Origin of the sequence: Flavobacterium sp. SH_e (assembly GCF_025717045.1) — a bacterium.
In the GTDB taxonomy this organism is placed as follows: domain Bacteria; phylum Bacteroidota; class Bacteroidia; order Flavobacteriales; family Flavobacteriaceae; genus Flavobacterium.
This window is the reverse complement of the sequence record NZ_JAOVZN010000005.1, coordinates 576715-634385: the sequence shown is the minus strand read 5'-3', so window position 1 is coordinate 634385 and position 57671 is coordinate 576715. Positions and strand designations below refer to the sequence as shown.

Here is a 57671-nt window from a genome sequence, read left to right as displayed (position 1 = left end):
ATTCGGTTTAGGAAGTAATGATGCAGGAGGCTGTTTGGTTTCGTTATTAGCAACTTTTGTACATTTTTACGAAAATCAAAATCTTTCTCACAATATTGTAATTGTAGCTTCTGCTGAAGAAGAAAGTAGCGGAAAAAATGGATTAAACAGTGTTTTAAAAAGTTTACCAGAATTAGATTGCGCTATCGTTGGAGAACCAACTTTAATGCAATTGGCAGTTGCAGAAAAAGGACTTTTAGTTTTAGATGTAAAAGTAAAAGGAACTGCAAGCCACGCCGCACATCAAAACGATGATAACGCTTTATACAAATCAATTCCAGTAATGGAATGGTTTAAAAACTATAAATTCGATAAAATCTCAGACGTTTTAGGGCCAGTTAAAATGACCGTTACGCAGATCAATGCAGGAAAACAGCATAATGTAGTGCCATCAGAATGTGATTTAGTGGTTGACATTCGTGTAACAGATCGCTACACAAACGCTGAAATTTTGGAAGTAGTAAAAGCAAATGTAAATGCCGAAGTAACACCAAGATCAATGCACTTAAACGCTTCATCTATTCCAGTTGCGCACGGTTTGGTTCAGGCCGGAATTGCTTTAGGAAGAACAACTTATGGTTCGCCAACACTTTCAGATCAATCTGTTTTAAGTTGTCAGTCTTTGAAACTTGGGCCAGGAGAAACGTTACGTTCGCATTCAGCAGACGAATTTATTTTTATAAATGAAATTGAAGAAGGAGTCGATTTGTATATTAAAATACTAACTGATTTCTTTAAATTATAATATTTTTTAGGAGCTAATCCCGCTATCCGTTCCAATCTTTTGTGCCGAACCCCGGCACAAAAGGATTTCCACTACTATCGGGGCTAGGACACTAAGGAACTTAGAAACATTAAGTAAAAAGAAACTTTGTGAATCTCTGAGAACCTTTGAGTATCTCTGTGAAACAAAAAACATACATCTTATGAAACTTTGGGAAAAAGGAATACCAACAGATAAACAAATCGAGCAATTCACAGTAGGAAACGACCGCGAACTGGATTTGGTTTTAGCAAAATACGATGCTTTAGGTTCAATCGCTCATGCCAAAATGTTAGGACAGATTGGTTTATTAACTACTGAAGAAACAACTTCTTTGGTTGATGCATTAAACGAAATCATCGCAGATATCGTAGTTGGAAATTTCGAAATCGAAGACAGTTTCGAAGACGTACATTCTAAAATCGAATATCTTCTAACGGTAAAACTTGGTGATGCAGGAAAGAAAATCCATACCGCGCGTTCTCGTAATGATCAGGTTTTAGTAGATGTAAATTTATATCTTAAAGACGTTGTAAAAGAGTTAAAAGAACAAATAAAAACACTTTTTGACTTAATGATGGAATCTGCAGAAAAACACCAAAATGTTTTATTGCCAGGTTATACACATTTGCAAATCGCGATGCCGTCATCTTTCGGAATGTGGTTTTCCGCTTATGCAGAAACTTTGATTGACGACATTACTATGCTGAATGCAGCCTTGAAAATTATAGATCAAAATCCGTTAGGTTCTGCTGCGGGTTACGGAAGCTCTTTTCCAATCAACAGAACATTTACAACACAAGAGTTAGGTTTTGAAACTTTAAAATACAATTCGGTTGCAGCTCAAATGAGCCGTGGTAAATCAGAGAAAACAGTTGCTTTTGCAATGAGTAGTGTTGCAGCCACGTTAGCTAAATTTTCAATGGATGTGTGTTTGTATATGAGTCAGAATTTCGATTTTATTGGTCTTCCGGCGCATCTTACAACAGGTTCAAGCATTATGCCTCATAAAAAGAATCCAGACGTTTTCGAATTAATCAGAGGAAAATGTAATAAGATTCAAGCACTTCCTTACGAAATTACTTTGATTACAAACAATCTTCCAAGCGGTTATCATAGAGATTTACAGCTTTTGAAAGAAGGTTTGTTCCCTGCGATTCAAAACCTAAAAGCTTGTTTAGATATTGCAATATTTTCAATTAAAGATATTACAGTAAAAGATCATATTTTAGAAGATAAAAAATACGATTATTTGTTTACGGTAGATACTTTAAACGAAATGGTTGTTGCAGGAATGCCGTTTAGAGATGCCTACAAAGCTGTTGCAGAACAATTAGAAGCAGGGACGTACAAATCTCCAAAAGAAACAAAACATACGCACGAAGGAAGTATTAATAACTTATGCTTAGATGCGATTAAAGATAAAATGAAAGCGGCTTTTTAATATCTCGTTAGATGTAAAAAGTGAGCTGTAAAAAGTAAAAAGGTCATTGATTTATTTCAATGACCTTTTTTTATGGAGTAAATTTTAGTTTTTCACCAGTTTAAAAGTTTTGCTTCGGTTTTCGATTTGAACTTTGCAGATGTAAATTCCTTTAGAAAGATTTCCAACATTTAGTTCTAGTCTTTCATCTGGAGAAATATTTTTTGACTGAGAATATACTTTTGATCCATTTGACGCAAATAAATTAACTTCGGCCAAACCGGTGTCAGAACTTGAAAAATCAATGTTTAAAAGGCGATTGATTACTGAAGGATAATATTTTAAATCCAAGTTATTGACATTATCGTTTAATCCTAAATTGTTACAGCTTGTAGATATAGCGCCTTGATTGCTAACTTGTAGCGTTGCTCCAGCGCCACAAGTCGCATTCGAAATATATTCTGCAACATTTGAAGTTGATAAGACAGTATAATTATAAGAAGGCTTTGTTACAGTAGTTCCTGAATTTGCAGGTGTATTTAAACAATTGGTGAAACTAATCCCAATTGTACCGCCATCAGTACTTACATAACTTTTAAAAGCAGTTCCAATTTTAGCAAAATCAGTTCCTTCAACATAACAAGTTGTATTATTGTTTCCGCCTCCTAAACCAATAGCTAATGAGCTCGAAACAGAAGTGTTGTAGTAGCAGTTTAGAATATGAAGTTCTGCATTTCTAGCTCTTGGCATTCTTTCTCTACAGCCTTCTGCCCAATAGCAATTTTTAAAAGTAATGCTATAATGTCCGTCTGAAGGAGCATCCGTTTTAGAAGAACCTACCAAATTAGAAAAACGGTGATCATCAGCTCCGCCAGAACCTCCAGCTTTTGGAGCTTTCAAATAAGTGAATTTGCACCAAGAAATAGTTACGTTATCTGCAGTGCCTTTATTGTCAAAATTACCATCCATTCCGTCTTGAAATTCGCAATGGTCAACCCAAAGATTGGTAGCTTCAGAAGTCAGATTATCACGCCCGTCAACATCATACGCGCCAGGTCCTTCAAAAATTAAATTTCTGATAATAATATTGTTAGATCCTGGTTTTAAACTCAAAATTCCTGAACCTGCAGCAGTTTGATCCAAATTGACTAAGCGAGCGCCTGGAAGACCAATTATGGTTTTATCATTTACTTGTAGGCTTGTATAGGTACAATTTATAGTTCCTGAAACTAAAATGACTTGCGGAGTTGTTAATTTTAATTTAGCCATTAAATCGGTTAAAGTAGACACTGTCACAGGAGTAGCACTTCCGCCTCCAGTTGCAGAAGCTCCAAATCCCTCTGGAGTGCTCATATAATAGTTTTGAGCAAACAGAAAGGAGCAAGGCAGAAGCAATGCCAATAAAATAAGTTTTGTTTTCATTTTTTAAGTGTGGTTTTTTGTGGTTTTATGTTTGTTGTAATCGATTGCACAAATGTAAAAGAATAAAAATAATTTTGAATTAAATTGTCAAATATTTTATATTTTAAGATTTTGATTATAAAAGTAATAATACTTTGTGCTTCCAGATAATAAAAGGAATTTTGAGCCAAAAGAAGAAAATTCATGCTAATTATATATATATTTGATACATCAATTTAAATTGTACCAATGGAAAAATTTAAAGAAAAGTCAACTTTCGATCTTTTTGAGAAAGGATTAATCACAGAAAATCAGTTTGAAGAAATTAAAGCTTACCGAAATTTAAATATATTTTCGCTCAACGCAGAATTAAAGCTTTTTCTGTATTTATCAGTACTGCTATTTACTTCAGGAATAGGAATTTTGATTTATGAAAACATTGATTCAATAGGTCATATTGCAATTCTTGCGGTACTTTTAATTGTTATTGTAGTTTGTTTTTTCTACTGTTTCAAACATTCTAAAGGATTTCAGAAAGAAGAAACCACTTTTGAGCATCCCGTTTTAGAATATCTTGTTTTAGGTGGTAATATATTGACTTGTATTTTTATTGGATATCTTCAATTTCAATATAAACCTTTTGGAGAGCATTACGGATTGGCAACTTTAGTCCCAACAATAGTGAGTTTCTTCTGTGCTTATTATTTTGATAATAGAAGTGTCTTGACAATCGCCATTACTGGTTTGGCAGCTTATGTTGGTCTTTCGGTAACACCTCAGGATTTGTTAAGTAATAATGATTTTTATGCCAGTCAAAATTTGAGTTATTCAGCAGTTATGCTAGGTGTGTTGTTGATTTTATGGACAATTTACAGCCGTCGAATTTCTCTTAAAACACACTTTGGTTTGGTTTTTCTAACTTTTGCTTTGCACATTATCAGTATTGCTGCAATTGCAAACTTAACTAATTATGATACAATTACATGGTTGATATTTGCGCTTATTTTAGCTGGTTCAACTTATTATTTTTATAAAGCAAGTTATGACCATAAAGCAGTGTCTTTGTATGTATTTATGATTGTTTATGCCTATATCGGAGGAAACATATTTTTGTTTAGAATCTTTGAAGATGTTGATTTTTCTGATATATGGGAATTGTTTATTTTCCTGCTTCCAGCTTATTTTGTAGGCTCAATTATAATGTTTATTAAGCTAATTAAAAACTTCCATAAAGAAATAACAGAATGATAGTATACGATAAACAAGTATTGCAAAATGAAGCTTTAGTAGGTGAAACAGATACTTTATACAAAGGAGGTTTTATTAGTAAAGACCAAAAGAAGTTTATAGAAAAAGAATTGCCAGTTTTGAAGACTCAAAACAATATTTTAGTTAGAATTGGTTTCTTTTTATTGGGAAGCATGCTGTATGGTTCTATTTGCGGAATGGTTTCTTTGTTTGGTATAAATTCTGAGCATATTTATTTCCAAATTTGTTTTTACATTTTTGCTGCTATTGGTTTTTGCGGATCTGAATTATTAGGAAAACAGCATTTTCATGCACATGGTTTAGATGATGCATTTATATTAGGAACAATTTTAAATGTTGGCTGTGCTATCGGAATTACAACAGAAGGTTACGAATTAGTCATTGCTTTTTTTGTGGCCGTAATATCATTATTTATGTTTTTAAGGTATTTGCATGTATTGTCAATGTTGGTATTTTGTTTAGCTGTAACTGCTTTTTTGTTTTTTGGAATGTTTGAATTTGGCGATATTGGAAAAGCTATTTTACCGTTTACAGCAATGATTTTTGCAGGAGTTTTTTACTTTTTAACGAAAAAGCTAATTAATGATTTAAAAGAAAATTACTACTACAACGGACTTTTATTAGCAAATAGCTTTTGTTTGGTTTTGTTTTACCTTTCTTGTAATTACTTAGTTGTAAGAGAGCTTTCTGCGGAACTTTTAGGCGTCGAAGTTAAGCCAGGAACAGATATTCCGTTTGCTTTTTTCTTCTACGGATTTACTTTCATTGTTCCGATAGTTTATTTGGTTCAGGCATTAAAAACAAAAGATAGAATAATGCTTTGGATGAGCTTTTTAACTATTGCATTTTCAATTTATACCATTCGATTTTATCACTCTGTTTTGCCAATTGAAGTGGCATTAACTCTGGGCGGAGTAGTTTTATTTGCAATAGCTTATTTTTCAATTAAAAAATTAAAAGAAAAAGAGAGCGGATTAACGTTTAAACCAGACAGAATCAATCATTCGGATTCTCTTTTAAATGCAGAAGCTTTAGTAGTAGCTTCAACTTTCGGAATGAAACCTGAAGTAAAAACGGTTTCTCCAATGGAATTTGGAGATGGAGGTTTCAGCGGAGGCGGAGCGGGAGAAAGCTTTTGATTAATTGTAAATGGTTAATTATAAAAAGTAAAAGTGAGATGTAAATTTATTGATACATCTCACTTTTTACATTTTTACATATTACAGAAGACTATACTTTGCTTTTCAATGCTTCAGCATCAATATCGCTGTGAGAAACATTATAAACTGCTTTTCCGTTTTTAATTAAAATCAATTGTGGAGATTCGTGATAAACACCAAATCTGCTTGCAATTTCGTTTGAAATGTCTCTATTTGCAATCAAATCTAAAAAGTACGGATCAACTGTTTCTTCAAGATCAAATTCTCTTTCAAATTGTTTTAAAGCCATTCGGCTAATACTGCATCTTGTACTATGTTTAAAAATAACAACTGGCTTTTCTGCAGAAACGGCTTCGATTTCCTGTAGTTGAAGAATATCTGTCAATTCTGTCCAGTTTACTTTATTTTTTGAAGCTTCTGAGTTCTCTGAACTTCCGAAGATTGAATTAAAAAAACTCATATTTGGCTTGTTTTATGACTTTTTGACGTGTTAAAATCGATAAATGCTGATTTTTAACGTCATTTTGTCTGTTTTTTTACTATGGAATATAATTTGTCTATTGGATTACAAAGTTAAATTATTTTGAGTTAATAACGTGCCTCAATAAATCGTAACTTTAATCTTATAAATTTCAAACATTTAAAATCAATCAAATCGTAAAAATATGAATATAAATAAGTTTACTATTAAATCGCAGGAAGCCATTCAGTTGTCTCAACAATTAGCGCAACGAAATGGCCAGCAGCAAATTGAAAATGAACACATTTTCAAAGCTATTTTTGAAGTTGATGAAAACGTGGCGCCATTTATTTTGAAAAAACTAAATGTAAATGTGCCGTTGTTTTTACAAATTTTAGACAGTACAATTCAGAGTTTTCCAAAAGTTTCTGGAGGTGAAATTATGCTTTCAAGAGATGCTAATAAAGCTTTGAATGAAGCTGAAATCATTGCACAAAAAATGAACGACGAATACGTTTCGATCGAACATTTAATTTTAGCCATTTTTGACTCTAAAAGCAGAGTTTCTCAGATTTTAAAAGATCAAGGCGTTACGGGTAAAGGTCTGAAAGCAGCTATTGAAGAATTAAGAAAAGGCGAAAGAGTAACTTCGGCTTCGGCAGAAGAAACCTATAATTCGCTTAATAAATACGCTAAAAACTTAAACGAATTAGCAAGAACAGGAAAACTTGATCCAGTTATTGGGCGTGACGAAGAAATTCGACGTGTCTTGCAAATTTTGACTCGTAGAACTAAAAACAATCCAATGCTTATTGGTGAACCTGGAGTTGGTAAAACGGCGATTGCAGAAGGTTTAGCGCATAGAATTGTGGACGGTGACGTTCCAGAAAACTTAAAAGAAAAAATCGTTTTCTCACTAGATATGGGAGCTTTGATTGCTGGAGCGAAATATAAAGGAGAATTTGAAGAACGTTTAAAATCGGTTGTAAAAGAAGTTACAGCTGCAGAAGGTGATATCGTTTTGTTTATTGATGAGATTCATACGCTTGTAGGTGCAGGTGGAGGTGAAGGCGCAATGGACGCGGCGAACATCTTGAAACCTGCTTTGGCTCGTGGAGAATTGAGAGCTATTGGAGCAACGACTTTAGATGAATATCAAAAATATTTTGAGAAAGATAAAGCGCTTGAAAGACGTTTCCAAAAGGTATTAATTGACGAACCAGATACAGAAAGTGCAGTTTCAATTCTTCGTGGAATCAAAGAAAAATACGAAACGCACCATAAAGTTCAAATCAAAGACGAAGCAATTATTGCAGCTGTTGAACTTTCGCAAAGATATATTACGAATCGTTTTTTACCAGATAAAGCGATCGATTTAATGGACGAAGCAGCTTCTAAATTGCGTATGGAAATCAATTCAAAACCAGAAGAATTAGATGTTTTGGATCGTAAAATCATGCAATTAGAAATTGAGATTGAAGCCATTAAGCGTGAAAAAGAAGAAAGCAAGCTGAAGATTTTAGGTATGGAATTGGCCAACTTGAAAGAAGAACGAAACGAAATCTACGCAAAATGGAAACAGGAAAAAGATATCGTTGACGGAATTCAAGCTGTAAAACATGAAATCGAAGACTTTAAATATGAAGCTGAACGTGCAGAACGCGAAGGTGATTATGGAAAAGTAGCTGAAATTCGTTACGGAAAAATCAAAGAAGCTCAAGAACGTCAGGAATCTTTGCAAAAGCAATTGCAAGAGTTTCAATCTGGAAATTCTTTAATTAAAGAAGAAGTAACTAGAGAAGATATTGCAGAAGTTGTAGCAAAATGGACTGGAATTCCAGTTACAAAAATGCTTCAAACGGAAAGAGAAAAGCTATTGCATTTGGAAGATGAATTACACAAACGTGTAGTAGGTCAAGAAGAAGCGATAGAAGCGGTGAGTGATGCAGTTCGTAGAAGTCGCGCCGGTTTACAGGATATGAAGAAACCTGTTGGAACATTCCTATTCTTAGGAACAACAGGAGTGGGTAAAACCGAATTAGCAAAAGCTTTAGCAGAATATCTTTTTGATGACGAAAATGCGATGACGCGTATCGATATGAGTGAGTATCAAGAACGTCATAGTGTGAGCCGTTTGGTTGGTGCACCTCCAGGATATGTAGGTTATGATGAAGGCGGACAATTGACAGAAGCGGTTCGTAGAAAACCATATTCTGTGATTTTGTTAGATGAGATCGAAAAAGCGCATCCAGATACTTTCAATATTTTATTGCAAGTTCTAGATGAAGGTCGATTGACAGATAACAAAGGACGTTTGGCCGATTTCAAAAACACGATTATCATCATGACGTCTAATATGGGAAGCCAGATTATTCAGGAGAAATTCGAAAATCTAAAAGGCGGAGTAGAAGCGGCAACAGAAGCTGCGAAAAATGAAGTTTTAGGATTACTGAAACAAACTGTTCGTCCAGAGTTTATCAACCGTATTGACGAAATTGTAATGTTTACGCCACTTACGGTAGAAAATATTTCAAGAATTGTTAGCTTACAATTGAAAGGAGTTACAAAAATGCTGGCTCAGCAAGGTATTACAATGGATGCAACTCCAGAAGCTATCGCTTACTTGTCAGACAAAGGATATGATCCGCAATTTGGAGCGAGACCTGTTAAGCGTGTAGTTCAAAGAGAAGTTTTAAATCAATTGTCAAAAGAGATTTTGGCAGGAAATATAACGACAGACAGCATTATTTTATTAGATGCTTTCGATGGCAAATTGGTTTTTAGAAACCAGACAGCTAATTAATTTTTTTTTCATTTGGTTAATCTTAAAAGCATCAGTATCAAAGCTGGTGCTTTTTTTTTGCCGTGAATTCTGAAACTTTTTGGATAATTTTTATAACAATAAATTTTGAAGAAATATCCAATTTTAAGTTTGTAAAAATCAGCAAATTATTAATTTAAAAATGAAAGATTATGAACAATATATTTAGAGGATTATTAGCAGGATACGGTGCTAAAAAATTAGGAGGCGGATGTTTTGGAACCATCATAGTTTTTATCATTCTTTGGGTTCTTTTAGGTCAATGCAATTAAAAATCCTATACAGAAAAATACGAATAAAAAGATAAATTTTGATGTAATATTATTGGGCAGATTAAGTCAAAATGTCTAGATTCGCATCACTAAAAATAAATTTAAAAAATGGGTTCAGGTTTTTTCGCACTATTAGATGATATCGCAGCAATAATGGATGACGTTGCAGTAATGAGCAAAGTTGCAGCAAAAAAAACAGCCGGAATTCTTGGTGATGATTTAGCAGTAAATGCTGAAAAAGCTTCTGGATTTGCTTCATCAAGAGAACTTCCTGTTTTGTGGGCAATTAGTAAAGGTTCCTTATTAAATAAAATCATTATTCTTCCAATTGCATTTTTGTTAAGTGCATTTTTTCCAATTGCTATTATGGTAATTTTGGTATTGGGAGGATTGTTTTTAGCTTATGAAGGAGCTGAGAAAATCTACGAATTTATAGTTCCTCACGCACACGAAGAATCGGAAGGAATAACTGATGAAGTACTTACTGAAGAAGAAATTTTAGTAATTGAAAAAGACAAAGTTAAATCGGCAATTGTGACTGATTTTATTCTTTCTGTAGAAATTGTAATCATTGCTTTAGGAACAGTGATTGGGAAACCATTATTATCGCAAATCATTACTGTTTCTATTATTGCAGTTATTGCTACGGTTGGAGTTTACGGAATTGTAGCGCTTATTGTTCGTATGGATGAAGTTGGTTTTAAAATGATTCAGCATAGTAAAAAAGAAAAAAGTCTTTTAAAAAGTGTTGGTAATATATTAGTTCAAGCACTTCCAAAAGTAATTAAAGCATTAACCGTAATTGGAACAATTGCTTTAATTTTAGTGGCTGGAGGATTATTTGTTCATAATATTGAATTTTTTCACCACTTGCTGCCAAACTTCCCTTCAATCATAAAAGAGTTCGCAATCGGGCTGATAATTGGTTTTATTGTTTTAGGAATTGTGAATCTTTTCAAAAAAATATTCCAAAAGAAAACAGCATAATATAGCTGTAAGCATATATTTAAAAGAAACACCAGTCGAAAGATTGGTGTTTTTTTTTGATGTAGAAATAAAACATTTTTTGCTTCAAGTTCTATCGGGTCTAAGCGAGAATTTTTATTTTTTTATAAGAAAATGAGATAAAATCATTAATTTTTTTTGATAAATAAGTTTTTGATTTACAAATGATTAATTGTTTTCTGAAAAAAAATAACATTTCCTCAAAGCAACCTTTTCAATTTAGCCACATCTTCATAGTAATTAACAATTAATTATTATTTTATATGAAAAGTTTTAGATTAAAATCTGTTTTAGTAGTATTATTTTTATCAATTACATTTGTTTCATGCAGTAATGATGATGACAACGACAAAACACCAGTTCCAACTACAAAAGCTGCTTTAGTAACAGAAATCAAAGGACCAGCAACTGGAAAAGTAAATGACGAATTAAGTTATGAAGTAACTTATGTAGTAGATAATTCTTGCGCAGAATTCGATAAAATCTCTGAAGTTACAATCGGATCAGTAAAAGGATTACAAGTAATTGCTAAATATCCAGCAGAAGTTTGTACACAACAAGTTCCAGAACCAAAGAAAACAGTTTACAAAATTAAACCAACTGCAAAAGGAACTGTAGAGATCAAATTCAAAAAATCAGAAACTGAATTCCTTACTCAAAAAGTTGTGATTGAATAACAACTAGTTTAGTTGATATTTTTTTAGGTTGAAAGCCATTTTAGAGAAGTTTATTTTTAAGCTGATGTAAAATGGTTTTTTTATTTATTAAATATTTAAAATCTATAAATTTTAAAGTCTACCTTAAAATCTTATCTTTGAATTATAAAAATAATATGATTATGGGAGCTTTGGAATTGAGAGATAGTATTTTAGAATATATAAATACAGCAGATGAACGTCTTTTAAAGGTTGTGAAAGCGGTAATTGAAAGTTACCAAGAAGATGAAATAGTTGCTTTTTCAGTTGATGGAAAACCTATTACTAGATCTGAGTATAAATCTGAGTTGGCAAATGCCGAAAACGAAATTAGAACCGGAAACGTAATTTCGCAAGAAGATTTAGAAAAAGAATCTGAAAATTGGTAAATGGGCAGAGTAAAAGTTATTTGGGCAAATTCTGCCAAAGAACAATTAAAAGCGATTTATACATTTTATAAACAGAAATCACCTCAAGGAGCTTTAAATGTAAAAGCTGATATTCTAGAAGCAGTTAAAAAGCTTAGTTTTTGCAGAACAGTATCAGAAAGATGAAATTGAACCAGAATATAGAAAGATTATTGTTAGAGATTATAAGATGCTTTATAAAGAAATAGATGGTACGGTTTTCATTGTGAAAATATTTTCAATGAAACGTTTTCCGAATAGTCAGATGGAGTAGAGCTTTTTTAGAGCTCTTTTTTTTATGTGTTTGAGATAAAACCTAACTTTGCCATTCCTCTAAAATTTACTATTTTTGCACTCTAAATTTTATGTCATGCCGAAAAGAAAATATAAAATATCAGTTATTCAGTTAAATCTGAATGATGTTGCCGAAAATAATCTTAAAAAATGTATCAGCTGGGTAAGAGATGCTGCAAGTCAAGGAGCAGAAGTTATCTTACTTCCTGAATTATATAGCAGTCATTATTTCTGCCAAAGCGAAGATGTTGATAATTTTGCATTAGCGGAGCCATTATACAGTACTTCATTTATTGCTTTTAGCGAATTGGCTAAAGAATTAGGAGTAGTTATTATTGTTCCTTTCTTCGAAAAAAGAATGGCTGGAATTTACCATAACAGTGCTTACATCATCGATACAGATGGGACAGAAGCTGGTTTATACCGCAAAATGCATATTCCAGACGATCCTCATTTCTATGAAAAATTCTATTTTACGCCTGGGGATTTAGGTTTCCAAGCTATTGAAACTAAAAAAGGAACTGTTGGAACTTTGATCTGCTGGGATCAATGGTACCCAGAAGCTGCTCGTATTACAGCACTTAAAGGTGCTGAGGTTTTATTTTATCCAACAGCTATTGGATGGCATCCTAAAGAAAAAGAACAATATGGAGAAAACCAATATGGAGCTTGGATGAACGTAATGAAAGGTCACGCCGTTGCAAACGGTGTTTTCGTTGCAGCAGCAAACAGAATTGGTTTAGAAAAATATATCGACGGAACGGAAGGAATTCAGTTCTGGGGAGCTTCTTTCATTGCAGGACCACAAGGTGAAATTTTAGCGCAAGCGTCTCACGATAAAGAAGAAATCTTAATTGCTGAGGTTGATTTAGATTTACAAGAAAACGTTCGTCAAAACTGGCCATTCTTTAGAGATAGAAGAATTGATGCTTTTGGAGATATTGTAAAAAGAGCAATCGATAAATAATTAGATTTATCTCAAATATAATAAAAGGACAAAGTGTATATTTTGTCCTTTTTTGCTTTGAGTCAAATAAAGAAGGCAGTTTCAATATTTTGAAACCGCCTTTTTAAATATATATTAGAATAAGATTATTTTACTTGGAAAGTAACTCTTCTCACGATCTGACGTGCCTCTTTAGAATTTTTGTTAACAGAAGTATCTTCTCCATTAGCAATTACATTCAATCTTGATGCATCAATTCCTGCATTTATAGCTACTTTTTTCACAGCTTCAGCTCTTTTTCTAGACAATTCTGTGTTATAGTTAGTGTTTCCAATTTCGTCAGCATATCCAATAATATCAGCTGATTTCCCTGGATTGTTTTTTAAGTATTTCACTAAGAAATCAACACCAGATAAAGAAGCGTTTGTAGGTTTTGACGAATTGAAATCGAAATATACATTTACATAACCTCCATTGATTAATTCTTCAACAGTATTGTTTGTTGCTGTTCCAGAACCTTTCTTTTCATAAGTTTTGTCTAAATAGCTTTCTAACTCATCAGGAACACCATTTTGATTGTTGTCTATAGATTGTCCTTTTGTGTTAACGGCAACTCCAGCAATACTATTTGGTTCTAAATCGTATAAATCAGCAACTCCATCTTTGTCTGTATCCAAAAGACCAGTTTCGATCAAGTCAACTCTTTTTTCCAATTCACCAATTCGATCTTCTTCGCCAACCCAGTCAGCGTGTCTTTCGTTTTTACCTAAGTAAAAAGTTAAACCAACAGAAGCGTTTAATAGAATTCCATCAAAAGAACCTGTAGTGGTGTTACCCATTCCGTCAAAGTTCCAGTTTTGTCTTCCATTAATAATTCCCGTAAGATCTCCAGTAAGTGCAACTCTATTGCTCAATTTGATTTGGCCAGTTAAACCAGCAATTCCATGAGCCATATAATCTTGGCCTCCAAAACCAGTTTCAGTACTAATTTGCGAAACTCCAAAACCACCATGCGCCAAAATACCAATTGTATTAGTCCAAGTTTCAAAATTTAAAGCGCGTCCTACGTTTATAACTCCTTGCAAACTTGCTCTAACATATCGGCTTTCAAAATCGGGTGTGTCTTTTTTCTCTTTAAATTGGTCGTAACCAACATCTAATTTTACACCAAACTTTGGATTAAACATATATCTTACACCTAGATCTCCGTGAAAAAAGTTTAAAGATTCTGTCGTGTAACCTGGAGTCATTGCTCTAGTTGGTTTGTTAACCCCGCCATTAAGTTCTATCGACCATTTGTTGTATTCTTGATCTACAATAGGTTTTGTAGAAGTGGTAGCCATATTTTGTGCGCCTGCGGCGAATGATAGTAATAATAGAGAGGCTGATACTAATTTCTTTTTCATGATATCAAAAATTAAATTGTTTTTATTATTAAACTCATGAACAAAATTAGAGGTCGAATTCTAGAATGTGTTGTATATACACTTACATAATTTCCATATTTTGGCTTTTAATTATGTAAATCCGTTAATATTAGTCTAATAGAAGGTATAAAAAAAGGGCAAAATTCACATTTTGCCCTTTTGCTATCCTGGAAATATATTTATTATTTCAAATCTGGTTGGTAAATTTTAACAGATCCATCTCCTTCACTGCTTACTACTAATAAGCTTCTTTTAGTAGGGCTTTTTGAAGCTGGAATAAACAAAATTCCTTCTGGAGCGTCACCAGTTTTCACTGTTTGTAAATATTGTGGCGAAGTTGGGTTTGTAGTATCATAAACCATAAAAGCATCAGATCTTTCTAAACCAACGAATAAAATATTTTGAGTTCCCATTTTAGCTGCTACTACAGCTTCTGGCTCAGAACCTTTATCATCACTTCTTTTATCGTCATAAGTTCCTAATTCATTAGTTTTTTTGTCAACATCATTTTTACTGTCAAAAACTATTTTTCCAGTATTTCCGTTCCAGATTGAAAATGATCTTCCTCCAAAACTTACCATTTGGTCTAAATCTCCGTCACCGTCAGTATCTCCCATGTCAGTAATTAGATTAAGCCTTCCTAAGTTTGTTTCTAATTTTAAAGTCGCTGCATCAGGAAAAGCAGTTGCGTCCAATGTCATGTCTTTCATACGCTTAACATCAGAATAAGCATCATATTCTCTAGCATCTCCTTCATTTGCAGTAACAAAATAAGGAGTATTATTTACTGTAAAATGACTAATTGCATCTGGCATATAAAGTCCTTTTACTTTCCAAGGATTAAAAGCTACTTTATCGTCTTTATCGCTTACATCAATAGCATTTTCTGCTGTATTGTAGTCTTTTAAGCCTAAAGGATAAATTGCAGTGATTGTTTTAGAAGTTAAATCAACTTTTGCAACACCATTATTTTCTTGTAAAGTAACCCAAGCTGTTTTTGAATCATCTGAAATTGTAATGTATTCTGGTTCAATGTCCTGAGCGAAACTCTTAGCGAATTTTGAAACTCTGAATCCGTCTTTTGCCAAAGCAGTAGCTTGGCTACTGAACGAACTGAAATCTAAAGTAGTAACCGAATAAGTGCTAGTTTCAATAATAGAAACCGTTCCGTTTGGATCTTGTGAATAATCTGTATTTGGTTCCCCTTCGTTAGCCGACATAATGAATTTTCCGTCAGGAGAAAAAGTAATCATATCTGGTAAAGCACCAACCGTAACTTGTTTGATTAAACTATAATCTGAAGTGTTGAAAACAATTACTTTTCCATTTCCTTGCTTGTTTACAGTAGATTCTAAAGCAACAGCCAATTTTCCGTCAAAAACAGAAACACTGTTTGCGGCACCTTCATAAGCTACTAAATCAATTTTTCCGATTTTTGTTGGCTTTGTAGGATCTGTGATATCAATAACATCAATTTGGTTTACACCGCTGTTATTAACTGTAAAAAGTCTTTTTGTTTTTTCGCAGTAAGCAGAAATTTCAGCTGCAGCTTCTCCGCCAATTGTAATAGAACCAATTTCTTTAAAAGTTGCTGGGTTCTCGTTTACAACAACTTCAGGTTCGTTGTTAGAATTTTCGTCATTATTACAGCTCGCCAAAATAAAAAGCGCTGCAAATAATGAGATAGATAAATTTTTCATGTGTTAGTTTTTAGTTTTGGTAAAAGTAATTCTGAGCTTTCTGTTAAATATTAAGTAGGTATTATTTAATCTTTAACTTAATTTTTGCAGGATATTTATTGTGAAATTATAGATGAATTTCAATCAAATGTTTTATAATCCTAACGAATGCTTATCTTTGCACTTTCTAAATTAGAACCTCTTTATGTCAACAAATAATAGAAGATTTCCAGCAGAATGGGAAAAACAGCAAGGAATTGTATTGTGTTTTCCGCATAATGGTAACGATTGGCCTGGAAAATATGAGGCCGTTCAATGGGCTTTTGTAGAATTTATTAAAAAAGTAGCCACTTTTGAAACTGTTTTTTTGGTCGTAGCCGATGAAAAACTAAAAGAGAAAGTTGCAGATATGCTTGAAAGAGCTCGCGTAAACCTTGATAACGTTTCCTATATTATTCATAAAACCAACAGAAGCTGGATGCGTGATTCAGGACCAATTATTGTGAAAAATGGTTCGAAAAGAGAAGCGTTGAATTTTAATTTCAATGGTTGGGCAAAATATAAAAACTATCAGTTAGACAAATTTGTTCCGGGTAAAGTAGCTGATTTTATTAATGTGCCTTTAACTCAAGTAATGTATAAAGGAAAACCAGTAATTGTTGAAGGAGGAGCGATTGACGTAAACGGAAAAGGAACTTTATTAACATCTGAAGAATGTTTAATGCATCCAACAATTCAGGTTCGAAACGCTGGTTTTACAAAAGAAGATTACGAAGCAGTTTTTAAAGAATATCTTGGAGTTACAAATGTAATTTGGTTAGGAGATGGAATTGAAGGTGATGATACTCACGGTCATATTGACGATTTATGCCGATTTGTAAATGAAGATACTATAGTAACTATTGTGGAAACTAATAAAAACGATTCTAATTACAAACCTTTACAAGATAATTTGAAACGTTTGCAAAACGCAAAATTAGAAAACGGAAAATCTCCAGTTATTGTAGCGCTTCCAATGCCAAAACGTGTTGATTTTGAAGATTTACGTTTACCGGCAAGTTATGCTAATTTCTTGATTTTGAATAATTGTGTTTTAGTGCCAACATTCAACGATAGCAATGATCGTGTAGCTTTAAATATCTTAGCAGAATGTTTTCCAGATCGTGAAGTAATCGGAATAAGCTGTATTGATTTTATTTGGGGTTTTGGAACTTTACATTGTTTAAGTCAGCAGATTCCTGCATAAAAATAGTAGCTACAGATTATAAAGTAATCGTTTTGATCTTTTTAATCTGCTATAAAATTGTCAGATATACAGAGACTTTCTTGTATTATTTAAGCTGTCACCAAAAGTGGCAGCTTTTTTTGTTGTATATTTAACAGACAGATTTGCTATGTGTCCGAATAACCTCCTTATATTCGTATGTTCAACAATGCAGAAATGCAGATTTTTTTTATATGAAGAAAATATTTTTTATCCTTTTCTTGCTTTCTTCGAGAGTTCTTTTTTCACAGTCTGATTTGCAAGATAAAAATGAACTTACATTTGCTACCTACAATGTAAGTATGGAATCTGATAATTATTCTCCAAAAGGGGCAATGGGGAAATCGGAGGAGATATTGATTTATCAGCTTAATTCAGGGAATAATGCTCAAATCAAAAATATCGCTCACATTATTCAAACTGTTAGACCAGATGTTATTCTGCTAAACGAATTTGATTACATTAAAGATCCTGAACTTGGTGTAAAGGCTTTTATAAAAAAATACTTGAACGTGAGCCAGGGCGGGGCAACGGCCATTGATTATCCTTATCACTATTATTCTACAGTGAATACTGGTCAGCCAAGTCCTTACGATTTGAACAACGATGGAAAGTTGAATAATTTTGGAAATGATGCTTGGGGATTTGGTATGTATCCTGGACAATATGGAATGATGCTTTTGTCTAAATATCCTATTGATGCTAAAGCGGTTCGTACTTTTCAACATTTTAAATGGAAAGATATGCCCGGAGCATTGCTTACTAAAAAAGCAGATGGATCGGATTGGTATAGCAAGAAAGCTTGGAAGGAATTCCCTTTGTCTTCAAAATCTCACTGGGACGTTCCTGTACAAATTAACAATAAAACAGTTCATGTCTTAGTTAGTCATCCAACTCCTCCTACTTTTGATGGTGATGAAGATCGCAATGGAAAAAGAAATCATGATGAAATCCGATTCTGGAAAGATTATATCTCAGACAATTCAGCTTCGTACATTTATGATGATAAAGGTGTAAAAGGTGGTTTAGATCCAAATTCTCGATTTGTTATATTGGGTGATCAAAATGCTTCTCCAGTTGAAGGAAGCGCTATTAGAGAAGGTATAAAATCGTTAATAGAAAGTCCGAAAATTAATAGCGATTTTACGCCTGCTAGTAAAGGTGGTGCTGAATATAGTCCTGAAAATCCTTTTGGAATTAATCATACTGCATTTTGGAGAATGCGCGCCGATTATGTTTTGCCATCCAGACTTGGTTTTAAAGTTATAAACAGTGGGGTATTCTGGCCTGCGAAAGATGAACAAATGTCAGAATTAGTTGAAAAACGTGAATCAAGTTCAGATCATCGTTTGGTTTGGGTAAAGTTGGTCTTAGAATAAATAACTTTTCTTTTCAATTTTAAAAGATTTAAATATAAGCATAAAAAAACCTTGGCGATCACCAAGGTTTTTTGTTTTCTATATTTCTTGTTCAGACTGATCTGATCTTCATTGTTTAATAAAAGGAGGTAGCAATTGGCTAGAAACTTCTCCAAAACCAATTCTTACTTCGGTATTTTCGCAGAATCCACGAATAATAACCGTATCATTATCTTCAATAAATTTACGTTCGCTGCCATCTTTTAATCTCAACGGATTTTTTCCGCCCCAAGTTAATTCTAGCATCGAACCAAAACTATCAGGAGTTGGACCAGAAATAGTTCCAGAACCCATCATGTCGCCAGAATTTACACGACATCCGTTTGAAGTGTGATGAGCCAATTGCTGGCACATTGACCAATATAAATATTTAAAGTTTGATTTCGAAACAACTGTTTCCTCTTGGTTTTCAGGTTGTATTGAAACTTCTAAATGAATGTCAAAAGCTTTTTTTCCTTTTGTTTGTAAATAAGGAAGTGGAGACGGATCTTGTTTAGGGCCTTTAGTTCTAAAAGGCTCAAGAGCATCCATTGTCACAATCCACGGAGAGATTGAAGTTGCAAAGTTTTTGGCTAAGAATGGCCCAAGAGGCACATATTCCCATTTCTGAATATCACGCGCGCTCCAGTCATTCAATAAAACCATTCCGAAAATATAGTCTTCTGCTTCGTAGGTTGGGATATTTTCCCCCATTACGTTAACATCTGTTGTAATAAAAGCAGTTTCTAATTCAAAATCTACTAAACGAGAAGCTCCAAAAACAGGCGTATCATGTCCAGCAGGTAAAGTTTGTCCCATTGGTCTGTGAACTGGAATTCCAGAAGGTACAATTGTTGAACTTCTTCCGTGGTATCCAACTGGAATATGAAGCCAGTTTGGCAATAAAGCATTTTCTGGATCGCGGAACATTTTACCTACGTTTGTAGCGTGTTCTCTGCTCGAATAGAAGTCAGTATAATCACCAATCAAAACTGGCAATTGCATCTCTACATCTTCGATTTTAAATATAACAATATCTCGGTGTTTTGTTGAATCTCGTAATTGAGGGTTGTTCTCGTCAAAAATATCTGCGATACGATTTCGAACCAAACGCCATGTTTTTTTTCCGTCAGAAATAAAATCATTTAGCGTATCCTGCATAAACATATCATCGGTTAATTCGATTCCTTCAAAATAGTTTAATTGCTGTAAAGCCCCTAAATCTATGGCGTAATCGCCAATTCGCGTTCCTACGGTAACGACATTTTCTTTAGTAAGAAATACACCGAAAGGAATATTCTGGATGGGGAAGTCGCTATTTTCTGGCACTTCTAACCATGATTTTCTACTGGTATCGTTGGCAGTTATTGGCATGTTTAATGTTAATTATTTGTTGAAAAATTACTTGTCAAATATATCATAATCTAGCAGTTTGACAAACGTTTTTTTGTATTTTTGCGTGAAATTAACGAAAAACAAAAAAATGCAACGCGACGAACAAATTTTTGATCTTATCCAAGAGGAGAAAGAAAGACAAATTCACGGACTAGAGCTTATCGCTTCAGAGAATTTTGTAAGTGATGAAGTAATGGCAGCAGCAGGGTCTGTTTTAACTAATAAATATGCAGAGGGTTATCCTGGCAAAAGATACTACGGCGGTTGTGAAGTAGTTGACGTTATTGAGCAAATTGCTATTGACAGAGCTAAAGAATTATTTGGCGCTGAATATGCAAACGTACAGCCTCATTCTGGTTCTCAGGCAAATACAGCTGTTTATCACGCTTGTCTAAATCCTGGTGATACTATTTTAGGTTTCGATTTATCTCATGGAGGTCACTTAACTCACGGTTCTCCAGTAAATTTCTCAGGACGTTTATATCGTCCAGTTTTTTACGGTGTAGATGCTGAAACTGGTCGTTTAGATTATGATAAAATTCAAGAAATTGCAACTAAAGAACAGCCAAAATTAATCATCGCTGGAGCTTCGGCTTATTCTCGTGATATGGATTTTGCTCGTTTCAGACAAATTGCAGACAGCGTTGGAGCGATCTTATTTGCTGATATTTCTCACCCAGCTGGTCTTATCGCAAAAGGATTATTAAGTGATCCAATTCCACATTGCCATATTGTTTCTACAACAACACATAAAACATTAAGAGGACCACGTGGAGGTCTTATTTTAATGGGGAAAGATTTCCCAAATCCACAAGGATTAACAACTCCTAAAGGAGAAATTAGAATGATGTCTTCATTATTGGATTTAGCTGTTTTCCCAGGAAATCAAGGTGGACCTTTAATGCACATTATCGCTGCTAAAGCGGTTGCTTTCGGTGAAGCATTAAAAGATGAGTTCTTTACTTACGCAATGCAATTACAAAAAAATGCTAACGCAATGGCTGATGCTTTCGTAAAAAGAGGTTACAACATTATCTCTGGCGGAACTGACAACCATATGATGCTTATTGACTTAAGAAATAAAAACATTTCTGGTAAAGAAGCTGAAAATGCATTAGTAAAAGCTGAAATTACAGTAAACAAAAACATGGTTCCTTTTGACGATAAATCTCCATTTATCACTTCTGGAATTCGTGTTGGTACAGCTGCAATCACAACTCGTGGTTTAGTTGAAAAAGATATGGAAACTATCGTAGCTTTAATCGATAAAGTGCTTACAGATCACACAAACGAAGATCTTATCGAAGAAGTTGCTGAAGAAGTAAACGAATTAATGAGCGAAAGACCAATTTTTGCATATTAATTAGTTTAAAGTTTAAGGTTTCAAGTTTAAAGTTTTGTAATGCGTAAATAACCGTATTATGAAACTTTAAACTTTTTTTCGTTTAGATAAGAAACTTGAAACCTGAAACAAAATAAACCTGAAACAAATTAAAAGACATGGGCGTACTAAGATTACAATTGCCAACCGACCCAAGATGGGTAAATATTGTTGAGAAAAACATCGAAGAAATCTTAACAGATCATGCTTGGTGCGAGCAAAAAGCGGCAACAAACGCGATTACAATTATTACAAACAATTCTGAACACCAAGATTTAGTGAAAGATTTATTGGCTTTAGCCAAAGAAGAAATCGATCATTTTGAGCAAGTTCATAACATCATCATTAAAAGAGGATTGAAATTAGGGCGCGAACGTAAAGACGATTACGTAAACGAACTATACCAATACATGAAAAGAAGCGGAGACGGAAGCCGTGTTTCAGGTCTTGTTGAAAGATTACTATTTTCTGCTATGATTGAAGCTAGAAGCTGCGAACGTTTTAAAGTGCTTTCTGAAAACATTAAAGACGAAGAATTAGCTCTTTTCTATAGAGAATTAATGGAAAGTGAAGCAGGACATTATACCACTTTTATAACATACGCTCGTAAATACGGAACAGGAATTGATGTTGAAAAACGCTGGAGAGAATGGCTGGCATTTGAAGAATCAATTATTACCAATTACGGAAAAGGAGAGACTATTCACGGGTAGTTTTTTTGTTTGTTTTGTTTCAGGTTTCAAGTTTGTCAGGTTGAGCGAAGTTGAAGCCTACGCGAAGTATAGAAAGAAAAAATCCGTTTTATCTGCGTTTTCGCGAAAGCGAATCGGTTTAATCCGTGTCCAATCTTTTAAGTTTTTATAATCTAAAATCTAAAGCCTACAATCTAAAATTTCTTATATTTGAGAGTAACCAAAATCTCGAACTATGAGAATAGAAATGGACCTGAAATTAGGATTTAAAGATGTAATGTTTAGACCTAAAAGATCAACGCTCAAAAGTAGATCTGAAGTTTCCTTAGAACAAAATTTCAAGTTTTTGCACAGTACCTCAAGTTGGTCTGGAATTCCGATTATGGGGGCCAATATGGATACCGTAGGAACTTTTGAAATTGCAAAGGTTTTGGCAAAAGAAAAACTTTTTACAGCTATTCATAAACATTACACTTTAGAAGAATGGAATTCATTTCTAAAGACAGCAACTCCTGATATTTACGATTATATTGCAGTAAGCACTGGAACAGGAAAGGAAGATTTTGAAAAGATTGGAAAAATTATTGAAGCAAATCCACTTTTAAAATTTATCTGTATTGATGTTGCAAACGGCTATTCAGAGCATTTTGTTCAGTTTTTAAAGAAAACAAGAAAACAATATCCAGATAAAATCATTATTGCAGGTAATGTTGTCACAGGAGAAATGACCGAAGAACTTTTGTTAGCTGGCGCCGATATTGTAAAAGTCGGAATTGGTCCTGGTTCTGTTTGTACAACGCGAGTAAAAACAGGTGTTGGTTATCCGCAACTTTCAGCAATTATAGAATGTGCTGATGCTGCCCATGGTTTAGGTGGACATATTATTAGCGACGGTGGTTGTACAACTCCGGGCGATGTTGCCAAAGCTTTTGGTGCTGGAGCCGATTTTGTTATGTTGGGTGGAATGCTTGCTGGACACACAGAAAGTGGCGGAGAACTAATAGAAGTAAAAGGAGAAAAATTTAAACAATTTTACGGGATGAGTTCGAAAACCGCAATGGACAAACATGCTGGAGGCGTTGCAGAATATAGAGCAAGCGAAGGGAAAACAGTCCAAGTTCCGTTTAAAGGAGACGTGATTCACACTGTTTTAGATATTTTGGGCGGAATAAGAAGCACTTGCACATATGTAGGAGCTTCCAGATTAAAAGAATTGACTAAACGAACGACTTTCATCCGCGTAAGCGAACAAGAAAATCAAGTTTTTAAAAAATAATATGATTCAAATTACCGAAGCATCGATTGGAGATATTGCTAAAATCCAAGAAATTGCACATATAACATGGCCAATAACGTATGGCGAAATTTTGACAACAGAACAATTAGATTATATGTTGAATCTTATTTATTCTGATGAAGCACTTTCAAAACAAATTCACAATAAAGAACAATTATTCTATCTCATTCTAGATTCAGAATCTACAATTGGCTTTATCGGAATTGAACATAATTATAAAAACGAAGCAATTACCAAAATCCATAAGATCTATCTTTTGCCAGAAACGCAAGGAAAAGGTTATGGAAAAATAGTTTTTGAAGAAATTGCAAAAATGGCATTAGAAAATAATTCAAACCAACTTTTATTAAACGTAAACCGATTTAATACGGCTTTAAATTTCTATACAAAACTCGGTTTCGAAATTAAAGAAACGGTTGATATAGAAATAGGAAATGGATATTTGATGGAAGATTATGTGATGGGGAAGAAGATATAGTTCTCTTAATATATGATAAAAAAAGAGTCTTTGAAACTGGATTTTCAAAGACTCTTTTTTTTTGGATAATTATAATTAGTGAATTAAATTATAAATAAAGCTTGCTGCAAAAAGATAAATAAAGATACATAATGCATTGATAACTAAAACTTTAAGGTATGTTAGTATTAGGAGTTTCTTCTCTAAAAAAGGTATAATTAATTACAGTTGCTGTTCCACCGATTGCTCCGCCAATTGCCCCTCCACTAAATAAAAGTCCAATTGGTAATGCACCAACTATATATTCATACCATTTTAATTTATTTGCCATTGGGTATTTTTTGCCGTCAATATTTAAGGCTTGTGAAGATATGTCTGGTATGTTAGCCTTTGGAAAAGCCTTAACTATTTCATCATTAGTTCTTTTAATTAAAAATGGTTTTCCTTTTTCTTTACTCTGTTCAACAAGTACTCCATTTTGTCTCAATGTTGATTTTCCGGAAAAAATATTGCTTTCAAATTCAAAATTGTTGTTTGGGAAATCAGGTAATGTAAATTTAAAATTGTTTTTCATGATTTTATTGCTTTTTCTTTTTAAGTTTTTAGTAATCAGTTGAATAATAAAACTTAAATGTTTTTGCAAAGGTATTTTGAGTACCTAATTGCAAATAGCAACTAAAAGACAGAAAAATGATATAATAAGTTAAAAGCTACTTTCTAACTCACAATCACATCATGCTTAAACAACAACCCTTTTACTTCCTTCAAAGAAAAAACAGCTTTCTTCAATTTAGTTTTTGATGGATCAATAGTGTAATTAAAACTCGTTTTAAAATCGGCTTTATTAGCGATGGCTTTGTTGAATTCTGAACGGTATAAATCGCAATTATAAAAAACTACATTGGTCAAATCTGTAGCCATAAAATCTACGGCAATTAAACTGCAGTTCGAAAAAAACGTTCCTTTTAATTTTAGAGTGTAAAACTTCGAAAAGTCTAGAATGCAGTCGTTAAATTCGATTTCAAATATTAGTTTATCGCACATTGCAAAGTTAACATCTTTAATTTCGCATCGATTAAATCTTGCAGTTCTAAAAGCAACGTAATTAATTTTGGCTTCAGTAAAAATACAATCATTAAAAACGCAGTCGATAAAAGTAACGGCAAGAAAAGTGCAGGCAGAGAAATTACAATTATTAAAAACGCAGCATTCGAAGTCCTTAAAATTAAGATCGTCTTTGGCGTAAATAATTGTATTGTACTCTTTATCAAGAAAATATTCGCTTTCTTTTTTCAACCTTTTTCTATAATTTTTTGAAGGTGAAAAGGTAATAATTTACGATATAATAATGGAAACAAATTATAAATGATTTTGATTTCATTCACATTTTTAATCCATAAAATACTGTAGCTTTACACTTATTTTTTAAGTTAAACAGATCAATTTTATTATATGGAATCAACAAGAAAAGAACATGATTTTCTGGGAGAATTAGAAATTCCAAACCATTTATACTACGGAATCCAGACTTTTAGAGCGGTAGAAAACTTTAATATTACTGGTATTCCAATTTCAAAAGAGCCTTTATTTATAAAAGCTTTAGGTTATGTAAAAAAAGCTGCGGCATTGGCAAATAAAGATTGTGGTGCAATTGATCCTAAAATTGCAGAAGCGATTTGTTATGGAAGTGATCAGGTTATCGCTGGTAAATTTGATAAAGAATTTGTGAGCGATTTAATTCAGGGCGGTGCAGGAACTTCTGTAAACATGAATGCTAACGAAGTTATTGCCAATATCGGATTAGAATATTTAGGTCACAAAAAAGGCGAATACAATTTTCTTCATCCAAATAATCATGTAAATTGTTCACAATCTACAAACGATGCTTATCCATCGGCATTTCGAATTGCTTTGTATTTAAAAATGGAAAGCTTCATTAAAACTTTCTCAGGTTTAGAAGTTGCTTTCGCTAAAAAAGGTGAGGAGTTTAAAGATGTCTTAAAAATGGGAAGAACGCAATTGCAAGATGCGGTTCCCATGACTTTAGGGCAAGAATTTAAAGCTTATGCAACCACAATTGGCGAAGATATTCAGCGTTTGAAAAATGCGCAGGAATTATTGTTGGAAATCAATATGGGAGCAACAGCAATTGGAACAAAAGTTAATGCACCTGAAGGTTATCCAGAAATTTGCGTAAAATATCTAGCAGATGAGGTTGGAATTCCATTAACGCTTTCTCCAGATTTAATAGAAGCAACCGTAGATACAGGAGCTTATGTTCAGATTATGGGAACTTTAAAACGTTCTGCTGTAAAAATTTCTAAAATCTGTAACGATTTACGTTTATTGAGTTCTGGGCCAAGAACAGGTTTAAATGAAATTAATCTTCCTGCACGCCAGCCTGGTTCATCTATTATGCCAGGAAAAGTAAATCCGGTAATTCCAGAAGTGGTAAATCAGACTTGTTTTTATGTGATTGGTCAGGATTTAACCGTTACAATGGCAGCAGAAGCGGGACAATTACAGTTAAACGTAATGGAACCTGTTATTGCTTTTGCAATGTTTACTTCGTTAGATTATCTTTCAAATGCAATTCAGACTTTAATTGATAAATGTATTAACGGAATCACAGCAAATGTTGATCATTGCTATAATATGGTTATGAATAGTATCGGAATCGTGACACAATTGAATCCAATTATTGGTTATGAAGAAAGTGCTAGTATTGCAGGAGAGGCTTTAAAAACAGGTAAAAGCGTTCATCAAATTGCCGTTTTAGAACGAAAATTAATCACACAGGAAAAATGGGACGAAATTTATTCTTTGGAAAACTTAATCCATCCGAAGTTTATCACTAAATAATTTTTCTATGCTATAGCCGAAAGCCGTCAATTTTATTTTGACGGTTTTTTTGTTAAAATAATTTTAGTTTTATTTGATTTAGTTCGTAAGATGTTGAAAATAAGAGTTATATTTACATAGAGATTGAGTCTCATTCCAAAACTAAACTTTGCAAATGGTGATTTTTTGTAAAAATAATGCCTATAAGTACAAGTCTAAAATCTTAGGATTATTGCTTCTTATTTCTTTTAATCTATTTGCTCAAGAGGAAATTAAAAATCCTGAAATTGAATCTCCAAAAATTTGCCCTCCAAAAACAGTATTTGATCTTTTTAAGAAAGATGATGATGCTTTAGTAGTTAAGCCAACAAAAAACAATTTCTTTTTATTGATTCCAGCTATTGGATCTCAGCCCGCTACAGGATTCTTTTTTGGAGCAGTTGCTCAATATACTTTTAAAGGAAAAGAAGAAAAAGATAAATATTCGATTGCCAATGTTGGGATTACATATACACTAAAAAATCAATGGCTGGTTAATATTAAAAACAATATTCTGCTCAATAATAATAAAATCTTTTTGAGTGGCGATTATCGGTTGTATTTGTTTTCGCAACCTAATTATGGTTTAGGAACTGATATAATTCCGCCCAGACGCGACCAGCCTGATGGTTTTAGTGTTGATTCGCTTGCCCAAGACATGGATTATAACTATTTAAAATTCCACCAAACGATTTCTTTTGAGGTCAAAGAGAACTACTATATAGGTGGGGGAATTAATATTGACTGGTATTCTAGTATTGACGACAAAGAGTTAGATTTGGAAAATGGTAAATATACTTATCACTACAATTACAGCCAGAAATATGGATTTGACAACTATGAATATTTCTTAAACGGAATAAGTTTGAATCTGGTTCATGATTCGCGAGATAATCAGGTAAATGCGTCAAAAGGATGGTTTGCCAATATTAATTATAGATTTAATCCAGTATTGTTTAATAATCAGGATTATAGTAATGTGCTCTTTGCAGAATACCGGCATTTTATACCTGTTTCTCATAAAAATCCACACTACATTTTGGCAATTTGGACTTATGGACAATTTGTAACCAGAGGAAAAGTACCTTATTTAAATCTGCCTGCAATTGGCTGGGATCAGCGCAGTAGGAGCGGAGAAGGTTATACGCAGGGATTGTTTAGAGGAAACGGTTTAGTTTATTTATCTACAGAATTTCGTTTTCCTATTACCTGCAATCAATTGTTGAGCGGTACTGTTTTTGCCAATTTTGTAACAGCCAGTAATTCAGATACTGATCTTAAATTATTCAAATCGATTCAGCCTGCTATCGGAGCTGGTTTGAGAATCTTAATTGACAAAGCTTCCAAAACAAATCTAATTTTAGATTATGCGTGGGGTAATAATTCTAAAGGTTTTTACTTGAATGCTGGTGAGACTTTCTAATTTCAAAATTTGTACAAATTGAAAATAAAAAGATTAGAGTTAAAAATAATGTAAAAAAGCAGGCAATAAGGTCTGCTTTTTTTATTCTTCACAATAAAATCATAATTTGCAGAAATGTTCTAAATTATGTAAATTTCAATTCCTATTTTTGTTGTATATACAAACTTCTTAAGATGAAATTACTGATAGTTGAAGACGAACCAAACCTATTATCGATATTAAGAAAAGGATTTGCGGAAAATAATAATGAAGTAAGCGTTGCTATGGATGGTAAAACTGCCATGGAGATGATTCATAATTATACTTTCGATGTAGTAATTTTAGATGTAATGCTTCCTGATGTTAACGGAATCGAAATTTGCAGAAGACTTCGCGCAGCTAAAAATTTCGTGCCAATTTTGCTTTTAACGGCTTTAGGAACATCAGAAAACATTGTTACTGGACTTAATGCTGGTGCTGATGATTATTTGGTTAAGCCTTTTAAATTTGGCGAATTAGATGCCAGAGTAAATGCTTTGTACAGAAGATCACAACAGGAAACAGAGAAAATAGATGCAATTACAATTGGTGATTTAGAAATAAACGGACGCGCAAAAACAGTTAAAAGAGATGGAGAAAACATCGTTTTAACGGCCAAAGAATTTAAACTTTTATATTATTTGGCAAAAAATACTGGCCGAATTGTTTCTAGAGATCAAATTTTAGATAATGTTTGGGATATTAATTTCGATATGAATACCAACGTTGTCGATGTATATATTACGTACTTAAGAAGAAAGATAGATAAGCCTTATTCAACCAAACTTATTCATACCATGAAAGGTTTGGGCTATGTTATTAAGCTATAATATGGATATTAGAAAAAAAATTACTTTTAATTACGTTGCTCTTTCAACCTTTAGTACTTCGCTATTGTGTATCATTGTATTTTTCTTGTTTAGAGAAAACAATCGATATCATTTTTTAAAGCGTCTGGATGATCGAGCAAAAATTGTTTCTTCTATTCATTTTCAAAAAGATCCAGAAAAGATTAAATATTACCAAAACCTTAAAAAAAATGGTCTTGAAGAATTGATCGAAGAAGAAGAATATGTATTGAAAATCAATAGCCACAATAGTTTTGATTATAATACGAATTTAAACCTTCCTAATTCATTTTACACCAATATTCTAAGTACAGGAAAAGATTCTTACGAAAGAGATAATAAATATTATTTAGGACAGGTTTTTCAAGAAAATAGCCAGAAATATATTGTAATTGTTGGTGCGAGAGATCGTAAAGGAAAAGATACGACCGTTTATATTGTAAAAATCATGCTTTTTGGCGGAATCGGTTTTGTGATTCTGGCTTTTCTATTGGGTAGATTTTTAGCAAAGCGCGTTATCGATCCTGTAGCAAGAATTACAAGAGAAGTGAAGAGAATTAGCGCTTCGAATCTTCATAATCGTTTGCCTGAAGTTAAAAATTCTGATGAAATTTCAGATTTGACGAATACTTTTAATAATATGCTGGATCGTTTAGAGACTTCTTTCGAGATCCAAGCGAACTTTATTAATAATGCTTCTCACGAGTTAAAAACTCCAATAACAACTATTATTGCCGAAGCAGAGATTATGCTACTCAAAGAAAGACAGCAACATGAATATGTAGAATCGCTACAAAATATTTACAGTCAAGCTTCAAGATTAGGGAATCTAACCGAAAGCTTGCTGAAATTGACACAAACTGGCTATGACGGCCAAAAACAAGTATCTGATATTGCACGAATGGACGAATTGCTTTTGGACGTAAAATCAGATTTAGATAAAATTTATCCAGACAATCGTGTGAGCATTAAACTTAATTTCGCTCCAGAAGATTCTAATTTGCTGTTATTGCCATGTAATAAACCACTTTTAGAGCTGGCAATCAATAATATTATTACCAACGGAGTGAAGTATTCTGATAACAACGAAGTGTTCGTGAATCTTTCTGCTAATCGAGAAATGATCAAAATCTCGATTAATGATATCGGAATCGGAATTCCACCAGAAGATATTCCGCATTTGTATGAACCTTTTTTTAGAGGAAAAATTGCGGCCAAATATATTGGTTATGGTTTAGGACTTCCTTTAGCATCAAAAATCATTAGAATGCATGATGGCGAATTACAAGTGCAATCGGAACAAAATAAAGGTACAATCGTTACCATAATCTTTAAAAAAGGCAACATTAAAAAATCTAATGTTTAATTTTAGAAAATTCTAATTTTAGATTAATGTCGCTCTAAGTTGTTGATAGTTAATTTGTAAGTATAAACTAAACGATTATACTTATGAAAAACTTTCTTATACCAACGACTTTAAAAGATGATACAATTTCGGCTGTAAAATCTGCGGTGAATCAGTCAAAAAATACTGAATCAGAAATTATTTTAGTATTAGTTTCAGAAGCGCCAGATACATTTTCTTCTTCTAGTTTTTTACGTGAAATGAGATCTGGACTTACAAAAAGCCAGGAAGAAGTTCTAGAAACCTGCCGTTATATTATCGACCACACTCCAAATACTAAATTAAAAGTTCACAATCAATACGGACTTTCAGCGCCTCTTTTTAGACGTCTTATTGAGGCTTTCTCAGTAAAATTGGTCATTCTTACACATTCTTATAAGCAGGAAACCAAAAGAATTCATCAATATTTGATTCAATTGGCTGGAAATCAAAAATGTCCAATTCTGCATTTAAGTACAGAAATTAATAAAGAAGTCTTTAATAAAGCACTTTATGTAGAAAATTCAAGCCGAAATATTCATGTAAAAGATGTACAAGAATTTTTGAGTGCGAATTTCTCTTTCGAAATTGTAAGCCAAACGTCTAGTTTTGAAGACAACTACGAAAATGTTGCTCCATTTTTATCAGAAGCCATTTCAAAACACAACATAGATATGTTGGTAGAAACGAGAAAAGGCGAAAAAATCAAATTTAAAAAAGCCAAAAAAGAAAATGTCAATGAAAAACTTGGACTTCCAGTTCTTTCATTGTACGAAGAGATGGTTTAAGAGTTTGAGATTCTAAGCTACTAAGACACTAAGCTTCTAAGTTTTTTAATTCTTAGAAACTTAGAATCTTGGCCTCTCAAAAAAATATTAATTTAAAACCGAAAATATGTTGTTAAAGAAAAGAATACCAATGAAGTACGTTCTCGGGAAAATTAAAGTAGAAATCGCTCTAGTATTGGCGTATACCATACTATTTGAAATTTTTCATCATTATTTCATCAATCTTCCCGTAGATATTCCAATTGCAATTCCAACCATGATTGGAACTATTATTTCCTTATTATTAGCCTTTAAATCGAATCAGGCTTATGACAGATGGTGGGAAGCACGAATTGTTTGGGGCGCTGTTGTAAACGACTCCAGAACATTGATCCGTCAAGTTTTGACATTTTACGAAGATCCAGATTTTTCTGTTGAAGCCAGTGAATTCAAAGAAAATTTTGCAAAAAGACAAATCGCATGGTGTTATAGCCTTGGGCAGTCGCTTAGAAATAGAGACGCAATAAAACCGCTTGAAGGTCTAATGAATGAAGAAGAAATTAAATACATCAAAAACCATCAAAACGTTCCAAATGCAATTTTAATGTTGCATGCAAGAGATTTGAGAAATGCAAAAAACGAAAAAAGGCTTAATGTTTATCAGCAAGTTGAAATTGATAATACATTGTCCAGATTATGTGATGAAATGGGAAAATGCGAGCGTATTAAAAACACCATTTTTCCAACAACATACAGTATGTACATTCGATTGACATTATGTTTGTTTATTTTATTATTGCCTTTCGGATTAACAAGTGTTTTAAGCTGGTTTGCAATTCCGTTGATTACTGCAATTGGTGCAGCTTTCTTTTTGATTGAAAGAATGGCAATTCATTTGCAAGATCCGTTTGAAAACAGACCTACAGATACACCAGTCACAACAATTGCAAATACAATTGAAAAAAATATCAAGCAAATGCTGAACGAATATCAAAGCGAATTTGATATTCTGAATGAATTTGACTTAAAAGACGAACCTAAGAAAGTCGAAAAGGACGCTTATTTTGTCTTATAACTATTTAATTTTGGTCTTCTTTTAATTGTTGGTTGGACAGCGAGTAGTTGCGCTGTCCAACTTTTTTTATTATTTAAACACATAGAAACATAGTTTTTTGGATGTAAAAAAGGCGTTTCACTTATTTGAATGCACATAGCTATGTGTGAGAAACTAGTTTCTTTCTTTATTCTTTTTCATAAAAAATAAAATCTATGTTTCTATGTGTTTAAAAGATTTTATAATTGTTTCGCCAATCTCCCCAATGTCTGAATAGCTGTTCTTAATTCATTTGACCAAGGCAATCCAAAACTCAATCGCATACAGTTTGAAAATTGATTCTGAAACGAAAAAATCCTTCCAGGCGCAATGCTAATATTATGTTTGAGCGCTAAATGATAAAAAGCCGCTGTATCAATTTTTTTATCCAGTTCTACCCAAAGGAAAAATCCACCTTGAGGCTGACTCACTTTTGTTCCTGCAGGAAAAGATTCTAAAACGGTATTGATATAATTCGTGCAGTTTCGATTCAGAATTTGACGAATTTTTCTCAGATGATTTTCATAACGGCCATTTTTCAAGAAATCTCCAACCACCTCATGTGTGATAGTTGTGTTGGAAATGGTATGATATAACTTCGTTCTCAAAACCTCTTTTTTAAATTTCCCTGGCGAAACCCAACCTACGCGATAACCAGGTGCCAAAGTTTTAGAAACAGAACTGCAGCATAAAACGATTCCGCTTTCATCATACGTTTTGCAATTAGTTGGTCGGCTTGTGCCAAAGTACAAATCACCGTGAATATCATCTTCAATTAACGGAACATTATAGAAATCCATTAATTTCACAATCTCTTTTTTATGCTCATTCGGTAGCATACTTCCAGACGGATTACTAAAATTACTCATCAAAACGCAAGCTTTTACTTTGTTTGTAGCAAGTGTTTTTTTTACTGCTTCCAATTCAATTCCCGTTGTCATATTGGTAGGAAGTTCCATTACATACAAACCTAATGATCGTGCCAATTGCAGGATTCCAAAGTAAACAGGACTTTCAGTAATTATGGTGTCTCCAGGTTTGGTTAAAGTCAGTAAACAATCTGAAATTGCAGAGATACAGCCAGGAGTCGTAATAATATCATCTTCAGTCAAAGAACCGCCCCAAGTAAAAGACCAACGAGCGATTTCTTTTCTTAAATTGCTATTTCCTTCAATTTCCTCATAACTCGTTCCGCTATTGGGTAATTGGCGCATTGCTTGAACCATTCCTTTATTGAGTTTTGCAATTGGAAGTAATTCGTTAGACGGAAAACCAAGCGAAAGCATAGTAATATCTTTTTTTCGCATATCGCCGTAGACTAAATCAACTAAGTCTTCACGTTCAATATTTTCTAAGCTTAAAATTGGGGTGCTGGCAGAAGGTTCTGGAATAACTCGTGCAGAAATATTACTTACATAATAACCAGATTGCGGTCGTGCTTCAATTAGAGAACGGCTTTCAATTTCATAATAAGCCTTACTTACAGTGCTCATGCTGTATCCCGTTTCGGCACATACTTCGCGTATAGAAGGCAATTTATCACCAACATTTAAAATGCCCGATTTAATCTGTTTCTCGATTCGGTCAGCAAATTGTAGATATAAGTAATTCGAATTTTTCATAAAAATAAAAACTGTTATGCTGCAATTTACAAAAACTGTATCTGTATTGCTGTTTTATTTTTAAGAAATTTGCTTCATCAAAGAAAACAATTCAAAAAAGCAATTTTGTGAAAACAACAAAATATTATATCGCGGCGATTTCAGCCTTTGTTACATGGGGACTTTTCAGTTTGGTTTTAAAGCCAATACATGATTATCCGTCATTGGATATTTTGTTTTTTCGTGTTTTCAGCTGTGGTATTTTAATGCTTTTGATTGCTTTTTTATTCAAAAGAAAACAAATAAAAGAAACCATTGAAATTTTCAAAGCTTTACCGAAATCAGAAAAAAGAAAATCGATTCTGCTGAATATTGGCGGAAGCGCATTTTTGATGGCTAATTGGTTTACTTTTATTTATGTAGTGAATCACGTCAGCGTAAAAGCGGCTTCATTAGCCTATTTGGTTTGTCCAATTTTAACAACTTTGTTAGCTTATTTTATACTGAAAGAAAAACTGCTAAAAACACAATGGCTTTCTGTAGGATTAAGTATTTCGGGCTGTATATTGCTTTCATACAACGATATAATGGATATGTTTTTTAGTATCATTATTGGGTTAACTTATGCCGCTTATTTAGTAAGTCAGCGTGCCAATAAAGGTTTTGACAAGTTTATCGTTTTGACGTTTCATATTACATTGGCTGCGTTGTGTTTATTGCCATTTTATCCAAGTTATGGAGGACCAGTTCCAACGGAATTTAAATTCTATTTCTGTATTGAAACAATTGCAATCTTATTTACAATTGTACCGCTTTTCCTGAATTTGTACGCACTTTCCGGAATCAATTCTTCAACAGTTGGAATGTTATTAAACATCAATCCGATGATCGCGTTTGGATTGGCAGCCTTTGTTTTCAAAGAGAATATTTCGCCTTTACAAATAACAGCATACGGAATTATTTTTGCTGCTGTGTTAGTTTTTAATTCACATCATATTTTTGCAATGAAGCAAAAAATGACCTCAATATCCAAAGGTTCTTAATTCTTAGTTTTCATATTTTTTATTGGTTTAAAATCGAAAATTATCAGAATCTTAACAGGATGTTCAAACAGGAATGAGTATTTTTCATTCCTGTTTTTTTATGCGATAACGCGAAAAAAAAATCTAAATCCAAACCGAATCTATTCATATGAAAAATACCAAACTTCAAGCCTTTACTCCGTTATTTTATTTAGTGTGGTCAGATGATTTACTGACACAGAAAGAATTTGCAACCTTAAAAGAGTTTATAAATTCCTTACATGTTTTATCTGAAGAAGAAAAAGAATATTTGCTCTCTAAAGCAGATATTTCAAATCCCCCTTCGCGAAATGAACTCACACAATGGAAATTAGACATTGAAAAAAGTATTCAGGATACCTCTTCGATCAAGTCGATTTTTGATATTGCAAAAGCACTTTCAGGAACCGATTTGGATTTAACTCCAATCGAATCAGATTTCAAAAAACTGGAAAATGATTTAGGGATTTTAGGTGAAGAAGCACTTCAAAACTTTAAAACCAAAGCTGGTTCTTTTACTGCAAATTCTCATACGAATGCCAGTTTTGATATTCGGAAAATTACTCAAATTTTAGATGGAAAAGAAGCTGCCATAATTAAAAGAGTAAAATCGGTTATTTCGAGACCTGAATTTGCTTATGAAACTTCTACAGATATTAATGTTTTCAGAGAAACGGTTTATAAATGGTGTAAAATTCTAGCCGATGAAAATCTTGGAAGTATGGCGTATCCGGAAGAATACGGAGGAGGAGGGAACGTAGAAGATTATTTTGCTATTATGGAAACCTTAAGTTATCATGATTTGAGTTTAGTAATCAAATTTGGCGTTCAGTTCGGACTTTGGGGAATGAGCGTTCAATCTTTAGGAACAGAAAAACATTATGCTAAATATCTAAAAGATATTGGTTCACTGAAACTTCCAGGCTGTTTTGCCATGACCGAAACGCATCACGGATCAAATGTAAAAGGTTTAGAAACTACAGCGACTTATAATCATTCAGATCAAACCTTTACGATTCATACGCCAAATAAAAACGCCCAAAAAGAATATATTGGCAACGCAGCTGTTCATGGACAAATGGCGACTGTTTTTGCTAAATTAATTATTGATGATCATGATTATGGCGTAAATGCTTTTGTGGTTCCGTTACGCGATCCGAATGGGAATGTCGTAAACGGCGTGACAATTGGCGATTGTGGTCATAAAATGGGATTAAACGGAGTTGACAACGGAACAATTAGTTTTGATAATGTGGTAATTCCGAAAGAAAATATGTTGGATCGTTTTGCTTCAGTAAATGATAAAGGCGAATTCGAAAGTCCGATCCCGAGTGATAACAGAAGATTTTTTACGATGTTGGGAACTTTAGTTGGAGGAAGAATTGGGATTCCGCGTTCAGCTTTAGCGGCAGCTAAATCTGGATTGACAATTGCCATTCGCTACAGCGATCAAAGAAGACAATTTGGACCAGAAGGCGGTTCTGAAGTTCCAATTTTAAACTACAGAATGCATCAACGCAGATTATTGCCACATTTGGCTAAAACTTATGCGGTTCATTTTGCGCTTCAATATTTAACCAACAGATTTTTGAATAGAACAGAAGCTGAAATGCAGGAAATCGAAGCTTTGGCTGCCGGAATGAAATCCTATTCCACTTGGAGCACAAGAGATATTCTGCAAGAATGCAGAGAAGCATGCGGTGGAAAAGGTTATTTGTCTGAAAACCGAATCAATGCACTTAAAAATGATACAGAAATCTATACGACTTTTGAAGGAGATAATACAGTTTTGATGCAATTAGTGGCTAAAAATCGTTTAGCAGAATTCAGAAAAGCATTTGGAGAAATGGGATCGTTGGGAATTATCAATTATGTGTATGAAAATGCAAAAACAGCCATTGCAGAAAAGAACCCAATTGCAACTAGAAGGACAGATGACGAACATTTATTAGACGGAGAATTTCATCTTCAGGCATTTGTTCACAGAGAAAAAACAATTTTGGCTTCTGCGACAAGACGTATCAAGAAATTGATCGATGGCGGATTAGAACCTTATGATGCTTTTAATGTCGTGCAACACCAAATGATAGATGTGGCACAAGCATATTTGGAAAGAATAGTTTTAGAGCAATTTCAAATCGCAATAAAAGCGGTTGAAGATGAATCATCAAAAGCGATTTTAACTAAATTGAATCAGTTGTATGCACTTTCACAAATCGAAAAAAACAAAGCTTGGTATCTTGAAGATGGTTACATGGAAGCGGTTAAAACCAAAGCAGTTCGTAAAATTGTCAATCAGCTTTGTTGGGATATTCGTCCAGATGCTGTGGCTCTTGTAAATGCTTTTGATATTCCCGAAAGCTGTTTATCAGCGCCAATTGCAGCTCATATATAGTTTTGAAAATATATTCATAAATAAATGATTTCGAGTTTGATAAAGTCAAAACGAAATCATTTTTTTTATAGATAAGGCGTTTTGTAATTATATTATTTATAACAATAGTAGAAGAATTATCTTTTAGTACATTTTAACCATAGCTAAATAATTCGTTTTTTATATTTTCGCTTTGTTATATTTGTAATTCCTTTATATTAAATCGACTTGAAAAAATATTGCCTATTTCTGTTTCTTATCATATTACACTTTCCAGTTTTTGCATCGGAAGGTACCGATGTTATTTTAAAAGAATTAAATGAGGCGATTAAAAATAAACAGCATTATGTAAAGATTAAAGAAGAACGAATTCAAAACTTCAAGAAGATAAAATCGGAGAATCTTACAAAAGAGCAGGAGTACAATTACAACAAAACATTATATCTTGAATATCAAAAATTAAATTCGGATTCGGCTATTCAATATGTAAAAAAGAATCTTAAAATTGCCGAAGAACTTCAGAACAAAGAACTTTTTAATTTAGCACAATTACAATTGGTAACGCTTTATTCTTCGTCAGGAAAATATCGCGAATCTGAAGCTCTTTTAAAAAGCATTAATAAAAAAAGTTTAGCCACTTCATTACTTCCAAACTATTATATTTCGTATCGTGAGTTTTTCGAACATTATGCTGCTAACAGTTATAGTCCAGAATACAGAAAACAAATTGGTAAGTATCGAGATTCATTATTAAGTATTCTAAATCCGAATACGTTAGATTTTAAAATTAATAGGATTCAGCAAGATATTTTTATTGACAGAAAATACAATGATCCCAAAAAGCAATTAGTAGCTTTATTAAATAAAACAAACGAAGAAAGTCCACAATATGCAATGATTACCTATTTGTTAGGAAAAATTGCAGAAGCTACGCATGATTTAGAATCCAGAAAAAAATACTACGCACTTTCTGCAACTTCGGATATTAAAAATGCCAATAAAGATAATGCTTCATTGCAAGAATTGGCTTTGGTTTTTTACGAAATTGGAGATGTCGATATGGCATATAAATTGACGCAATCGGCAATTGAAGATGCTTTGTATTGTAATGTTCAATTTAGAACTTTATTAATGTCAGAAGTATATTCGATTATAAATACGGTTTATCAAGAACGCGAAGCACAACGAAAAAGCGAATTGCAGATTTATTTGCTTTGTATTAGTTTGCTTTCTCTGTTTTTGCTTGTTGCAATAATCTACGTTTACAAGCAAATGAAAAAAGTGTCGAGAATTCGAACAGAACTTTATGAAACTAGTCAGAAATTAGCAGAATTAAACAAAGACATTACCGAAACAAATAGCCAACTTCAGGAAAGTAATCTGCAATTGTCTGAATCTAATTTAGTTAAAGAAGAATATATTGCCCATTTCTTCAATCTTTGTTCGACTTACATCAATAAGCTGGAGAATTATCGTATTATCTTAAACAAAAAAGCAACCGCAAAGCAATTCGACGAAATTTATAAAATATTAAAATCGACTACTTTGGTTGATAATGAGTTAGAAGAATTATACAAGAATTTCGATATTATTTTTCTGAATTTATATCCAACATTCGTTAAAGATTTCAATGCTTTATTAATTCCAGAGGAACAAATCGTTTTAAAACAAAATGAATTGCTAAACACAGAACTTCGAATTTTTGCTTTAATCAGACTCGGAATTACTGACAGTGTTAAAATAGCGGCATTTTTACGTTATTCTTTAAGCACAATTTACAACTACCGTACAAGAGCTCGAAATAAGGCTGCAGTTTCACGAAATGATTTCGAAGAAATGGTCATGAAAATTGGCTCAATGGCTTTGAAAGTATAAATATTTATTTTAAATCCACTACTTTTTTTAGGGTTTAAAAAATGTTAATCAGTTGTAAATCAATATTTTGATTTTTTAATTCACTACTTTTTTTGGTTTAAAAATGTAACTTGTACGATAACGTTTTAGTTTTACAATATGATAAAAAAGTGTTTTCTTAGGAAGACATTCCCACTTATAAACTAATGCTTTAATAATTACTGTTATGTTGAAAAACGTTAAAACAATTGTTGTTTTACTTTTACTAAGTTCTTTGGGGGTGAATGCCCAGAACAAAGTTCCAGTTTATCTAGACGATAAAAAACCGATTGAAGAGCGCGTAGAAGATGCGCTTAAGCGAATGACTACCGAAGAGAAAATTGCCATGATTCATGCGCAGTCTAAATTTAGTTCTCCAGGTGTAAAACGTCTTGGAATTCCAGAAAACTGGATGACTGATGGACCACACGGAATTCGTACAGAGGTAAAATGGGACGAATGGGATCAAGCAGGATGGACAAACGATTCTTGTATTGCTTTCCCTGCACTTACAGCACTTTCATCAACTTGGAACAAAGAATTGGCTTCTTTATATGGTAAATCTATTGGAGAAGAAGCACGTTACCGTAACAAAAATGTATTATTAGGGCCTGGTGTGAACATTTATAGAAGCCCATTAAACGGTCGTAACTTCGAATATATGGGAGAAGATCCGTTTTTAGCAGCAAAAATGGTTGTTCCCTATATTAAAGGAGTTCAGTCAAATGGGGTTGCTGCTTGCGTTAAACACTTCGCTTTAAATAATCAAGAAACAAATCGTAACTCAGTTAACGTAATCGTTGACGATCGTGCGTTATATGAAATTTATCTTCCTGCTTTTAAAGCTGCAGTTCAAGAAGGTGATGTTTGGTCGATTATGGGATCTTACAACAAATACAAAGGACAACAATGCTGCCATAATGAATATTTATTAAACGACATTCTTCGTGGAGAATGGGGTTTCAAAGGAGTTGTAGTTTCAGATTGGGGTGGAGTTAACGATACTAAACAAGCGATCCACAACGGTTTGGATATGGAATTTGGTTCTTGGACAAATGGTCTTTCTTGGGGAACAAGTAATGCTTATGACAACTATTATTTAGCAAAACCATATTCTGAAATGATCAGAAAGGGAGAAATCGGAACAAAAGAATTAGACGAAAAAGTACGTCGTATTTTACGTCTATCTTTCTTAACTACAATGGATAGAAACCGTCCTTTTGGATCTTTTGGAACTGAAGAACACGCTTTAGCTGGCCGTAAAATTGCTGAAGAAGGAATTGTTTTATTACAAAACAACAATAATATTCTTCCAATCAATCTTTCTAAAACTAAAAAGATTGCTGTAATTGGAGAAAATGCTATTAAAATGATGACAGTTGGAGGAGGAAGTTCTTCGCTTAAAGCAAGGTACGAAATCACGCCGCTTGAAGGTTTAAAGAAAAAAATCGGAAACCAAGCTGAAATTGTTTATGCAAGAGGTTATGTTGGAGATCCGACAAGTAACTATAACGGAGTTATCGCTAAAGTAAGTTTAGAAGAAAAACGTCCTCAAGCTGAACTAACTGCTGAGGCTTTAAAAATTGCTAAAGATGCTGATATTGTTCTTTTCATTGGAGGTTTAAATAAAAGCGAAAATCAAGATGACGAAGGTCACGATCGTAAACAATTAGAATTGCCTTATGGTCAAGATAAATTAATCAACGAATTAGCGAAAGTAAATAAAAACATTGTTTTCGTAAATATTTCTGGAAATGCAGTAGCAATGCCTTGGATTAAAGAAGTTCCTGGAGTTGTTCAAGGATGGTTTTTAGGAACTGAAGCGGGAAATGCTTTAGCTAATGTTTTAGTTGGAGATGTGAATCCTTCTGGAAAATTATCTTTCACTTTCCCAGTAAAATTGTCTGATAATGGAGCTCACGCTTTAGGTGAATTCCCAGGTGGAAATGACGTAAAATACAATGAAGGAATCTTTGTTGGATACCGTTGGGTTGACAAAAACAAAATCAAACCATTGTTTCCTTTTGGACACGGTTTAAGCTACACGACTTTTGCTTACGGAAAAGTAACTGCTGATAAAAAGCAAATTAATGCTGGAGATAAAATCACATTTTCAGTTAATGTAAAAAATACAGGTAGCAGAGAAGGATCTGAAGTGGTGCAATTGTACATTACTGATGTGAAATCTTCTTTAGTTCGTCCGATCAAAGAATTAAAAGGTTTTGAGAAAGTAGCTCTTAAAGCTGGAGAAGAAAAAACAGTAACGTTTACAATCGATAAAACGGCTTTAAGTTTCTTCGACGATAAAAAACATGACTGGGTTGCAGAACCTGGTGATTTCGAAGCAATTATTGGAGCTTCATCAACAGATATAAAATCTAAAGTGAACTTCTCACTTAAATAAGTTTTTTATTTCTAAAAATTGGTTGGTTTGTAAAGCTGCAAGTGTCAAAATTTGCAGCTTTGCTTTTGTCTTCAAAAGTTAGAGGTTAAAAGTAAAACGTTAGAAGTTTTACTTTTTGAAAATTAAGGATCAAATAAAATGAAACGAATATTATTTTTTACAATTGGACTTGTTTTGTGCCAAAATATTTCAGCACAGAGCCTGAATAAAATGCAATGGTTTAATGAGCCTGAAAAATGGGAAATTAAAAACAATGCATTAATTATGAATGTTACTGCAAATAGCGATTATTGGAGGATTTCGCATTATGGATTCACAGTTGATGATGCACCTTTTTATTACGCTAATTATGGAGGCGAATTTGAAGCAAAAGTTAAATTGACTGGAAATTACATTGCTCGTTTTGATCAAATGGGATTAATGATTCGTATTGACGAAAAAAACTATATCAAAACAGGTGTGGAGTTTGTTGACGGAAAATTCAATGTTAGCACAGTTGTTACACACGATAAAAGCGATTGGAGTGTAACGACTCTCGATAAAGTACCGCCATTTATTTGGATTAAAGCCGTTAGAAGATTAGATGCTGTTGAAATATTCTATTCTTTTGATGACAAAAACTACATCATGACTAGAAATGCTCCTTTACAAGATAACACGCCAGTAATGGTTGGCTTAATGGCCGCTTCTCCAGACGGAAAAGGCTTTGAAGCGAAATTCGAAAACTTCTCTGTAAAACATTTACCTGATCAAAGAAGAACAGAATGGCTTAAAAATCATCAATAATAATTGTTAATTGTAAATTATCAATTATTAATTCAATTAACCATTAATAATTAACCATTTTTATATGAGTTCAATTTCATCTGATATTACACCTAAAAAACACTACGAAATACTTGATGGCCTGCGTGGTGTAGCGGCAATTCTAGTTGTTGCTTTTCATATTTTTGAAGCTTTTGCTGGCGGAAATCGTTTTGTTCAAATTATAAATCACGGATATCTAGCTGTTGATTTCTTTTTCCTTTTGTCTGGATTTGTTGTCGCTTATGCGTATGACGATCGCTGGGGAAAAATGGGACAATGGGAATTTTACAAACGTCGTTTAATCCGTTTACAGCCAATGGTAATCGTGGGAATGATTATTGGGGCTATCTTTTATTACTTTCAGGCTTCAGATATACTTTTTCCGCAAATCGCAGGAATGGAAGTATGGAAAGTTATTTTAACAATGATCATCGGATTTACATTGTTGCCAATTCCGCCTTCATTAGAAATTAGAGGTTGGGGAGAAATGCATCCTTTAAACGGTCCGGCGTGGTCACTTTTTTTCGAATATATTGCAAATATCTTGTACGCCCTAATCTTTCGTAAGTTTTCGAATAAAGTGCTATCAGTTTTTGTACTGATATTTGCCGGACTGTTAATTAATTATACTGTTTTTGGACCAAAAGGCGACGTAATCGGAGGATGGTCGCTGAATTTGGAACAAATGAATGTTGGGTTCACACGTTTATTGTATCCGTTTTTTGCTGGAGTTTTATTATGCCGTTTAGGGAAATTGATTCATGTAAAAAATGCTTTTTGGATTTGCAGTATTTTAATCACAATTGTTTTAGCATTGCCAAGATTTGGAGACGAAAATAGCCTTTGGATAAATGGTTTGTACGAATCAATCTGTATTATTTTAATTTTTCCAGTTATTGTTGCAATTGGAGCAGGAGGAGAGATTAAAAATGAATTCTCTCTTAAAATTTGTAAACTTCTAGGAGATATTTCATATCCAATTTACATTACACATTATCCATTAATTTATTGGTTTACAGCTTGGGTTGTTGATAATAAAGTAACTATGGAAAAAGGATATTTAGAAGGAATCGGAGTTTTAATTGTGACCATAATATTGGCTTTTGTATGTTTGAAATTATACGATGAACCAATTAGAAATTGGTTAGTAAAGAAGTTTCAAAATAAAAAGTCAATAACAGCATAAAGAGTTTTTTTAGAGTTTGTAATTTTTGTTAGTTACAAATGCAGAAAGGGATAAAGCGTTTTGTTTTATCCCTTTTTTATTTAGGGTCAAAATTGTAAACAAATTTATTTCTGTATTAATAAAAAAAAACAAAGGTTCAAAAGGAAATTTTGTCCCTTTGAGCCTTTGCAGCTTTGAACCCAAAAAAATTATTCTAAAACCAACTGTACTAGAGCTTCTTTACTGAATCCTTTTAGCTCATCTGTTTTTCCTGCTTTAATCTTAGCAACCCAATTCGGATCTGATAAAAGAGGTCTTCCAACAGCAACTAAATCAAAATCCCCTCTATCGAAACGTCTGTTTAATTCTTCTAAAGAAGTTGGCTGTGAACTTTCTCCAGCAAATGCACCAAAGAAATCACCAGATAAACCGACAGAACCTACCGTAATCGTTGGCGCTCCAGTAACTTTTTTAGCCCATCCAGCAAAATTCAAATCAGAATCTTCAAATTCTGGTTCCCAGAAACGACGTTGTGATGCGTGAATAATATCGACTCCAGCGTCAACAAGAGGAGTAAGCCAAGCTTCTAATTCTTGCGGATTTTTAGCCAATTTATAATTGTAATCAGAAGGTTTGAATTGAGAAAATCTCATAATTACAGCAAAATCATTTCCAACTTGCTTTCTCACTTCTTTTATCACTTCAATTGCAAAACGATTACGCTCAGGAAGTGTTTTTCCTCCGTAAATATCTTCACGTAAGTTTGTTTCAGCTCTAAAGAATTGGTCAATTAAATAGCCGTGTGCACCGTGAATTTCAACAGTGTCAAAGCCTAGTCTTTTTGCATCGGCCGCTGCTTTACCAAAAGCTAGAATTGTGTCTTCAATATCTTTTTCAGACATGGCAACACCATTTCTAAAATCAGGTCGGTTTAATCCAGATGGACCTTCAAATGGAACAGGCGGAACCCATCCAGAATGATGGTTGTCCATAATTCCCATATGCCAGATTTGCGGAGCCATTTTTCCGCCCGCAGCATGAACTTCGTCAATTACTTTTTTCCATCCGTTTAAAGCTAAATCGCCATAAAAATGAGGAACATTAGCATCATTAGAAGAAGATTTTCTGTCAATAACAGTTCCTTCAGATAAAATTAAGCCAACTTCGCCTTCAGCTCTTTTTTGGTAATAAGCTGCGACTTCATCAGTTGGGACTCCGTTAGGAGAAAAAGAGCGCGTCATTGGCGCCATTACGATTCGGTTTTTCAGATTTAACGATTTTAAGTTAAATTCTGAAAAGAGGTTGTTTGTACTCATAGTAATTTTACAAATTAGATTGAATTAATTTACTAAGTGCTTCAAAGGCACCTTCGTTACGTTTATAATAAGTCCATTGTCCAACACGTTTAGCTTCAATAAAACCAGCGCGCTGTAAAATAGACAGGTATTCGGATACTGTGGATTGTGTCAAACCAGCTTTAGCTTGAATCTGCCCAACGCAGACACCATGCTCAAATCCGGCATGTTCAAGCTGTCCCGGAAAGTTAATTTCGGGTTCTTTTAGCCATTCCAGCATTTGTAATCTGGACTTGTTGGATAATGCTTTAAAAATTTCTATCGTTTCCATGATGCAAATATATCGACTTTTCCCGATATATCAATTAAGAGAAAAATATTTAGGATAATTTTATGATTGGAATCGTGGAAAGCTAGCTGTTTTATGAAAGAAAATTTATATTTGCCTTTGAATAATCTTGTAAAAGTGTAAAGGTTGGTTATCATTTTTGTCATTTTGACGAAGGAGAAATCACACTCGAGAATCTGCAAAGAGAATCGACAATCTTTGTCGAGCATCTGGTGTGATTTCTCCTTCGTCGAAATGACAGAAGTAAACTGATTACAAGATTGAAAACCCCAAATAATAAACTTAATTATGAAAAAAAAACTTTACTTATTGCAACATTTTTATGTTGTGTAATTACCAGTTCTAAAGCTCAAGTTGTAGGTGTAGATGTTGGAGATATTGCTCCAGAAATCGATCTTCCAGATACAAAAGGGGAGAAAGTTGCACTTTCTTCTTTAAGAGGAACTTTAGTTTTAGTTGACTTTTGGGCTTCTTGGTGCGGGCCTTGCATTAAAGAACAGCCATTATTAATAAAACTGAATAATGCTTATCCAGACAAATTATCTATTTACGGAGTTTCTATGGATACCAAAAAGCCATTATGGACTGGAGCGATCGCAAAAGGGAAATTACCTTGGACAAACGTTAGTGATTTAAAATACTGGCAATCTCCAGTTGTAGGAGATTATATGCTGCAATCTGTTCCGTTGAACTTTTTGATTGATAAAAACGGAATCATTTTAGCAAAAAATATTCATGGACAGGCTTTAGAAGCAAAAATTAAAGAACTTTTAGAGGTACAGTAGTTTTATTAAACCGCAAAGGCCGCAAAGATTTACGCTAAGCACGCTAAGAATTAAAAAACTTTGCGAACCTTGCGTAAATCTTTGCGGCCTTTGCGGTTAAAACAAAAGTCCAATCAAGAAGATCGGACTTTTAATTTTTAATTCCAGATTTTTAATTCTTTTCTAAGACTCCTTAATAACTTTCTTCACACCTCCAAAACTCGTTTTCAGCATTTCTCTAATCTGAAACTGCGTTTTGTTTCCCGATGCGCTTTTCCAATCTTTGAGATCGTAAATATGAATTTGATCTGCGTAAGGATTTGTTAAAAATGAAATTCGTGAAATCGTATATTTATAATATTTCAATTCGTGCGAAACATGTCGATTTGGAACAACGATTAATATGTTTTCCCAATTCAAAAAGTCTTTCGGAACATCTTTTCTTTCTAACAATCCTAAAGATTCAAAAAAAGCCACAATCTTTTGATCATTAAGTTTATTAATCTTATGATCTAGGTTTTTAAAAGTTGTCTGGAGTCTATTTTCATTAATAATAGTACTCATCGTATAATTGCTTTTTAAGATTTTCAATATAAAATTACATCAAAAGAAAATCATTTTTGAATATGAAGCCATTAGATTCATTCTAAATTTTAAATCTCGTTATAGAAACATTTGGTATGAACGAGTTATCATATTTTGATAAAATACTATTAATGTTTGTTCTCCAAAAGCCTTATTTTTATCGCTATTTGATTTACTAACAACCAAACTCATGAAAACCACTTTTACCCAAAAAACGATTTTTTACTTATTTCTTCTATGTTCATTCCATTTATTAGCGCAAAATAAATCAGGAAGAGAACTTATTTTGATTGATAAAGATTGGCGGTTTTCATTCGGACATTTATATGATACAAAAAAAGATTTTGGCCATGCAGAAGGCTATTTTTCCTATTTAACCAAAACCGGATTTGGTGACGGACCAGCAGCTTCAGGGTTTGATGATCGTGCTTGGAGAAAATTAGATTTGCCACACGATTGGGCAGTTGAACAGCCTTTTAGCGAAAGTGCAAGTTTTAGCCACGGATTCAAATCAGCAGGAAAAAATTTCCCAGAGAAAAGTATTGGCTGGTACAGAAAAAAGATTAATATTCCGAATGAAGATTTAGGGAAAATTATTTCTCTAAAATTTGATGGCGTTTTTAGGAATTCAAAAGTCTTTTTCAACGGATTCTATTTAGGTACAGAAGAAAGCGGTTATAATGGTTTTGAGTATGATGTAACGGCTTACGTAAATTATGGTGGAGAAAATACAATAGTTGTCCGTGTAGATGCTTCAATGGAAGAAGGTTGGTTTTATGAAGGAGCAGGAATTTATAGACATGTTTATCTTCAGAAAACAAATCTGCTTCATGTGGCACAAAACGGGACTTACGTTACATCAGAAATTACAAATGATAATGCGTTAATTACTGCAGAAGTAAAATTGGAGAACAAAGGTCATTTTAAAGGAAATGTCGAAATAAGTCAAATTATTTTGGATGTTTCTGGAAAACAAGTTGCAACAAATTCTGAAAATGTTTCAGCTCCAGAATTTTATAAAACAAATGCCTATTCATCAAAATTGAATGTCAAAAATCCACTTTTGTGGGATATTGATTCGCCTAATTTGTATCAGTTAATGACAGAAATAAAAATTGAAGGAAAAGTAATTGACAGTTATAAAACTTCATTTGGAATAAGAACAATAAAGTTTGATCCAGAAAATGGTTTTTTTCTTAACGGAAAACACGTAAAGCTAAAAGGAACAAACAATCATCAGGATCATGCAGGAATTGGAACGGCACTCCCAGATGAAATTCAGTATTATAGAATTGCAAAACTGAAAGAAATGGGCTCAAATGCCTATCGTTGTTCACATCATCCGCCAACGCCAGAATTATTGGATGCTTGCGATAAACTTGGAATGTTGGTTATTGATGAAACGCGTTTAATGGGAATTAACGATTATCATTTAAATGATTTACAGCGAATGATGGAACGCGATCGCAATCATCCAAGTATTTTTTGCTGGTCGGTTGGAAATGAAGAATGGCATATTGAAGGCGGAATTACTGGCGAAAGAATTACCAATACAATGCAGGATTTCAGTAAAAGTATTGACCCAACAAGACCTGTAACTGTGGGAATCAGCAGCGGATTTAAAAGCGGAATTTCTTCTGTTGTAGAAATTATGGGTTATAATTATTTAGGAAACGGAGATATAGATGCACACAGAAATCAGTTTAAACAGCAGCCAGGAATGGGGACTGAGGAAGGTTCGACTTTTGCAACCAGAGGCATTTATTTTACAGATGATGCGAAACATTACCAAAGTGCTTACGATAAAAAACCGAGACCAACTTTTTACAGTATTGAAGAAGGCTGGAAATTCTACGCCGAAAGGCCATATTTAGCAGGAATGTTCATTTGGACGGGTTTTGATTATCGTGGAGAACCAACGCCTTATGGCTGGCCGTCTGTAACTTCTTATTTCGGAATGATGGATGTTTGCGGTTTCCCGAAAGACAATGTTTTCTATTTGAAATCTTGGTGGCGAAAAGAGCCTGTTTTGCATTTACTGCCACATTGGAATTGGAGTGGAATGGAGGGTAAAGAAATTGATGTTTGGGCGTATTCAAATTGTGACGAAGTAGAGCTTTTCCTTAACAAAAAGAGTTTAGGAAAAAAGAAAATGGAACAAAATGGGCATTTAGAATGGAAAGTAAATTATACTCCAGGAACTTTGGAAGCTGTTGGATACAAAAATGGTAAAAAAGTATTATCAGACGTTCAGAAAACTACCGGAAAATCTGATAACATTAAATTGTCTTTAGATAAGGAAAATGTTTTAAAAGGAAATGTTTCTGTTCTGACAGTTGAATCTACAGATAAAAATGGATTACACATTCCGACAGCAAACGATGAAATTACGTTTTCTATAAAAGGAGGAAAAATTTTAGGAGTTGGAAACGGCGATCCAACTTCGTTAGAAAGTGATCAATTTATTAATGATATTGCTTTAGTTGCTATAAATAATTTTATGGAACAAAAGCAAATGACTGCATCTTTGCCTCAGCAATTGCCTAATTATTCAGAAAATGAGTGGACAGAAGCATTTAAAGATCGTGATTACAAAAAGCAAGCTCCGTCATACATTTATAAAGGAGAATTTGATTTGAAGAACAATTCAGCTTCGAATGTAGTAAGTTTCTTTTATAAAAAAATAGGAGTAGAAACAGTAGTTTTTGTGAACGGAAATAAAGTTGAACCAAGTAAAGAAGATGCTCATAAATATGTTTTGAATTCGGCTATTTTAAAACAAGGAAAAAATACTATTCATATTGCAGCAACACCTTTACAAAAAGCAAAAGACTGGGATGTTATGAATACAGATCCAGGAATTATTCAAGTAACAACACCAGCAGAATCTTGGAAAAGAAAGCTTTTTAATGGTTATGCACAAATTATCATTCAGAAGGATGAAAATGCTAAAGAAGTAGTTTTGTCAGCTTCTGCGAAAGGATTGCGAGCTACAACTTTGAGTATAAAATAGTTTCACGCAGATTTTGCAGATTTAAGTAGATTATATTTTGATTTAAAAGCTAAGAAAATAAAAATCGGTACAAATCTTCTTAAATCTGTAAAATTTGCGTGAAAAAGAACTTTGCGTCTCTGCGACTTTGCAAGCATTTTCTCTTAATCAAAAAAAACTTAACGAACTCTGCGGTTAAATTAACAGACCTGAAACTTTAAATCTGAAACAAAAAATTAACAAAAGAATAATGTTTGATTTTCATAACTTTGCAAAATGAATAATCAAACAGAAACACAGAATTGCGATTTCACTTCAGATTTGAAGATGAAAGGTTTTAAAGTTTATCCTATAAATGGAGATTTCAGTAAAGTTCCCGTTTACAGCCGAAGAGACTTTTATAAAATCTGTATAAACACTAGTAAAAGCATTATACAATATGCTGACCGCGGAATAGAAACCGATGGAACGATTTTGTTTTTCGGTAATCCGATTATTCCATATTCATGGGAAACGCTTTCTGAAGGATACGAAGGTTATGCCTGCGTTTTTACAGAAGAGTTTTTTAAAACCAAAGATAGATCAGAAACTCTTCACGAATCGCCTTTGTTTAAAATAGGAGGAACTCCAATTTTTTCTTTAACTCCTGAGCAAAAGGTGTTTATAGATTCGTTGTTCCAAAAAATGATCGAAGAATATGAAACCGATTATGCATTCAAAGATGATTTGATGCGCAGTTACGTCAATTTGATTATTCATGAATCGATGAAAATGCAGCCTTCGGAGAATTTCTTTAAACATAAAAATGCTTCTTCAAGAATTACTTCTCTGTTTTTAGAATTATTAGAAAGACAATTTCCAATCGAGACTAAAAATCAGCCTTTAGCCTTAAAAACGCCTCAAGATTACGCGCAAAGCCTTTCTGTGCACGTAAATCACTTAAATCGTTCTGTAAAAGAAGTTACTGGAAAGCCAACTACGGCTCACATTTCCGAAAGAATAATCAACGAAGCAAAAGCTTTATTGCAACACACAGATTGGAGCATTTCGGATATTGGTTACTCGCTTGGATTTGAATATCCGAGTTACTTCAATAATTACTTTAAAAGACTTACAGGAACGGTTCCGAAATCACTTCGAATGTAAATTGTTTCAATTTCTTAATTTTTTGTTTGAATATTGTTATTTCAGCATTGTAGTATTGTTCTACATTTGCCCTGAAATAAACAACGAATCTTTGTATCAGTTTTTAAACGGCTAAATGACACTTCACAAAAGCGATGTCCAGCTTTATATTTAGTTTTAAATTTTTGATAATAGAAAAATATAACATTTTTAAAATATTGCTAAAATCAAAATCTCTTTCTAGAAAGAGATTCGATGTATTGATTATTTCACTGAAATAAGCTTATAACAACTTTTAAATTAATTATTAACCTAAAAACAACGAAATTATGTCGACACATTTCACTGCTGTAATCGAAGAAGGTAAAATCCCAAATACTTATATGACAGGCGAAGTGTCATATAAAAAGCAAACAAGCGAAATTCATCCTGAAAATACTGTTATCAAAGATATTTCTTTTGAACCCGGAGCAAGAAGTAATTGGCACAGTAATGCAAGTTTGCAACTAATCATTGTAACAGATGGAGTTGGGTATTACCAAGAAAGAGGCGGACAAATTAATCTTATCGAAAAAGGAAAAGTAATTACAGTTTTACCTGGAGTAGAACATTGGTACGGAGCAACTCCAAAAACAAGATATTCTCATATTACCATCGTTACAGAAGTGGACAAAGGTTCAGGAACATGGATGGACAGTGTTACTGATGAGGAATATTATTCTTTCTAAGTCTCCGAGATACTAAGATTTTGAAATACTAAGTTTTTTGCGCAGATTTTACTGATTTATAACAGATTATATTTTTTGATTAGGTAAAAATAATCGAAATTTATGTAACTGTTTGTAAATCAATAAGAATCAGCTAGATTTCTATTGCGATTTCAGAACGGTTTGAAACTTGAAACTTGAAACAAAAAACAACAATAAATTATGGAAACAAAAAGCATTAAAGCCTTTGGTACTGAAGCTGCCGAGGCACCATTGAAGACCCTAGATATTAAAAGAAGAGCAGTACAGGCACACGACGTAGAAATCGAAATTTTGTATTGCGGAATTTGTCACTCAGATTTGCACTCAGCTAGAAATGAATGGCATGGAACAATGTATCCAATTGTTCCAGGTCACGAAATCGTGGGAAGAGTAGTAAAAGTAGGGGATCATGTAAAAAACTTTAAAGTTGGTGAACTGGCTGGAGTTGGCTGTATGGTAGATTCTTGTAGAGAATGTGAACATTGCAAAAATGATTTAGAACAATACTGTGACGAAGGGAACATATTGACATTCAATTCACCAGACAAACATTTAGGCGGACATACTTTTGGAGGATATTCTCAAAGTATTGTTGTAGATGAAAATTATGTATTACATATTTCTGATAAATTAGATCTTGCTGGAGTTGCACCATTACTTTGTGCCGGAATTACAACTTATTCTCCGTTAAAACACTGGAAAGTTGGGCCTGGGCAAAAAGTAGGAATCGTAGGAATTGGCGGTTTAGGACATATGGGAATCAAATTGGCGAAAGCTATGGGAGCTCATGTGGTGGTTTTTACTACATCGGTATCTAAATTTGATGCAGCAAAAAGTCTTGGAGCAGACGAAGTAGTTTTATCTACAGATCAAGAACAAATGGCAAAACATGCTAAAAGTTTGAACTTTATTTTAGACTGCGTTTCAGCTGAACACAATATCGATTCGTATTTAAATCTACTTAAAGTAGACGGAACGTTAACACTTGTTGGAGCTCCAATGGAACCACTTCCCGTAACTTCTTTCAGCCTTTTATTAGGAAGAAGAAGCTTCGCTGGTTCAGCAATTGGTGGAATCGCAGAAACTCAAGAAATGCTTGATTTTTGTGCAGAACACAACATTACTGCAGACATAGAATTAATTGGCGTAAACGACGTAAATGATGCTTACGAAAGATTATTAAAAGGAGATATCAAATATCGTTTTGTAATTGATATGGAGTCTTTAAAATAAGATGCTAAGTTGCTAAGGCTCAAAGGGACAAAGGTTTCTAATTTTTGAGCTGAAAAGAAAAAAATCTAAAGAAAGGTTTTAAGGGTAAAGAGGATAATCTTTGTCCCTTTGCAATTAAAAAGCAAAAAGCTAAGCAATAGTAAAAAGTGGCAAAGGCTCAAAGGGACAAAGTTTTCCAATATTTGAGTTGAAAAAGGAAAGCTATATCAACGAACAAAAATAATAGAGGTTTTAAGATACAGAGAAGTAAGCCTTTGAACCTCTGTTTCTTTGAACCTTTGCAACTAAAAAGAAAAAAATGCAAACACGTAAATTAGGAAATAGTGGTCTTGAAATCTCAGCGTTGGGACTTGGCTGCATGGGAATGAGTTTTGGCTACGGTCCAGCTCATGACAAAAACGAAATGATAAGTTTATTGCGTTCGGCTTATGAAAAAGGAATTACTTTTTTTGATAAGGCAGAATGCTACGGACCATTTTTGAACGAAGAGTTATTGGGAGAAGCATTAGCACCTTTTCGCGATAAAGCTGTAATTGCCACAAAATTTGGTTTTTTGGAAGGAGATTCTAAAAAAGGATTAGACAGCCGTCCAGAATGGATTAGAAAAAGCATTGAAGGTTCGTTAAAAAGATTAAATACAGATGTAATCGATTTGTATTATCAGCATCGGGTTGATCCAAATGTTCCTATGGAAGATGTTGCGGGAACTATAAAAGATTTAATTCAGGAAGGAAAAGTAAAACATTTTGGACTTTCAGAAGCGGGTGTAGAAAGCATTCGACGTGCGCACGCGGTTCAGCCCGTAACGGCACTGCAAAGCGAATATTCACTTTGGTGGAGAACTCCAGAAGAAGAAATTTTTCCAGTCTTAGAAGAATTAGGAATTGGTTTTGTGCCTTTTAGTCCGTTAGGAAGAGGTTTTCTAACTGCTAAAATTGATGAGAATACCCAATTTGACAGTACAGATTTTAGAAATACATTACCGCGTTTCACTCCAGAAGCCAGAAAAGTAAATCAGACGTTAGTAGATTTATTATCTAGAATTGCTGCTGAAAAAGGAGCAACAAATGCGCAAATTGCTCTCGCGTGGATTTTAGCTCAAAAACCTTGGATTGCACCAATTCCTGGAACTACAAAGCTACATCGTTTAGAAGAAAACCTTGGTGCACTAGATTTAGTTCTTTCTGCCAGTGACCTTTCAGAAATCAACGATGCAGCTTCAAAAATAACAATAGAAGGCTCAAGATATCCAGAGCATCTGCAGAAGATAGCTGGGAAATAAGGTTCAAAGTTGCAAAGGTTCAAAGGGACAAAGAAAAAACTCTGAACCTTTGTCTCTATGTAACTCTATATCTGTAAAAAAAAACAAACCCTCAAGCAATTCAACTCTTGAGGGTTTTGTAAATAAATGAAGACTTAAAAGCAAAAGTTCTTTCTATTAAAAGAAACCTTTGAACCTTTGCAACTTTGAGCCTTTGCATCTAAAAAAATAAATAATAACCAATTAAATTTATTTTACTTTTTGTCTAGGTTTTGTTTCAGCATTTTAGCATGTTCTAAATGCGCTGTTAAACCTGCAATATTGTTGGAAGCCCAAGTTCTAACTTCTTGATCGTTGGCATCTTTTGCGGCTTTCTCTAATTTTTTGATTGCTTTTTCATGACCGTCAATCATCATATCAGCGAATTTTTTATCAAAATCAACACCAGATTTTTCGTTTAATTTATTGTATTCGTCTTGACCTTCTTCGGTTAGAGAAGTTGGCAGAGTAAAGTTTTTCGCTTTTGCTAAAGCACTCACTTCAGAAGCTGATTTAGTATGCTCATCAACAAGCATTTTACCAAATTTTTTCACTTCGGCGTTTGTACTTTTTGTTTGTGCCAGTTTACCGATTTCGATTTCAGCTAAATTAATTTCGGCTTGATCAACTAAAAATTCAGAATCGTCTTCTTTGCTGTCAATAGAATCGAATTTTGCCTCGTTTGCATCTTCTGCAACTTCTTTTGGATCTTCTTGTTTGGTTTCGTTTTTACAAGATTGAAGGAATATAATGATAAGTGCTGCTCCTAAAATGGCTTTTCCGGCTAATAATAACTTTTTCATGATTTTAATAGTTTAAATGTTATAATGTAAAATTATAGAGAAGCTGTAAGAAAATTTTACAGGATTTTTATGGATTGTTATAGGATTAAGATGTAGTTAAATTTCTATATTAGCTCAAAATCTATTTTATGGAAAATGATTTTAATTATGGAATGAAAGTCTCTTTAAATAACGAATTAGGAGTTGTTATAAAAGATGAATTAGATAAGTCTAATTTTTGTGGAGTGATTCGTTGGGATACGGCAATAGAAAATGACACTGAAGATTGGCGTGGTCAATTTGGAACATTTATTAGAATTTCAATTTATTAATGATGATGGATCATTTAAATGATTTATCAAAATAATTTTTAATTTAAAACTTGTAATCAGAAATATTATTCATGAAACAAAAAATTACAATTCTATTTCTTTTAATGACAATTTTTGCATCAGCCCAAATCAATTATAAAGGTTTCATTGATAAATATCCAATTGAGTTTGTAACTGACATTTATTCTGACGGACAAGGAACGGCAATTTATGCTTATTGCAATTTTGATACTTCAATTGTTTTAAATGCTAAATTGAATGGCAAAACTTTAGTATTTACAGAAAAGGATAAAAATGATAAAGAAACCGCGAAATTGAGTTTCGAAAATTATAGTGCTGAAAGTGATCAATTAAACGGAATTTGGAAAGATTTGATTTCGGGAAAAGAACTTAAAATAAGTTTGACGAAAGAATTTGACCTCAATAATAATGGCGAAGAATGGACAGAAAGAGAGATTTTACAGCCAGTTTCTTTAAAAGACAAGTATTTTAAATTAGTCATTTCGAAAGAAAAAGGCGGTTCTTCTGGAGTTTCAGGAATAAAAATTATTGAAAAAAAGACCGATAAATTAATTCAGAAAGTCGATGTCGCATGTCAGCTTTGGGGATTGTACAATGTAAATACAGGCGATTATAATTTTGATGGATTTGAAGAATTCTCCGTTTTTGAATCCAGTTATGCAGGACCAAATACTTCACGAATATATTTTCTCTTTAATCCGAAAACAGGTAAATATTTTGAAAGCAGTTTCAGCGGAACTTCTTTAGAATTCGACAGTAAAACCAAAAGAATTTACGAGCACAATCAATGCTGTGCAGGAAGAAGCATTGAAAGAGCCGAATATAAAGTAGTCAATAATAAAATGATTTTGGTAAAAAAGACTTGCCTAGAATATGATGACAAAATACAGGATTATAAGAATATTAAATGTGATTAATTGGTTTAAAATTATTTTCAAATGAAGATCATTAAGATATTTTCGATATTATTTTTGTTAGGAATTTTTTCCTTATACCTAAACTATTTTTCCTCTTTTGTAATGCCTTGGCAAAAAGAAGATGCTATTAAATGTGCTTTAAGTTGGGGACAGCTTGAAAAACTCCCTAAAAATTCAGAAATAATTAGTATGGAAAAAAAAGGCTCTATTTTTACGCGACAATTTATTATAGAATTTGAAAGTTCTGAATCTGAAATAAAGAAATGGATGCAACTAAGCAAAGGCTTTCAAAATAATATTCCAGAGATTAAAGAAAACACTAAGATTTATGAAATTCACCCAAAAAGCTTGCAATCTTATGGAGGAAGGGTAGAAATTACAGGAAATAAAGTTTTGATAAATATGAGCTGGAGCTGATATTTTAAATATGAACCATACTTCTCACAATTCAAATTCCTGGAAGCTGTAAAAGTATTAAGCTGAAAGAATTTTGTTCACCTAAAAATAAACTCGGTAAATTAATTTAATCCCAATTCCAAAAGAGTTGGGATTTTTTTTGTTCAACCATCAACCATTAACCATCAACAATTTACACAATTCCCATCCTACAAATTTGAAATTTCAAACTAAAATTCTATAACAGAAAATCCTTAGTTATTAATGAATTTTGACTTAACAGTTTTCGACACAGAATGTCTAAATGTTAATCTTAAATTTTAAAGTTATGCCAGATCCAAGAATTAAGAATGAAGAGCAATATGAAGCATTGGTAAAAAAAGGATATAGCAAAGAAAAATCGGCTCGTATCGCAAACACGCCAGATGCAGGAAAGAAAGGTGGAAAAGCAAAGCCTTATGACGAATGGACAAAAGATGAACTTCTAAAACAAGCCAGTAAAGTGGGCATAAAAGGAAGATCTAATATGAACAAAAAAGATCTAATAGAATCGCTTAGAAATAATTAAAATTTAAAATAAAACAATAGTGTGATAAAAATTTAAATAACATGAATGCTGCAGCCAAAAAAGAAATCTTAATGAATCAGCTGATTAAAGCACCTCATTTAGTAATTGAAAAATTAGATTTGGAATACATCAATGATAATCAATTGACAATTGTACGCTGCCGCGAAGGAGAAAATTTCGTTTATAAAAAGAACGGAAAAAACGTGAAAAGCAAACATGAAATTAAACGCATTAATAGTCTAGTACTTCCGCCAGCTTGGGAAAATGTCCGAATAACTGATATTACAAACGGACATTTGCAAGCCGTTGGAACAGATTTAAAAAATAGAAAACAATACCGCTATCATCCAAAATGGAATTTGATTCGGAATCAAACGAAGTTTTATAAAATAGCTGAATTTGGTGCAAAACTGCCATCCATTAGAAAGCAAGTCGATCTTGATTTGGAACAGAAAGAATGGTCTAAAGAAAAAGTAACCGCTTTAGTGATTCGGTTAATGGAAGAGACACATATCAGAATCGGAAATGAGAAGTACGCCAAAGACAACAAATCGTACGGACTTTCTACTCTTAGAAAACGTCATATCAACATTAATAGAAA

Annotated in this window: 51 protein-coding genes (2 of these 51 only partly in view); 39 read left to right on the top strand and 12 right to left on the bottom strand. The window is 33.3% G+C overall.

The window, feature by feature from the left end:
- Positions 1–784, top strand: the 3' portion of a protein-coding gene (locus OD917_RS10640) for a M20 family metallo-hydrolase (protein ID WP_115886814.1). It extends 287 nt beyond the left edge of the window; the window shows 784 of its 1071 coding nt (coding positions 288–1071); its start codon lies beyond the left edge, outside the window; the stop codon is at positions 782–784.
- A 181-nt stretch (positions 785–965) separates the two neighbouring features.
- Positions 966–2246, top strand: coding sequence for an argininosuccinate lyase (argH, locus tag OD917_RS10635; protein WP_263523511.1), 1281 nt, complete (start codon positions 966–968; stop codon positions 2244–2246).
- Positions 2247–2330: 84 nt separating this feature from the next.
- Here argH and OD917_RS10630 read toward each other — a convergent pair whose 3' ends face one another.
- Positions 2331–3647, bottom strand: coding sequence for a T9SS type A sorting domain-containing protein (locus OD917_RS10630; RefSeq protein WP_263523510.1), 1317 nt, complete (start codon positions 3645–3647; stop codon positions 2331–2333).
- Between the two features lie 228 nt (positions 3648–3875).
- Here OD917_RS10630 and OD917_RS10625 point away from each other — a divergent pair, with 228 nt between their 5' ends.
- Together OD917_RS10625 and OD917_RS10620 are read left to right on the top strand one after the other, a co-directional pair.
- Positions 3876–4874, top strand: coding sequence for a DUF2157 domain-containing protein (locus OD917_RS10625; protein ID WP_263523509.1), 999 nt, complete (start codon positions 3876–3878; stop codon positions 4872–4874).
- Positions 4871–6034, top strand: a complete 1164-nt coding sequence (locus OD917_RS10620; protein WP_263523508.1) for a hypothetical protein — start codon at positions 4871–4873, stop codon at positions 6032–6034. The genes OD917_RS10625 and OD917_RS10620 overlap by 4 nt, the downstream gene beginning before the upstream one ends.
- Positions 6035–6125: 91 nt before the next feature.
- On the opposite strand, the gene ytxJ is transcribed toward OD917_RS10620, so the two are convergent.
- Positions 6126–6515 carry a bacillithiol system redox-active protein YtxJ gene (gene ytxJ / locus OD917_RS10615; protein WP_263523507.1) on the bottom strand — a complete coding sequence of 130 codons (390 nt, stop codon included), beginning with the start codon at positions 6513–6515 and terminating at the stop codon, positions 6126–6128.
- A gap of 205 nt (positions 6516–6720) precedes the next feature.
- Between ytxJ and clpB the strand changes: the two genes are divergently transcribed.
- The 6 genes from clpB (at position 6721) to OD917_RS10585 (ending at position 12976) form a co-directional block, all read left to right on the top strand.
- Entirely contained in the window at positions 6721–9318 is a 2598-nt protein-coding gene (gene clpB, locus OD917_RS10610) for an ATP-dependent chaperone ClpB (protein WP_263523506.1), read from the top strand.
- 398 nt (positions 9319–9716) lie between these two features.
- Positions 9717–10595, top strand: coding sequence for a DUF808 domain-containing protein (locus tag OD917_RS10605; protein ID WP_263523505.1), 879 nt, complete (start codon positions 9717–9719; stop codon positions 10593–10595).
- A gap of 281 nt (positions 10596–10876) precedes the next feature.
- Positions 10877–11290 (top strand): hypothetical protein, encoded by a 414-nt coding sequence (locus OD917_RS10600; RefSeq protein ID WP_263523504.1) that lies wholly within the window; start codon positions 10877–10879, stop codon positions 11288–11290.
- Between the two features lie 137 nt (positions 11291–11427).
- Entirely contained in the window at positions 11428–11697 is a 270-nt protein-coding gene (locus OD917_RS10595) for a hypothetical protein (protein ID WP_263523503.1), read from the top strand.
- Positions 11698–11862: a type II toxin-antitoxin system RelE/ParE family toxin gene (locus tag OD917_RS10590; RefSeq protein WP_263523502.1), complete on the top strand. Its 165-nt coding sequence runs from the start codon at positions 11698–11700 to the stop codon at positions 11860–11862.
- A gap of 223 nt (positions 11863–12085) precedes the next feature.
- Positions 12086–12976, top strand: coding sequence for a carbon-nitrogen hydrolase (locus tag OD917_RS10585; protein ID WP_263523501.1), 891 nt, complete (start codon positions 12086–12088; stop codon positions 12974–12976).
- 125 nt (positions 12977–13101) lie between these two features.
- Here the strand turns inward: OD917_RS10585 and OD917_RS10580 are convergent, their stop codons facing one another.
- Both OD917_RS10580 and OD917_RS10575 read right to left on the bottom strand, forming a co-directional pair.
- Positions 13102–14361 carry an OmpA family protein gene (locus OD917_RS10580; protein WP_263523500.1) on the bottom strand — a complete coding sequence of 420 codons (1260 nt, stop codon included), beginning with the start codon at positions 14359–14361 and terminating at the stop codon, positions 13102–13104.
- A 203-nt stretch (positions 14362–14564) separates the two neighbouring features.
- Positions 14565–16082, bottom strand: a complete 1518-nt coding sequence (locus OD917_RS10575; RefSeq protein WP_263523499.1) for a choice-of-anchor I family protein — start codon at positions 16080–16082, stop codon at positions 14565–14567.
- A 184-nt stretch (positions 16083–16266) separates the two neighbouring features.
- On the opposite strand from OD917_RS10575, the gene OD917_RS10570 reads away from it, so the two are divergent.
- Both OD917_RS10570 and OD917_RS10565 read left to right on the top strand, forming a co-directional pair.
- Positions 16267–17307 (top strand): agmatine/peptidylarginine deiminase, encoded by a 1041-nt coding sequence (locus OD917_RS10570; RefSeq protein ID WP_263523498.1) that lies wholly within the window; start codon positions 16267–16269, stop codon positions 17305–17307.
- A gap of 212 nt (positions 17308–17519) precedes the next feature.
- Positions 17520–18704: an endonuclease/exonuclease/phosphatase family protein gene (locus OD917_RS10565; RefSeq protein WP_263523497.1), complete on the top strand. Its 1185-nt coding sequence runs from the start codon at positions 17520–17522 to the stop codon at positions 18702–18704.
- A gap of 108 nt (positions 18705–18812) precedes the next feature.
- On the opposite strand, the gene fahA is transcribed toward OD917_RS10565, so the two are convergent.
- Complete coding sequence (gene fahA / locus OD917_RS10560) at positions 18813–20096, bottom strand: fumarylacetoacetase (RefSeq protein WP_263523496.1); 1284 nt, start codon at positions 20094–20096, stop codon at positions 18813–18815.
- A gap of 109 nt (positions 20097–20205) precedes the next feature.
- Here fahA and glyA point away from each other — a divergent pair, with 109 nt between their 5' ends.
- From glyA to OD917_RS10540, 4 genes are all read left to right on the top strand, one after another.
- Positions 20206–21480 carry a serine hydroxymethyltransferase gene (gene glyA / locus OD917_RS10555; RefSeq protein WP_132991450.1) on the top strand — a complete coding sequence of 425 codons (1275 nt, stop codon included), beginning with the start codon at positions 20206–20208 and terminating at the stop codon, positions 21478–21480.
- Positions 21481–21617: 137 nt separating this feature from the next.
- Positions 21618–22211: a tRNA-(ms[2]io[6]A)-hydroxylase gene (locus OD917_RS10550; protein ID WP_057122755.1), complete on the top strand. Its 594-nt coding sequence runs from the start codon at positions 21618–21620 to the stop codon at positions 22209–22211.
- 214 nt (positions 22212–22425) lie between these two features.
- Positions 22426–23466, top strand: a complete 1041-nt coding sequence (locus OD917_RS10545) for a GMP reductase (RefSeq protein WP_263523495.1) — start codon at positions 22426–22428, stop codon at positions 23464–23466.
- Between the two features lies 1 nt (position 23467).
- Complete coding sequence (locus tag OD917_RS10540) at positions 23468–23965, top strand: GNAT family N-acetyltransferase (protein WP_263523494.1); 498 nt, start codon at positions 23468–23470, stop codon at positions 23963–23965.
- A gap of 151 nt (positions 23966–24116) precedes the next feature.
- Here OD917_RS10540 and OD917_RS10535 read toward each other — a convergent pair whose 3' ends face one another.
- A complete protein-coding gene (locus OD917_RS10535; RefSeq protein ID WP_263523493.1) occupies positions 24117–24587 on the bottom strand; it encodes a hypothetical protein in 471 nt (156 codons plus the stop codon).
- A gap of 74 nt (positions 24588–24661) precedes the next feature.
- The gene (locus OD917_RS10530; RefSeq protein ID WP_263523492.1) at positions 24662–25240 is read right to left on the bottom strand and encodes a pentapeptide repeat-containing protein; all 579 of its coding nucleotides are present in this window, start codon (positions 25238–25240) and stop codon (positions 24662–24664) included.
- A gap of 156 nt (positions 25241–25396) precedes the next feature.
- On the opposite strand from OD917_RS10530, the gene aspA reads away from it, so the two are divergent.
- The 6 genes from aspA to OD917_RS10500 all read left to right on the top strand — a co-directional run bounded on the left by aspA (position 25397) and on the right by OD917_RS10500 (position 32339).
- Positions 25397–26806, top strand: a complete 1410-nt coding sequence (aspA, locus tag OD917_RS10525; protein WP_263523491.1) for an aspartate ammonia-lyase — start codon at positions 25397–25399, stop codon at positions 26804–26806.
- Between the two features lie 154 nt (positions 26807–26960).
- Positions 26961–28247, top strand: coding sequence for an outer membrane protein assembly factor (locus OD917_RS10520; RefSeq protein ID WP_263523490.1), 1287 nt, complete (start codon positions 26961–26963; stop codon positions 28245–28247).
- A gap of 173 nt (positions 28248–28420) precedes the next feature.
- Positions 28421–29095, top strand: a complete 675-nt coding sequence (locus tag OD917_RS10515; RefSeq protein WP_263523489.1) for a response regulator transcription factor — start codon at positions 28421–28423, stop codon at positions 29093–29095.
- Complete coding sequence (locus OD917_RS10510; RefSeq protein ID WP_263523488.1) at positions 29079–30479, top strand: sensor histidine kinase; 1401 nt, start codon at positions 29079–29081, stop codon at positions 30477–30479. The genes OD917_RS10515 and OD917_RS10510 overlap by 17 nt, the downstream gene beginning before the upstream one ends.
- Before the next feature lie 83 nt (positions 30480–30562).
- Positions 30563–31285 carry a hypothetical protein gene (locus OD917_RS10505; RefSeq protein WP_263523487.1) on the top strand — a complete coding sequence of 241 codons (723 nt, stop codon included), beginning with the start codon at positions 30563–30565 and terminating at the stop codon, positions 31283–31285.
- A 106-nt stretch (positions 31286–31391) separates the two neighbouring features.
- The gene (locus OD917_RS10500) at positions 31392–32339 is read left to right on the top strand and encodes a bestrophin family protein (RefSeq protein ID WP_318013884.1); all 948 of its coding nucleotides are present in this window, start codon (positions 31392–31394) and stop codon (positions 32337–32339) included.
- Between the two features lie 218 nt (positions 32340–32557).
- Here the strand turns inward: OD917_RS10500 and OD917_RS10495 are convergent, their stop codons facing one another.
- Positions 32558–33979: a PLP-dependent aminotransferase family protein gene (locus tag OD917_RS10495; RefSeq protein ID WP_263523485.1), complete on the bottom strand. Its 1422-nt coding sequence runs from the start codon at positions 33977–33979 to the stop codon at positions 32558–32560.
- Between the two features lie 107 nt (positions 33980–34086).
- Between OD917_RS10495 and OD917_RS10490 the strand changes: the two genes are divergently transcribed.
- The 6 genes from OD917_RS10490 to OD917_RS10465 all read left to right on the top strand — a co-directional run bounded on the left by OD917_RS10490 (position 34087) and on the right by OD917_RS10465 (position 43683).
- Positions 34087–35001: an EamA family transporter gene (locus tag OD917_RS10490; protein WP_263523484.1), complete on the top strand. Its 915-nt coding sequence runs from the start codon at positions 34087–34089 to the stop codon at positions 34999–35001.
- Positions 35002–35149: 148 nt separating this feature from the next.
- Complete coding sequence (locus OD917_RS10485) at positions 35150–37414, top strand: acyl-CoA dehydrogenase (RefSeq protein ID WP_263523483.1); 2265 nt, start codon at positions 35150–35152, stop codon at positions 37412–37414.
- A gap of 207 nt (positions 37415–37621) precedes the next feature.
- Positions 37622–39268, top strand: a complete 1647-nt coding sequence (locus OD917_RS10480; RefSeq protein WP_263523482.1) for a DUF6377 domain-containing protein — start codon at positions 37622–37624, stop codon at positions 39266–39268.
- Between the two features lie 205 nt (positions 39269–39473).
- Complete coding sequence (locus OD917_RS10475; RefSeq protein WP_263523481.1) at positions 39474–41690, top strand: glycoside hydrolase family 3 C-terminal domain-containing protein; 2217 nt, start codon at positions 39474–39476, stop codon at positions 41688–41690.
- A 138-nt stretch (positions 41691–41828) separates the two neighbouring features.
- Entirely contained in the window at positions 41829–42476 is a 648-nt protein-coding gene (locus OD917_RS10470; RefSeq protein ID WP_263523480.1) for a DUF1349 domain-containing protein, read from the top strand.
- 64 nt (positions 42477–42540) lie between these two features.
- A complete protein-coding gene (locus OD917_RS10465; protein ID WP_263523479.1) occupies positions 42541–43683 on the top strand; it encodes an acyltransferase family protein in 1143 nt (380 codons plus the stop codon).
- A gap of 188 nt (positions 43684–43871) precedes the next feature.
- Here the strand turns inward: OD917_RS10465 and OD917_RS10460 are convergent, their stop codons facing one another.
- Complete coding sequence (locus tag OD917_RS10460; protein WP_263523478.1) at positions 43872–44978, bottom strand: NADH:flavin oxidoreductase; 1107 nt, start codon at positions 44976–44978, stop codon at positions 43872–43874.
- Positions 44979–44985: 7 nt separating this feature from the next.
- The gene (locus OD917_RS10455) at positions 44986–45288 is read right to left on the bottom strand and encodes an ArsR/SmtB family transcription factor (protein WP_091496855.1); all 303 of its coding nucleotides are present in this window, start codon (positions 45286–45288) and stop codon (positions 44986–44988) included.
- A 278-nt stretch (positions 45289–45566) separates the two neighbouring features.
- Between OD917_RS10455 and OD917_RS10450 the strand changes: the two genes are divergently transcribed.
- Entirely contained in the window at positions 45567–46091 is a 525-nt protein-coding gene (locus OD917_RS10450; protein WP_263523477.1) for a TlpA family protein disulfide reductase, read from the top strand.
- 162 nt (positions 46092–46253) lie between these two features.
- Here OD917_RS10450 and OD917_RS10445 read toward each other — a convergent pair whose 3' ends face one another.
- Complete coding sequence (locus OD917_RS10445; protein ID WP_263523476.1) at positions 46254–46634, bottom strand: hypothetical protein; 381 nt, start codon at positions 46632–46634, stop codon at positions 46254–46256.
- Positions 46635–46845: 211 nt separating this feature from the next.
- Between OD917_RS10445 and galA the strand changes: the two genes are divergently transcribed.
- The 5 genes from galA (at position 46846) to OD917_RS10420 (ending at position 54036) form a co-directional block, all read left to right on the top strand.
- Complete coding sequence (galA, locus tag OD917_RS10440; protein WP_263523475.1) at positions 46846–49668, top strand: beta-galactosidase GalA; 2823 nt, start codon at positions 46846–46848, stop codon at positions 49666–49668.
- A gap of 255 nt (positions 49669–49923) precedes the next feature.
- Positions 49924–50793 carry a helix-turn-helix domain-containing protein gene (locus OD917_RS10435; protein WP_263523474.1) on the top strand — a complete coding sequence of 290 codons (870 nt, stop codon included), beginning with the start codon at positions 49924–49926 and terminating at the stop codon, positions 50791–50793.
- A 308-nt stretch (positions 50794–51101) separates the two neighbouring features.
- The gene (locus OD917_RS10430; protein WP_263523473.1) at positions 51102–51500 is read left to right on the top strand and encodes a cupin domain-containing protein; all 399 of its coding nucleotides are present in this window, start codon (positions 51102–51104) and stop codon (positions 51498–51500) included.
- Between the two features lie 201 nt (positions 51501–51701).
- On the top strand, positions 51702–52754 hold the full coding sequence (locus tag OD917_RS10425; protein WP_263523472.1) for an NAD(P)-dependent alcohol dehydrogenase: 1053 nt from the start codon (positions 51702–51704) through the stop codon (positions 52752–52754).
- A gap of 298 nt (positions 52755–53052) precedes the next feature.
- The gene (locus OD917_RS10420) at positions 53053–54036 is read left to right on the top strand and encodes an aldo/keto reductase (RefSeq protein WP_263523471.1); all 984 of its coding nucleotides are present in this window, start codon (positions 53053–53055) and stop codon (positions 54034–54036) included.
- Positions 54037–54269: 233 nt separating this feature from the next.
- On the opposite strand, the gene OD917_RS10415 is transcribed toward OD917_RS10420, so the two are convergent.
- On the bottom strand, positions 54270–54857 hold the full coding sequence (locus tag OD917_RS10415; RefSeq protein WP_263523470.1) for a DUF4142 domain-containing protein: 588 nt from the start codon (positions 54855–54857) through the stop codon (positions 54270–54272).
- Positions 54858–54985: 128 nt separating this feature from the next.
- On the opposite strand from OD917_RS10415, the gene OD917_RS10410 reads away from it, so the two are divergent.
- The 5 genes from OD917_RS10410 to OD917_RS10390 all read left to right on the top strand — a co-directional run.
- A complete protein-coding gene (locus OD917_RS10410) occupies positions 54986–55168 on the top strand; it encodes a hypothetical protein (protein ID WP_263523469.1) in 183 nt (60 codons plus the stop codon).
- Between the two features lie 71 nt (positions 55169–55239).
- The gene (locus tag OD917_RS10405; RefSeq protein WP_263523468.1) at positions 55240–56106 is read left to right on the top strand and encodes an XAC2610-related protein; all 867 of its coding nucleotides are present in this window, start codon (positions 55240–55242) and stop codon (positions 56104–56106) included.
- Positions 56107–56127: 21 nt separating this feature from the next.
- Complete coding sequence (locus OD917_RS10400; protein WP_263523467.1) at positions 56128–56523, top strand: hypothetical protein; 396 nt, start codon at positions 56128–56130, stop codon at positions 56521–56523.
- Positions 56524–56830: 307 nt separating this feature from the next.
- Positions 56831–57070 (top strand): Rho termination factor N-terminal domain-containing protein, encoded by a 240-nt coding sequence (locus OD917_RS10395; protein WP_263523466.1) that lies wholly within the window; start codon positions 56831–56833, stop codon positions 57068–57070.
- 41 nt (positions 57071–57111) lie between these two features.
- On the top strand, positions 57112–57671 hold the 5' portion of the coding sequence (locus OD917_RS10390; RefSeq protein WP_263523465.1) for a DNA topoisomerase IB. Its footprint extends 538 nt past the window's final position; only the first 560 of its 1098 coding nucleotides appear in the window; it begins with the start codon at positions 57112–57114; its stop codon lies beyond the right edge, outside the window.

What these genes read in the sequence shown, in the direction of transcription:
- argH (WP_263523511.1), top strand. Translation starts at nt 966, where the DNA reads ATGAAACTTTGGGAAAAAGGAATACCAACAGATAAACAAATCGAGCAA.
- OD917_RS10630 (WP_263523510.1), bottom strand. Translation starts at nt 3,647, where the DNA reads ATGAAAACAAAACTTATTTTATTGGCATTGCTTCTGCCTTGCTCCTTT.
- OD917_RS10625 (WP_263523509.1), top strand. Translation starts at nt 3,876, where the DNA reads ATGGAAAAATTTAAAGAAAAGTCAACTTTCGATCTTTTTGAGAAAGGA.
- OD917_RS10620 (WP_263523508.1), top strand. Translation starts at nt 4,871, where the DNA reads ATGATAGTATACGATAAACAAGTATTGCAAAATGAAGCTTTAGTAGGT.
- ytxJ (WP_263523507.1), bottom strand. Translation starts at nt 6,515, where the DNA reads ATGAGTTTTTTTAATTCAATCTTCGGAAGTTCAGAGAACTCAGAAGCT.
- clpB (WP_263523506.1), top strand. Translation starts at nt 6,721, where the DNA reads ATGAATATAAATAAGTTTACTATTAAATCGCAGGAAGCCATTCAGTTG.
- OD917_RS10605 (WP_263523505.1), top strand. Translation starts at nt 9,717, where the DNA reads ATGGGTTCAGGTTTTTTCGCACTATTAGATGATATCGCAGCAATAATG.
- OD917_RS10600 (WP_263523504.1), top strand. Translation starts at nt 10,877, where the DNA reads ATGAAAAGTTTTAGATTAAAATCTGTTTTAGTAGTATTATTTTTATCA.
- OD917_RS10590 (WP_263523502.1), top strand. Translation starts at nt 11,698, where the DNA reads ATGGGCAGAGTAAAAGTTATTTGGGCAAATTCTGCCAAAGAACAATTA.
- OD917_RS10585 (WP_263523501.1), top strand. Translation starts at nt 12,086, where the DNA reads ATGCCGAAAAGAAAATATAAAATATCAGTTATTCAGTTAAATCTGAAT.
- OD917_RS10580 (WP_263523500.1), bottom strand. Translation starts at nt 14,361, where the DNA reads ATGAAAAAGAAATTAGTATCAGCCTCTCTATTATTACTATCATTCGCC.
- OD917_RS10575 (WP_263523499.1), bottom strand. Translation starts at nt 16,082, where the DNA reads ATGAAAAATTTATCTATCTCATTATTTGCAGCGCTTTTTATTTTGGCG.
- OD917_RS10570 (WP_263523498.1), top strand. Translation starts at nt 16,267, where the DNA reads ATGTCAACAAATAATAGAAGATTTCCAGCAGAATGGGAAAAACAGCAA.
- OD917_RS10565 (WP_263523497.1), top strand. Translation starts at nt 17,520, where the DNA reads ATGAAGAAAATATTTTTTATCCTTTTCTTGCTTTCTTCGAGAGTTCTT.
- fahA (WP_263523496.1), bottom strand. Translation starts at nt 20,096, where the DNA reads ATGCCAATAACTGCCAACGATACCAGTAGAAAATCATGGTTAGAAGTG.
- glyA (WP_132991450.1), top strand. Translation starts at nt 20,206, where the DNA reads ATGCAACGCGACGAACAAATTTTTGATCTTATCCAAGAGGAGAAAGAA.
- OD917_RS10550 (WP_057122755.1), top strand. Translation starts at nt 21,618, where the DNA reads ATGGGCGTACTAAGATTACAATTGCCAACCGACCCAAGATGGGTAAAT.
- OD917_RS10545 (WP_263523495.1), top strand. Translation starts at nt 22,426, where the DNA reads ATGAGAATAGAAATGGACCTGAAATTAGGATTTAAAGATGTAATGTTT.
- OD917_RS10540 (WP_263523494.1), top strand. Translation starts at nt 23,468, where the DNA reads ATGATTCAAATTACCGAAGCATCGATTGGAGATATTGCTAAAATCCAA.
- aspA (WP_263523491.1), top strand. Translation starts at nt 25,397, where the DNA reads ATGGAATCAACAAGAAAAGAACATGATTTTCTGGGAGAATTAGAAATT.
- OD917_RS10520 (WP_263523490.1), top strand. Translation starts at nt 26,961, where the DNA reads ATGGTGATTTTTTGTAAAAATAATGCCTATAAGTACAAGTCTAAAATC.
- OD917_RS10515 (WP_263523489.1), top strand. Translation starts at nt 28,421, where the DNA reads ATGAAATTACTGATAGTTGAAGACGAACCAAACCTATTATCGATATTA.
- OD917_RS10510 (WP_263523488.1), top strand. Translation starts at nt 29,079, where the DNA reads ATGTTATTAAGCTATAATATGGATATTAGAAAAAAAATTACTTTTAAT.
- OD917_RS10505 (WP_263523487.1), top strand. Translation starts at nt 30,563, where the DNA reads ATGAAAAACTTTCTTATACCAACGACTTTAAAAGATGATACAATTTCG.
- OD917_RS10500 (WP_318013884.1), top strand. Translation starts at nt 31,392, where the DNA reads ATGTTGTTAAAGAAAAGAATACCAATGAAGTACGTTCTCGGGAAAATT.
- OD917_RS10495 (WP_263523485.1), bottom strand. Translation starts at nt 33,979, where the DNA reads ATGAAAAATTCGAATTACTTATATCTACAATTTGCTGACCGAATCGAG.
- OD917_RS10485 (WP_263523483.1), top strand. Translation starts at nt 35,150, where the DNA reads ATGAAAAATACCAAACTTCAAGCCTTTACTCCGTTATTTTATTTAGTG.
- OD917_RS10475 (WP_263523481.1), top strand. Translation starts at nt 39,474, where the DNA reads ATGTTGAAAAACGTTAAAACAATTGTTGTTTTACTTTTACTAAGTTCT.
- OD917_RS10470 (WP_263523480.1), top strand. Translation starts at nt 41,829, where the DNA reads ATGAAACGAATATTATTTTTTACAATTGGACTTGTTTTGTGCCAAAAT.
- OD917_RS10465 (WP_263523479.1), top strand. Translation starts at nt 42,541, where the DNA reads ATGAGTTCAATTTCATCTGATATTACACCTAAAAAACACTACGAAATA.
- OD917_RS10460 (WP_263523478.1), bottom strand. Translation starts at nt 44,978, where the DNA reads ATGAGTACAAACAACCTCTTTTCAGAATTTAACTTAAAATCGTTAAAT.
- OD917_RS10455 (WP_091496855.1), bottom strand. Translation starts at nt 45,288, where the DNA reads ATGGAAACGATAGAAATTTTTAAAGCATTATCCAACAAGTCCAGATTA.
- OD917_RS10445 (WP_263523476.1), bottom strand. Translation starts at nt 46,634, where the DNA reads ATGAGTACTATTATTAATGAAAATAGACTCCAGACAACTTTTAAAAAC.
- galA (WP_263523475.1), top strand. Translation starts at nt 46,846, where the DNA reads ATGAAAACCACTTTTACCCAAAAAACGATTTTTTACTTATTTCTTCTA.
- OD917_RS10435 (WP_263523474.1), top strand. Translation starts at nt 49,924, where the DNA reads ATGAATAATCAAACAGAAACACAGAATTGCGATTTCACTTCAGATTTG.
- OD917_RS10430 (WP_263523473.1), top strand. Translation starts at nt 51,102, where the DNA reads ATGTCGACACATTTCACTGCTGTAATCGAAGAAGGTAAAATCCCAAAT.
- OD917_RS10425 (WP_263523472.1), top strand. Translation starts at nt 51,702, where the DNA reads ATGGAAACAAAAAGCATTAAAGCCTTTGGTACTGAAGCTGCCGAGGCA.
- OD917_RS10420 (WP_263523471.1), top strand. Translation starts at nt 53,053, where the DNA reads ATGCAAACACGTAAATTAGGAAATAGTGGTCTTGAAATCTCAGCGTTG.
- OD917_RS10415 (WP_263523470.1), bottom strand. Translation starts at nt 54,857, where the DNA reads ATGAAAAAGTTATTATTAGCCGGAAAAGCCATTTTAGGAGCAGCACTT.
- OD917_RS10410 (WP_263523469.1), top strand. Translation starts at nt 54,986, where the DNA reads ATGGAAAATGATTTTAATTATGGAATGAAAGTCTCTTTAAATAACGAA.
- OD917_RS10405 (WP_263523468.1), top strand. Translation starts at nt 55,240, where the DNA reads ATGAAACAAAAAATTACAATTCTATTTCTTTTAATGACAATTTTTGCA.
- OD917_RS10400 (WP_263523467.1), top strand. Translation starts at nt 56,128, where the DNA reads ATGAAGATCATTAAGATATTTTCGATATTATTTTTGTTAGGAATTTTT.
- OD917_RS10395 (WP_263523466.1), top strand. Translation starts at nt 56,831, where the DNA reads ATGCCAGATCCAAGAATTAAGAATGAAGAGCAATATGAAGCATTGGTA.